The organism is Undibacterium sp. TC4M20W (genome assembly GCF_049340245.1).
Taxonomy (GTDB): domain Bacteria; phylum Pseudomonadota; class Gammaproteobacteria; order Burkholderiales; family Burkholderiaceae_D; genus Undibacterium.
On record NZ_JBMPPI010000008.1, the window covers coordinates 1 to 57,671 of the forward strand.

Below are 57,671 nucleotides of genomic sequence, written 5' to 3' on the forward strand. Positions count from 1 at the left end.
CAGGGGCGACGGCAACGGCGGCTGTCAAGGCCAGGAGTGTTGCAGCCAGGAATGCGGAGAAACGGGTTTTCATTGAGGTGCTTCCTTTTAACAAAATAAGGTTGGTATTGCTTACTGCTGTTTTTATGTATTACTTGGTTTGTTTGTTGCCTGGTACTTATCTTTTACGAATCGATCTGAACCATCTCTTGCTTCATTTTCTTGGGTAGAGCAGTCTGGTAGATCAACTGCTCTTGCCTGGGATTCCTGATTACTCGAGCTTCCATACATACTGAACCTTGGCCCAGGTCTGTTGTGGTTTGCCATCGACGGTACCTGGTTTGTTTTTGCAGGAACCTGACATCAACTGGGATTTCACCGCATTGTCGAGACCGCGGAATCCACTGGATTTGTCGATCTTGACGTCGGCCACTGTACCATCTGCACCAATCAATACGGACAACAGGACGGTTCCGGTTTCTTCATTGCGCAGGGAGGCGCGTGGATATTCCGGTTTGCATCCACCGACGTTGAAGTCGATGACGCCTGGTATGGTGACCGGGCCTGTGGCCTTGGCTTCTGTCGGTGCCGCTACCACTGGCGGGGCCTTGTTCAAGGTCGGGTTATCTGGCTTGACATTGGAGACCGCAGTAATCGCTGGCGTTTGTTGTGGCTGTGGCTGTACCTGTACTTCCGGTGGCGGAATGAACGGTGGCGGCGGGGCCAACAATTTCGGTGGCGGTGGTGGCGGTGTGTCTGGTGGCGGTGGCGGTGGTTTCACTTCTTCTACCAGCTTGACTTCTGCTGGTTTGATCACCACTTCCATCGCTTTGCGCGCCAATCCAGATACCAGGGCATATACCACCAGTACGTGAAATGCGATAACCAGCCCCAAGCCTATAAACTTCTTCCCCGGCTCTTGCTGGCGATTTGAAAAATCCATTACTGCTCCTCCACTACCACAAGGTCAACTGTCTGACGCAAGTCAAAACATCTCAAACAAAAAAGTGATTATAAATGCTGTGTATCAATAAAAAGCCATACCGATACAAAACCACTTATAAATTCATAAGCTGCGGGCTCGTCAAAATATAAATCGAGGTTTTTGATAAAACTGACTTATTTAATTCTGCCTGCAACCAAAGCACCAGCTTCTACTGACGCCATTTATACCTGACCAAGTAATAAAAAATATTAATCATATTTCCGCCACCAGATTCTCCGTGCCATAAGTGGCTAAACCAGCGATGCAAAGCAGAAAATTTTTTATTACCTGCAGCAAAGTCAAACGCTACAGTCATTTCATCTTTATCAGAACAACTATTTACGTTCCCATGTAAAAAAGCACGAACTTACCGCATGGAAAATGTAAATTTAGTCGTCAGAAATTTTTCCGAAGGCGCATAAAACCACTTATGCCCAGAAACTGTCAAGTGCTTTACTTTAAGCCCTGCCAAAAAACAACATGGCGCATTTTGCCAAAAAAACACCCGCAAAGGAAACCTAATTTCTTGTGCTATGCAGCATAAATTATTTCAATGCAGCTTTTTTTACACTTCATTACATTGAGAAATTCGCCCAGACCCTCACTCACCAGAATTTAATTTTTTTTGAGCCTTTTTTCGGGCACCAAACTATCTAAAGTTGCGTGCAAATGTCGCACCACAATGGTGCGCGGCACCATCATAATCCCCCTAACAATGCGCACCCATTGCCAAAATGCACTCAAAAACCCAAAATTGAAAAGAATTGTCACACCATGTAATTCGACAATGAAATAAAAATTTCTTTCCTTCTCCCATCGATAAGACTCTTGCGTTATGGTTACGGCTTTTTAAAACTGAAGCGGAAAAAGCTGCCAGGCAAATCGTGAGGAAAATTAATTTGCACCTGCAATATGTAAATTAATCTATACGGTTTATGTTCCGTCCTGGATTTAACGTGCAAAACTGCGTTTTGCTCACCGGGCCTGATCCATGCTTATACAGGTCACACTCGCCAGACGAATTTGTTTTACCAAACAATGAGGTTAAAGAATGTTCATGCGTCACCAGACAGTTGCTTGCATTTTCACTATGCTGCTATCGACATTTCCCTTGCAGATTGCTCAGGCAGCCAATCCTGCAGACCTCAATAAAGTAGTCAGGCAAGCCTTTGAAGCCGCAGATGATGGTTTTGATATGGCCAAAACCCAGAATTTCTATTCTGGCTGGGTCAGCGAGGCCATCTTCGAACCCTTGCTAAGTTATGACTACCTCTCACGCCCCGCCCGCCTCCTGCCACTATCAGCAGAAAGCATGCCAGAAGTGACCGAACAGGGAAAAGTATTTACCTTCAAGATCAAGCCCGGCATTTACTTTGCTCCGGACCCTGCATTCAAGGATAAAAAACATGAGCTGACAGCGCAAGACTATGTTTACACCTTCAAGCGCCTGCTCGACCCGGTTAACCGTTCGCCTAATGCCAGCTTCATCGAAGGCAAGATTGTCGGCCTGGATGACATCGCCACAAAAGCAAAGAAAACAGGCAAGTTTGACTATGATGCACCGGTTGCCGGCCTTAAAGCCGTTGATAAATACACATTAAGAATAGAATTAAAAGCGACCGATTACAATTTCCTGTATGTCGTCGCCTATGGTGGCTTTGGTGCGGTGGCGAGAGAAGTCATCGAAGCTTATGGTGACCAGACTGGGCTGCACCCAGTCGGTACCGGGCCTTATATGGTGGAGAAGTACCTGCCACGCAGCAAGATCGTGCTGACCGCCAACCCGGAATACCGTGGCTACACCTGGGATTTTAAATCGACAGGCAGCGCCCGCGATGAAGAAATCGTCAAACAAATGAAGGGCAAGAAAATGCCTCAGGTGGGCAAAGTCGATATCAGCATCATAGAAGAAGAGCAATCACGCTGGCTGGCATTTCAGGATTCGCAACTGGATATTGACAAGCTGCCGCAAAGCGCGGCAACGGCAGCACTGGATGGAATTGCTTTAAAACCTGAACTGGTAAATCAGGGCATCAAGATGGACAGGGTCACAGATGCTGGCATTGTCTTCACAATTTTCAATATGCGTGACCCCGTTGTTGGCGGCTACAGCAAGGAAAAAATCGCCCTGCGTCGCGCCATAGGCATGGCTTACAGCTATGAGGATGAAATCGCCCAGATGCGCCTGGGACAGGCCATACGCTCGGAAATGATTATTCCTAAAGATGTGGTTGGCTATGACCCTGCCTATCGCAGCAGCCTGGCTTACGACATCAAGCTGGCCAATAAACTACTCGACCATTTTGGCTATAAACGTGGAGCAGATGGATACAGAAATAATCCTGACGGCAGCCCGCTCACCCTCAAAAAAACCGTGGAACCCGCAGCCATCTATAAAGTTCAGTCTGAAATTTATAAACGTGGCCTGGATAAAATCGGCTTGCGCATAGAATTCCCGGTCAGTAATTTCGCTGACAATCTGAAAGCGGCTTCCGCCTGCAAGTTGAATATGTGGGGCGGTGCCTGGAATGCTGACTTTCCTGATGGTGAGAACTTCCTGCAATTGCTCTACGGTCCCAAAGCCGGTGCCGGCAACCATGCCTGCTATGAGTCGCCTGCTTATGATGCATTGTTCCGCAAGGCAGTATCGCTGCCGCTGGGTGAGGAGCGTAATAAAGTATATGCACAAATGAACCGTCAGGTTGAAGCTGATACACCATGGATTGTGCACACTTCCCGCATCCGTAGCTGGTTATACCGCCCCTGGATCACAGGATATAAAAAACACCCCATCTTGCATTCTGACTGGGCCTTCATTGATGTAGAAAAACATTAAGCCCGGCTCAGCGCTTTAGTTTGATTCAATATTCACTTTTACCATCGTACAAAATAGCAGGAGAACTCGTTAATGAAGTCCACTTATCCGTTTCAGCACAAGCTGACCAGAACAGGTATGGCTATCTGCCTGGCACTAGCCGGTCTGATGTCATCTACCCTGCCCCTGCAGGCGCAGGCCGCCAAACCTGAATTTGCTGATCCGGAAAAAGTGTTACGCACCATTTTCCCTGTTGCCGAGACTGGCTTTGATCCTGCTGCAACACGTGACCTGTACTCCAACGCGATTAATGAAGCGATCTTTGAACGCCTGTTCACTTACGACTACCTGGCCAGCCCGGCAAAAATCATTCCTGAAACCGCCGATGGCATGCCAGAGATTTCTGCAGATGGCAAAACCTATACCATCAAGCTGAAGAAAGGTATCTACTTCACCCCTGATGCGGCCTTCAATGGCAAAAAACGTGAACTGACGGTGGATGATTATGTGTATTCATTTAAACGCATCATGGACCCGAAAATCGCCTCTACCCATGTCTGGCTGTTAGAGGACAAGATCGCGGGCCTGGATCAACTGGCAGCACAGGCAAAGAAATTCGGCAAATTTGATTATTCTGCCAAAGTACCCGGCCTGGAAGTCATCGACAAATATACCCTGCGCATACACCTGACGCGCCCTGACTTTAACTTGCCCATGATATTGGCTTACACCGCCATGTCTGCCGTTGCCCGCGAAGTCATAGAAAAATATCAGGATGTACAGGGTGCTGCCATGGCAAACCCGGTAGGCACCGGCCCTTTCAAACTGACTGAATGGGTACGCGGCTCGAAAATGATATTGGATGCGAACCCTGATTTCCATACAACGATATGGGACTTCCAGGCCAGCTCTGACCCCAATGACCAGAAAATCATCGCCGCGATGAAAGGCAAACGCATGCCGCAAATCGGTCGCGTTGTCGTCAATGTGATTTTGGAAGATCAGTCACGCCTGCTGGCATTCCAGAAAGATGAAATTGATCTGTTCCAGTTATATGGCGGCCTGGCACCTCAGGTATTGAATGGTCCTGACCTGAAACCTGAATTTGTCAAACGCGGCATACAGATGTCACGCATTGTCGACCCCGAGCTGACTATCTATTACTGGAATATGCAAGACCCGGTATTTGGTGGCCTGAGCAAAGAGAAAGTCGCCTTGCGCAGGGCGATGGCCATGGCACACAATGTCGAAGAAGAAATTCGCATCGTCGATAATGGTCATGCTATTCCCCTGCAATATCCTATCCCCCCTGGCGTAGTGGGTCATGACCCCAACTACAAAAGCAGCATCCAATATAATCCCGCCGCTGCCAATGCACTACTCGACAAGTTCGGCTACAAAAAAGGCAAGGATGGTTATCGCACCATGCCAGACGGTAGCCCGCTGGAAATTGTGCATACTGCCCAGACCGAATCACGCGGCCATTTACAGGCTGAAGTCTGGAAAAAATCCTATGACGGCATAGGCATCAGGATGCGTGCCGAATTCCGGCCCTTTGCTGAAATCCTCAAAGCAGAAAAGCAGTGCCAGTTGATGCAGCGCATTTCACCATGGATAGCGGACTATCCGGATGGCGATAATTTCATGCAACTGTTTTACGGTAAAAACATTCACATGAATAATAATGGCTGCGTCACTATTCCTGAATATGACAAGCTGTATGAACAATCACAAAAACTGGCTCCGGGGCCAGAGCGCGACCTGTTGTATCACAAGATGACACGCATCATGGAATTGTACGGCGCTCAACGTTTGGGTTATGCGCGCCACCGCATGATGCTGTCACAGCCACGCGTAATCGGCCATAAGAAACACCCCATCATGCATATAGAATGGATGCAGATAGACATCGACAAGAACAAATAGACAAAAAAATGAGCAGCAGACTAACTGAAATTTGAAAACCGAGAGACAAACATGACCGCTTATATACTGCGCCGCTTATGGCAGATGGCACCCACGATGCTGGGTGTCATCCTGCTAGTGTTTTTTCTGTTTAACTGGGTGGGTGGCGACCCGGCCTATATCCTGGCAGGCAAAATGTCGAATGCCGAACAGATTGCCAATATCCGCACCCAGTTGGGCATAGACCAGCCTTACTATGTACAGTTGTGGATCTTCGTCAAGCAGATCGCCACCTTCAACTTTGGTAATAGCTGGAGTACCGGTGAAGCCGTTTCCTCCATCATAGGCACACGCCTTGGCCCTTCACTGACAGTGCTGATACCGCTGACGATTATCGAAACCATCATCGCGATTGCGCTGGCGCTGGCCATTGCCTTCAAACGCGGCTCGCTGACAGACCGTGGCGTGATGATCGCCTGTACCGTCGGTATGTCAGTCAGTATCTTGGTGTATATCATCGTCGGTCAGTATTTCTTTGCCTATAAACTGGGACTGTTCCCGGTACAGGGCTGGGGTAATCATTTTGCCGAGAACCTGTTCAAGTACTCTGCCCTGCCTATCCTGATTGCCCTGGCAGTGGGCGTAGCACCTAACCTGCGCCTGTTCCGCACCTTTGTGCTGGATGAAGTGAACCAGGATTATGTACGTACCGCCCGCGCCAAAGGCGTTAGCGAAAGCCGCGTGAAATGGGTGCACGTCTTGCGTAATGCATCGATACCTATCATCACCCACGTCATGTCCAACCTGCCAGCCTTGCTGATTGGCGCCTTCCTGATTGAGCGATTCTTTTCCATACCCGGTATAGGTCGTGAAGTGATATTGGCAGTGGAACGCAGTGACTTCCCCGTGATCAAAGCGATCACCGTGTATGTCGCAGCAGCCACCATGTTTTTTAATTTGTTGACCGATCTGCTGTACCAGGCGGTTGATCCACGCGTACAGTTGAAATAAGGATCATTCATGAGCACGACTATCACAAATCCAACTGTACACGCAGTTTCACCCGGACTATGGGCACTGGCATGGCGACGTTTGCGCGCTGACAAGGTCGCCATGATTGCCTTGGCAATCGTAGCTGCGTTCTTATTGACGCTGATACTGTCTGCGACTGGCATCATCGCCTCTGACTGGGAACAGGAAAGCGGCGTCAGTTATGCGCCACCCAGCTTTGTTGGTGCAGATACTGGCACGGTCGCCAAGGCAGAGGTAGAAGCGCCGCCTCCAGAGAATCCACTCGATCCTTTGGCCGACATTATCCGTGAATTGCGCAAGCAACCAGATGCGGATCAGGCCGTCATCGTGAATGACTACGGCATCCCTGATCCGCTGGCAAAGGAAATGGCAGAAATCCGTGCTGAGCTGGCCAAGTCTGGCAAGGCCGTAGTTGGTGAACGCCTGACCACCCTGCCCTTTGGTGCTGACAAATGGGGACACGACATCATCAAGAAAACCATCAAGGGCGCGGAGACTTCCATCGTCGTTGGCCTGGTCGCCGCCTTCCTGGCGACCCTGCTGGGTACCATGTTTGGTGCGCTGGCTGGTTATTTTGGCGGGAAAGTTGATGACTTCTTTAACTGGTTTTACAGCATCTTCACTTCCATCCCTTACCTGTTATTGATACTTTCAGTCGCAGCTGTATTGCAGCAAAAAGGCGTGACCACTATCATCCTGATCCTGGCTTTTACTGGCTGGACCGGGCCTTTCCGCCTGATCCGCGCTGAATACATGAAGCACAAGGCACGTGAATATGTATGGGCGGCAGACGCCATTGGCGCGTCACACTGGCGCAAGATGTTCGTACACATATTCCCGAATGTCAGCCATGTGGCACTGGTACAGGTATCCATCCTTGTTGTTGGCTTTATCAAGTCTGAAGTTATCCTGAGTTTCCTGGGCTTTGGTGTGCCGGTTGGTGTGGTCTCCTGGGGCAGTATGCTGAACGAAGCGCAGAATGAATTGATTTTGGGTAAATGGTGGCAACTGGTTGCCGCAACCGCAGCAATGGCCGTGCTGGTAACAGCCTTCTCATTGTTCACCGACGCCTTGCGCGATGCGCTTGACCCAAAATTGAAATAAGGACAGATCATGATTCAAGACAACACAAATCAAGCTTTGCTGAAAGTAGAAAACCTGCGCGTGTCTTTCCGCGTCAATAAAAAAGACAGCGTGGAAACCGTCAAGGGTATCTCCTTTGAAATACCACGCAACTCCACCGTTGCCCTGGTCGGTGAATCAGGCAGTGGCAAGTCAGTCAGCTCACTTGCAGTCATGGGCTTGCTGCCGCCAGATACCTCCAGTATCGCAGCTGACAGCAAGATCATTTTTGAAGGCCGCAGCCTGCTGGAACTCAGCATCGCTGAAAGACGCGACCTGTGCGGCAAGGAAATCTCCATGATTTTCCAGGAGCCGATGACATCGCTGAACCCGGTGTTTACCGTTGGTTTCCAGATTGCAGAAGTCTTGCGCCTGCACATGGGCATGGATGCAAAACAAGCCAGAAAACGAGCGATCGAATTGCTGGAAGAGGTTGGCATTCCCGATCCAAAGAACAAGATTGATGCCTATCCCAGCCAGATGTCTGGCGGGCAACAGCAAAGGGTGATGATTGCGATGGCGATTGCCTGCGAACCCAAATTGCTGATTGCCGATGAACCAACCACGGCTCTCGACGTTACTATACAAAAACAGATCATCGACCTGATTGATGCCTTGCGTATCAAACACAAGATGTCAGTGCTGTTCATCACTCATGACCTGGCACTGGTTGGTGAAATTGCTGACCATGTCATTGTCATGCGCAATGGTGAAATTCGCGAAGCGGGTACGGTAGAACAAATCTTTGAAAGCCCGAAAGATACCTATACCCAGGCGCTGTTGCACTGCCGCCCTACCCTGGACACCCGCCCATGGCGCTTGCCGGTCATTGCTGATTTCATGAATAACAACGGCGCGCTGGTTGATCAAAAACAGCGCCCGCGTGGTCTCAAGGGTGATGAAGAAATCGTGCTCGAAGTCAAAGACCTGGGCAAGAGTTTCTACTCCCGCGAAGGCTTCTTTGGCAAAAAAGAATTCAAGGCCGTCGAAGGCGTGTCTTTCAAACTCGCGCGTGGCAAGACCCTGGGTGTAGTGGGAGAATCAGGTTCAGGCAAAACCACGGTGGGCCTGACACTGATGCGCCTGCACCAGGCCACCTCTGGCCAGGCCTTGTTTGAAGGTAAGGATATCCTGTCCATGTCAAACAAGGAATTCCATCACTACAAGCGCCGCATACAAATCATTTTCCAGAACCCGTATGCCTCGCTGAACCCACGCTTCACGGTGGGCCAGATTTTGATGGAACCCATGCACATCCATAATATCGGTGCCAACGACAGTGAACGCTCTGCCATGGCTTATCAGTTGCTCGAAAAAGTCGGTCTGCCTGCTGCTGCTTTTCACCGCTACCCGCATGAATTCTCGGGCGGCCAACGTCAGCGTATCGCGATTGCCCGCTGCCTGACAATGAAACCAGAAGTGCTGGTTTGTGATGAGTCAGTATCCGCACTGGACGTATCTGTGCAGGCTCAGGTGTTGAACCTGCTGCAGGATTTGCAGGAAGAATTTGGCCTGTCCTACATCTTCATCTCGCATGATCTGGCGGTGGTCAAATACATTGCCGACCAGGTCATGGTGATGAACAAGGGTAAGGTTGTCGAGCTGGCCAATTCTGATGATCTGTATCTGAACCCGACTCAGGCATATACCAGGACTTTGCTGAACGCGATACCAAAAGGCTTGCAACACTAAGTTGTAACCGCGAACCGGCTGACTGCCGGTTCGCATTCTCCCTGCTTGAAAAATCCCCTTACACTTATATTTTTGACCAATCCTGCAAACACTGGCAAGATGGCATTCGCCTGCGACATAACGAAACCGTGACGAAACCATGACGAAACAGGCACAACCTCCCGCATATCCCGTATGCCGCATATTCACTGGAGTCAGGATTGGAAGCGTTAAGAAGTTTATTCCGGGAATTAATGCCCGCTGTTGATTTTTGCTCCATGCGCGTAGTGGATGAGCGCAGTGAAGAGTTATTGGTCAGACAAAATGTATTGCAACCGCTGCGCAATGCCCGCAGCCATGGTGCCATGCTGACCATTATTCATAATGGTGGCTACGGCTATGCCGCAACCAGCGACTTATCCCGCAATGGATTGAATACTGCAATGCAGCATGCCTTGCATTGGGCCAGGCTCAGTGCGGGTAAAACGGTTACGAACTTCAGCCAAATCCCGCAGGCCGCTGTGCTTGGTCAATATCAAGGTCCAGCCGCATCCATCTGGACCAGGAAAGATTTGATTGCCTTGCTGATGCAGGAATCCGCCACATCGCATCTCAGTGACAAGATTGTAGATTGGAGTGCATCCATAGGCGTGACACAAACTGAGCAGCTATTTATCAGTAGCGCAGGTGCTGACATCCATCAGCAATTCAATTACCTGATCCCCAATCTCAGCGTCACCGCCAATGAAGGATCAGAAACCCAGACGCGCAGTCTGGGAGGGCAATACAATGGTTTCTGCCGCCAGGGTGGCATGGAAGTTCTGCAGCAGTCTGGCTTTTATGGCGCAGGCAAACGCATTGCAGAAGAAGCACTGGCGCTACTGCATGCAGCGAACTGCCCGAGTGGCCGCATGGATTTGCTGCTGATGCCTGAGCAGATGATGCTGCAAATTCATGAATCCATAGGCCACCCGCTGGAACTGGACCGTATATTGGGTGATGAGCGCAATTTCGCTGGCACCAGCTTTGTCACGCCCGACATGTTTGGTCATTTTCAGTATGGTTCTGAATTGCTGAACGTTACCTATGACCCCAGCCGTGCCGAACAATTTGCCAGCTTTGGCTGGGATGATGATGGCAGTACTGCAGAAAAAACCTGGATCATCAAAAACGGCATACTGGAAAAACCATTGGGCAGCGCCCTTTCCCAGGAACGTGCTGGCATGGCAGGCGTCGCCAATTCACGCGCCTGTGACTGGAACCGCCCAACTATAGACCGCATGGCCAACCTGAATATAGAAGCAGGCAGCAGCAGCCTCGATGAAATGATAGCCAGTGTTGACTACGGCGTATTGATGAATACCAATGTGTCCTGGTCTATTGATGATTCCCGCAATAAATTCCAGTTCGGTTGTGAATACGGGCAAGTGATACGCAATGGCAAATTGCAGGAACTGGTCAAGAACCCGAATTATCGCGGCATCTCAGAAAGCTTTTGGCGTTCGCTAAAGATGGTCGGTGATGCCTCTACGCTGGCAGTCATGGGCACGCCCTTCTGTGGCAAAGGTGAGCCATCCCAAGTCATACGCGTAGGCCACGCTTCGCCGGCCTGCCTGTTTGATCAGGTAGAAGTATTTGGAGGTGAAGCCTGATGCAAAGTTATTTCCTGTCCCTGGCCACACATATAGAAACGCAACTCGCGGCGAATGAAGTCAGTACCACCTGGCTGGCCGCAGAGTCCAGTGATTTTGTGCGTTTCAACCGCAGCGCCATACGCCAGCCTGGCCACGTTTTCCAACTGATACTGAACCTGCAATTGATACAGGGGAAAACCCATGCTGCGATGAGCTTCAATCTCAGTGGCGAAATAGACGCAGATTTACCTACCATCAATACCGCGATCCAGGATTTGCGCGCGCAATTACCAGACTTGCCAGCTGACCCGCACCTGATGATAGCCACTGAAATCAGTGACAGCACACAGGTTCTGCCATCATCCCTGCCACCAGTAGCCAGCATGCTGGAACAGATACTGGCCGCCGCAAAAGATGTAGACATGGTGGGCTTGCTGACTACAGGTACACAATATCGCGGCTTTGCCAATTCCCATGGTCAGCGCAACTGGTATGAAACCAGCAATGTCAATTTTGACTGGAGTCTGTTTTATGCGACTGACAAGGCCGTCAAATCCAACTATGCCGGGTTCACCTGGAATGAGTCAGCATTTCTCAGTAAATTCGCCGCCGCCCGCAAAGAGCTGGCCCTGCTGGCACGCCCCCCCATCACAGTAGCTGCTGGCAATTACCGCGCTTACCTCAGTCCGGCTGCATTGAATGAATTGATCATGATGCTGAACTGGGGTGGTCTGTCCGAAAAGTCTTTGCGCACCCGCCATAGCTGCCTGCGCCGCTTGCAATCGGGCGAAGCCAGCATGCATGCCATGGTGGATATCTGTGAAGACAGTCGTGCAGGTCTGGAACCAGGCTTTCAGGCGCAAGGCTTTATCAAGCCCGAAGTAATTCCCCTGATACAGACGGGCAAACTGGTTGGCAGCATGATTTCTCCGCGTAGCGCAAAGGAATATTCCTTGCAAACAAACGGGGCGCCAGAAGATGAATCAGCAAAATCGCTGGTCATGCAGGCAGGCATGTTAGAAAATGCAGACATACTCAAAGAGCTGGGTACGGGTATCTATATCGCCAATCTCTGGTACCTGAATTTTTCTGACCGTGCCACTTGCCGCATCACCGGCATGACACGCTTTGCCACCTTTTGGGTAGAAAACGGTGAAATCATCGCGCCATTAAATGTCATGCGCTTTGATGATTCTCTGTTCAAGATGCTGGGAGAAAACCTGCTGGCGCTAAGCCAGGAAACCGAAGTCATCATGGATGACCGTTCTTACGGGCAACGACATACGGGTGGCGCAATCCTGCCCGGGGCACTGCTAAAGGAGATGCGCTTTGTGCTATAGCAAGACAAGAAACCGTATTTTGTGAACACGAAAGGCGATCTTGTGGCAATTTCAAGCAAAAATACCGCATTTTTCAAATGAGCGCCTATGCTGATCAAAGGTACTTTGTATCGATGCAGATAAGCACAGGCAAACTTAGCATTTGCCCCTTTCGGTGAGAGCAACTACAATTCCGACCTGTTGCGGAAAAGGCGGCAATGTAAGCGTTACGCATCAAGGCAAAAACCTGATGCAGAAACAACAAGTAATAAAACCCACAGCGCAATAGAATAAGGCTTTCAATCTTGCTGCCCCGAGAGCCTTAAGCATATTGCGGTCATATCTGGAGTCAACATGGCATTTCTGCAAGGCAAAAAAATTCTGATCACCGGTTTGCTGTCCAACCGTTCTATCGCTTACGGCATCGCCCAGGCATGCAAACGCGAAGGCGCTGAACTGGCATTTACCTACGTAGGCGAACGTTTCAAAGACAGGATTACTGATTTTGCGGCTGAATTTGATAGCAAACTAATCTTTGATTGTGACGTTGCCAGCGACGAACAAATTGAAGCAGTGTTTGCTGACCTGGGCAAATCCTGGGACAAACTTGATGGCCTGGTACATGCTATCGGCTTTGCACCACGTGAAGCAATTGCCGGTGAATTCCTTGACGGCTTCTCCCGCGAAGCTTTCCGCATTGCGCATGATATTTCTGCTTACAGCTTCCCAGCAATGGCAAAAGCTGCGCTGCCACTGCTGCGTGAAGACTCTGCCCTGCTGACCCTGTCTTACCTGGGTGCTATCCGTGCCATCCCGCATTACAACACCATGGGTATGGCAAAAGCTTCTCTGGAAGCATCGGTACGCTACCTGGCAGAACATCTGGGCAAAAAAGGCATACGCGTCAATGGTATTTCTGCCGGCCCTATCAAGACCCTGGCTGCCAGCGGTATCAAGGACTTTGGCAAATTGCTGGGCTTTGTTGCCGAACACGCACCGCTGCGCCGTAATGTGACGATCGAAGACGTGGGCAATACTGCGGCCTTCCTGCTGTCACCTCTGGCGAATGGCATTACTGGTGAAATCACTTATGTCGATGGCGGCTTCTCGCACGTCATGGGCCTGAACGCAGACTCTTACGACAAGTAAGCAGTCCTGCATTTAAAAGACGGTACGGGATGCTTGCACATGTATCCCGTACTAGCCTTATACTATTGGCATGAATGAAGCAATCCCCACCATGTCCAATATCCCAAACACTGTCTTTTCTATTGCACGCAGTTTATTACTGCTGTTCTTCAGTGTGTTCCTTGCGACTTCCAACAACACTTTCGCAGCATCCTGCAATGACCCGTGGCCAGCCTGGGAACAATTCAGGAAGACTTTCGTTGCTGATGATGGCCGCGTGATCGACCATAGCGGTGCGCGCAAACCAACAACGTCTGAAGGCCAGGCTTATGCCCTGTTCTTTGCCCTGAGTGCCAACGACAAGGCCACATTTCAACGCATCCTGACCTGGACAGAGAACAACCTTGCAGCAGGTGACCTGACTGCCCGCCTGCCCGCCTGGCAATGGGGTCAGCGTGAAGACAATAGCTGGGGCATCATCGATAAAAATCCCGCCTCCGATGCCGACTTGTGGATAGCTTATAGCCTCGGCGTTGCCGGAGAAGTCTGGAAAGAAAAACGCTATGCCGCCCTGTCCAGCCTGCTGGCACAAAGAATATTGAATGAAGAAACAGCAGAACTGCCCGGACTGGGATTGAGCCTGTTGCCGGCACCAAGCGGCTTTAACTTGCCAAACAATCAATGGAAGCTCAACGCCAGCTACCTGCCCCTGCCTTTGCTGCGCTGGTTTGAGCAAAAAGAAAGCGATGAACGCTGGAAGCGCATGGTCGCCCCGGCAGTACGCCTGATTGCTGGCAGTGCCCCCAAAGGCTACGCCGCCGACTGGATTATCTATGATGCGCAAAAAGGCTTCCTGCCAGATACCCAGGGTGTAGAAAAAGGCCAGGGTGCTTACAATGCCATCCGTATTTATCTGTGGACTGGGATGATGGCAAGCCAGGATGCAGAACGCGCAAATTTGCTGAAGTTGCTGCGCCCCATGGCGCAGATCGTGGATAGCAAAGCCTATCCGCCAGAATATATCGACATCCTGACTGGCGACATCAATGGCCCCGGCTCCAGCGGTTTTAGTGCTGCACTGTTGCCCTTCCTGCAAGCGCAAGGCGTACAAAAGACCATCGTGCAGCAGCAATTACGCCTGCAGGCCCAGCCGATCAAGACTGATGCCTACTACGATCAGGTGTTATCCCTGTTTGCCCTGGGTTGGCAAGAAAAGCGCTTCCGTTTTGATGTTCGAGGGGAAGCTGATTTTTACTGGCAGCACTTTTGTTGGCGTTTATTTTGAGGTCAGTGCAAGATATTCTTTGAAACTGGCTGCTTTTTCCTGAAAAATCCTGTATAGTTTCGTTTTTTGCGCTGCAATATAAATTTCAGCGTAGAACCAAGTAGCATCGCAAGCCTGTGCACATCCTCAGGATGGTGCATGTAAAAGCCCTCCCGCCTCGCATGTCTGGTAGTAATCCATAGACATCATCCCGGCGCAAAGCTTTTGTGCCGAAATTTCATTGTCGTCCCTTGTTGGATTTTCTGTGTTCATTTCGTTTGGTTGGCGCTGCATTGTTGCGCGCGTTCGTTAGCAACGCGCTAATTTATACTGGGACAGAAGCAATCGTTCCGGCAAAACATGCTGCAAACCGGCCTTATCACCGGTGAGCTTGGCATTGCTGCCGCATTTTGCAAACGTCCCAATCACGAAAGAAATTCATGAGTTTTGAAGCACTAGGTCTCCACGTCAATATCATCCGCGCTCTGACTGACTCTGGCTATACCAAGCCAACTTCGGTACAAGAACAGGCAATCCCTGCCGCGATTGAAGGTCGTGACCTGATGGTCTCATCCCAGACCGGCTCCGGCAAAACTGCCGCTTTCATGCTGCCTGCTTTGCATAAACTGGTTACTGCTGAAGTTGTCAGCTACGACGCTGCCAGCAGCAAAACCCCTAATCAAGAACGTCAGGCTGCCCGTTCACGTGGCGACAAACCACGTTTTGTTGCTGCAAAACCAAAAATGCTGGTGTTGACACCAACCCGCGAACTGGCTTTGCAAGTCACCACAGCAACTGACAAATACAGCGCTTATTCACGCCGTATCAAGGCTGTGTCCATTCTGGGTGGCATGCCTTATCCTAAACAGATGCAATTGTTGTCCCGCAATCCAGAAATTCTGGTGGCAACACCTGGCCGTCTGATCGACCATATGGAATCTGGCAAGATCGATTTCTCTGAACTGCAAATGCTGGTTCTGGACGAAGCTGACCGCATGCTGGACATGGGCTTCATCGACGATATCGAAAAAATCGTTGCTGCCACACCTCCTACACGTCAAACCATGTTGTTCTCTGCAACACTGGATGGCGTAGTCGGTAACATGGCAAAACGCATCACGACTGAGCCTTTGGTCATCCAGATCGCCGGCTCTGCCAGCAAGCATGAAAACATCCAGCAACGCGTTCACTTTGTGGACGACCTATCCCACAAAAACCGCATGCTGGATCACCTGCTGCGCGACACTACTGTCGATCAGGCTGTTGTATTTACAGCCACCAAACGTGATGCAGACACCATCGCTGACCGCCTGAACATCGCTGGTTTCGCTGCAGCTGCCCTGCATGGCGACATGCACCAGGGTGCACGTAACCGCACACTGGACGCATTGCGCCGTGGCCAGGTACGTGTACTGGTCGCAACTGACGTTGCTGCCCGCGGTATTGACGTTCCTGCCATTACGCACGTATTCAACTACGATCTGCCTAAATTCCCTGAAGATTATGTCCACCGCATTGGCCGTACTGGCCGCGCTGGTCGTAAAGGTCTGGCGATTTCCCTGGTGAACCATGCTGAAGGCATGCACGTCAAACGTATCGAGCGTTTCACCAAGCAACTGATACCTGTCGATGTCATCGAAGGTTTTGAACCTAAGAAATCTGCTGCACCAGCACGCTCTGCAGCCCGCAAGCCTAACGGCTGGAAACCAGGCGATGCTCGTAAAACAGGTGCTGGCGCAGGTGGTGGCGGTGGTTATGGCAACAACAAGCCAGGTCAACGCAGCTTCAGCAAACCAGCTGGTGCATCGACTGGTACCAGCGCTGGCCCACGTAAAGAAGGCGGCGGCTACAAAGGCAATCGCTCTAACGATAGCGGTGCACGTCGTACGTTTGGCGACTATTAATTTGCCAATAGCTTTACCTGGTAAAGCGAACAACATAGACATTGCTGCATAAGCAATATCATGAAAAAGCGATCACTTTGGTGGTCGCTTTTTTTATACTAGTGGACTGTAACAGTGAAATCGAGAGCGAAGGACATGTGCCCGGCGCATCAGGGCAAGACGCAAAGCACAGCGATAGTGGGGCTATCGCGAGCATTTGCAACGCAGCCATGATCGTCGCGCACATGGCAAGCGCTCCGATTTTCATTGTTACAGTCCACTAACTGGCTCGGCGTATAATCAGCAAATCTGACCCATATAAAAAGTAAAAATGTCTCATGAGTAAAGACACTGACGCCCCCGTCCGACTAACCTCTTTCTCGCATGGCGGCGGCTGCGGCTGCAAGATTGCGCCCGGCGTACTTGCTGAAATACTAAAAAAATCCTCAGGCTTTCCGGTACCGCCTGCCCTTATGGTGGGGATAGAAACTGCAGACGATGCCGCCGTCTATAAACTCAATGATGAGCAGGCACTGATCGCGACCACCGATTTTTTCATGCCCATCGTCGATGACCCTTTTGATTTTGGCCGCATCGCTGCTACCAATGCCATTTCGGATATCTATGCCATGGGCGGCACCCCCATCATGGCGCTGGCACTGGTCGGCATGCCCATCAATCAGCTACCACTGGACGTCATAAGCAAGATTATCCAGGGCGGTGAAACCATCTGCGCCGAGGCTGGCATACCTATTGCCGGTGGTCACACCATCGATTCTGTAGAGCCCATCTATGGGCTGGTCGTCATGGGTCTAATTCACCCGTCCAGGGTTAAACGCAATGCCGATGCCAGGGCAGGCGACAAACTCATACTCAGCAAGCCGCTGGGTGTAGGTATATTGTCTGCCGCACTGAAAAAGCAGGCACTGGACGAGGCGGGTTATGCCACCATGATCGCCAATACAACCAAACTGAACAAACCCGGTCAGGCCCTGTCTGCGCTTGACAGCGTGCATGCCATGACCGATGTCACCGGCTTTGGCCTGCTTGGCCATTTGCTGGAAGTCTGCCGTGGATCGAAACTGGCAGCCCGGCTGGATATGTCAGCAATACCTTTGCTGGCGAATGTGGAAGAACTGGCCACAAATGGCTATATCACCGGTGCCTCTGCCCGTAACTGGGCAGCCTACGGCTCATCTGTGCAGTTCGACGCACAGATCAGTCCCGCCCGGCAAGCCTTGCTGACTGATCCGCAAACATCGGGAGGATTACTGGTTGCCTGCGATCCGGCAGTTGTTGAAGATGTTTTAAGAATTTTCCGTCAGGGCGGCTTCTTGGAAGCTGCTGTGATTGGTGATATTGTTGCAGGTGAGCCCTCAATAGCGGTACTGCCCTGATTTTTTTGATTTTGCCCCTACTTTTGCAAATACCATGAACCAATTAGAACAACTCAAGCAATACACCACCGTAGTCGCTGACACTGGCGATTTCCAGGCTATCCAGGCTTATGCACCGCGCGACGCGACGACTAATCCATCCCTGATCCTGAAAGCCGTGCAAAAACCGGAATACCTGCCTTTGCTGGAAAAAGCCGTAAAGGACACAGCAGGCAAGTCCATCGATGAAACCATCGATCACTTGCTGATCGCTTTTGGCCTGGAAATTTTAAAAGTCATCCCGGGCCGCGTGTCTACTGAAACCGACGCCCGCCTGTCTTTTGACACGGCTGGCACCATTGCCAAAGGCCGCCAACTGATCGCCATGTATGAAACCGCAGGCATACCGCGTGACCGCATCCTGATCAAAATTGCCTCTACCTGGGAAGGCATACGCGCTGCCGAAGTATTGGAAAAAGAAGGCATACGCTGCAATATGACCCTGCTATTCTGCCTGGCACAAGCGATTGCCTGTGCTGAAGCAGGCGCGCAATTGATCTCGCCTTTCGTAGGCCGCATCTATGACTGGTATAAAAACAAGACAGGTCAGGAAATTTTTGGTGCAGATGATCCAGGTGTCTTGTCCGTCAAAAAAATCTATACCTACTATCGCAAATTTGGCTACAACACAGAAGTCATGGGTGCCAGCTTCCGCAATACTTCACAAATCCTGGAGCTGGCAGGTTGCGACCTGCTGACCATCAGCCCTGATCTTTTGCAAAAACTCAGCGACAGCACTAGCAATGTCACGCAAAAACTGAGCAAGGAGCTGGCAGCTTCGTCTGATCTGGAAAAAGTCAGCATGAATGAAAAGACTTTCCGTCTTGATCTCAATGAAGATGCGATGGCGACAGAAAAACTGTCAGAAGGCATACGTGCTTTCTGTGCCGACACCGTCAAGCTCGAAAAGATGATTGCCGCAATGCGTTGAATCAACACCATCTGACAGGTTATGATGAGAGGGCAGAATTTTCTGCCCCTTTTTTATTTTGAATGACCTGGATATGAAAAAGCAGTTAGACATAGCAAACTGGAACCGACGCGAACATTACGCCTTCTTTTCCCAAATGGATGAACCCTTCCATGGCCTGAACCTGAATGTGGATTGCACCTGGGCTTACCAGTATTGCAAGGAAGAACAAAAATCCTTCTTCCTGTTTTATCTGCATCAGATATTAAGTGCCATGATGCGCACCGATGCCATGCGCTACCGCATAGAAGACGGCAAAGTGTTCGATTACGAGGTGATACACGCAAATGCGACCGTGCAACGTTCCGACCATACTTTCGGCTTTTGCCCCATTTATTATGAAAAGGATTTTGCCGCTTTCGCTGCCGGTGCAAACATCGCCATGGATAAAATCAAGAACAGTAGCGGCCTTTGCTTCAACGATGAGTGCGCACGTGAAGATGTGATCCACTTCTCTGCCATACCCTGGATCAGCTTCACTGGCCTGACACATGCACGGCAATATGACCGCAAGGACAGCGTGCCCAAGATATCCGTTGGCAAATTTTTCAAGCAACATCAACGCCTGATGTTGCCGATCGCAATTTTTGTGCATCATGGATTGGTCGATGCTTATCATGTGCATCAGTTTGTTGAAGCACTGGAGGCTGGCTTGTCTGGAAAGAAATAAGTTCTTTCATTGTGCAAGAGCTGTCAGAGACTGCTGGATGCAAATCCAGCATTTGCTTGCTAAAATGAAGGTGCTAATACTGCAGCTAACCACCTGCCCTCCATCAAGGACGCATCATGCGCAAATTTAATCCCGTCATCTTTATATTGGCCTGCATGCTGGCAACTGGCAATGCACGGGCTGATGATTTCACGGATGGCGTCAGCTATTACGAACAAGGCGACTTTGCTTCTGCACTTGACTCATTCAAGGCTGCCGCAGCAAAGGGTAATGCAGATGCGCAATTCAACCTCGGGCTGATGTTCTTGAATGGCGAAGGCGTAGATCAAGACTATAAACAGGCACTCAACTGGTTCGAGCAATCGGCCAGCAAGGGCAATGTCAGGGCACAAGTGAATATAGGCAGGATGTACGCCAAAGGCAAAGGCATGCTGTCGAATCACGGTGTTGCTGCATCATGGTTCAGAAAAGCTGCTGACCAAGGTTATGCAGATGCCCAATATAGTCTGGGCATATTGTATGTGACAGGTACAGGTGTGGCACGCGACTATGCTAAAGCCAAAGAATTATTCCGCTTGGCAGCCAATCAAAACAATGCCAGCGCAAAGTATCAGCTAGGTTTGATTTACCTGAAAGGCCGCGGCACAGAAGTTAATCTGGTTGAAGCCTACAAGTGGTTGATCCTGGCAGGCGACTATGATGACAGCGAAGTTTTCAGGAAATTTGTAGCCGCAAAAATGAGCAAGGAGGAAGTCGCTGAAGCGCAAACCTTGGCCAAAGACTGGAAGCCAGAAAAAGCGGCGGAATAAGTTTTATCCCATTAAAAATAATCCTGAAGTGGAAGCTGAAGCCAAGGCTTTTTAAATCAAACTCATCTTTCAAGTTTCAAGGGATGCAGCAAATTCAAGTTTAATTTGCCTTGGAAAAATACTCGACATGCACCTCACCCGCATGACCAAAATAGCTGACATGTCTCCCCGCCATCCAGACTATGTAGCCTACGCAACCTGCCACCATTGATAGTCGTATAAATTCTGGATACCGCACTTCATCACGTTGTGCGCCACGGATAGCCTCAACCAGGACTCGCGCATCAAATGCCATGGGAATAGTGTGATCTTTCTTGCCCAGGGCCACCACGTGCACGCTGCCATCTGCCATGTAGTAGCTGGTATTGCCAGTGCGGTAATCTGCAAAATATGACTCTACTCCCACCGCCATCAAGCTGCCAACTACATGCCCAAAAGTCAGCTTGCCTGCATAAGAGTCATGGGCAACTGCTTCTATCGTTTGCAATACTGAATTTTCCATTTTGTATTCCTTGGTTTTACATTCATGGTTTTCACTTATTCAACCGTTTATTTGACAGGTACCACTTTCAACTCATGTATATCGACGATCTGTTTCATCAGAGCGATCAATTCCGAACGCTGAGTACCAGACAAATGCCCAAAGAACAGTGCGTCGTTTTCATCTGCCAAGGCTGCGAGCTTTGGCACCAAAATTTTCCCCGCTACCGTCAATAGAATTTGCGTCGCCCTTTTGTCAGTAGCAGATATTTGACGGGACAGCAGCCCTCGTTGCTCCAGGCGGGTAATGATCTTGGATACAGCGCCTTTGGTCATTCCCAATTCCCGCATCAATGCAGCGGGGTCAGATGCCCCGGTATCAAACAAGCTGCGCAATGCAACCCATTCAGAAAGAGACACCCCTTCCGCCGCCACACTTGCCTCGAATCTGGCCGATACATGGTTGGAGACAAAACGCAGCCAAAAACCGGCATGTGAATCCAGCGAACTGACCGCATCCTTAATGGATGAATCGTGTGACGCGTTGATCTTTTTTTTGCTCATCGCCAAATCCTGAATATGCTCAATGTTGATATTTTAGTTTCCAAGGAAACTAAAATAAAGGATTTTTGTTATTTTATTGACCTACATCAAACTTCATCAATTGCAAATAAAAGCTTGACCATGGAGTAAACACCAGGGTTCAACATCGCTTATCTTAATTTTGGAGAAACTATATGCACTTGAAAACCTATTTGCGCATCGTGCGCGCCAGTGCCTGGTATGACTTGATCGTCACCATAGGCTTTGCTACGCCGTGGAGTTTTGCTCTGGTTCACCAGAGCCTGTCACAACTCAATAGCGGCCTGGGTATTGCAGGAGAATTCCCCGCTTTTGCTGCAGCCCATGTATTGATGGCGAACTTGCTGGGGTCTATCGTCACCATCTGGGCCATTTTGCGCCTGCGTGACACGCGCATGGAATATGGCCGCTATGATGCTGCCGGACGCGTCCTGTTCAGCATGTGGCAGTTATATGCGGTTGCTCATGGAGCGAGCCAGATCATACTGGCCTTTACCGTGTTTGAAATCGCTTTTGGGATTTTGCAACTATTGCCTATTTCGCATAAAGATAATAAAAGATAGTGTTAGGGCGCTTAGCTTAATGAAAAAATAAGGAGCCGTATTTCATTATGGTTCCCATTTTTTCATCAACTCAGACAATTTCTTTTCGTCGTTACATTTTTTTTCCGCCATATACAGATTCATCCCAAATTTTCCGGCCCAATCATCAATCAAATCTGCCTCTTTGAGTCCGGCGCTAGTCTTTAAAAAATGGTTAATTTTTTCTCTTTCTTCTTGACTCAAAAATTTGACTAATTCGGCGTAAACTTTCGGTAAAAAAGACAAATTGAACGCCATTTCTTGTGCGAATCTTTCTGAATCAACTGTTATGCGTAAGGCTTTATACACCGCCACCAAAAATTGTATTTCTTCAGATTTAGATTTTACGCTTACTTGGGAATCGAAATATCCAGGAAATTCGAGATCCCTCTTTTGCCTGGCAACGTCAGCATCCATATAAACTCTTTTTGCAAAAGAAATATATGCAAGGTATTTTTTTCCAACTGGAGATTTATAAAATGCTTTCAGTTCTTCAAACTCTTCTTCAGTAAGATTTTTGGGCATAGCGTATTTATAAGCATTCGCCAGTGATTCACCTGAATTTGAATTTTCAACAAGCACTGGCAAAGTGCAACGATTCCAGTTATCTCGTAATATTTCAGCAACATCTTTCGTTGCCTGCTTATACGAGTCTTTAAATTTGGGGTTTTCCCATTTCCAATTTTTCCCGCCGAGACGAAATTGTTTCAGCGCTGTCACTTGAATTGAAACCAAGGACTCTTTGACGGCCATATCAAAGTTCATGGGAACTGAATATGAGACGTTCCTTTTCACTACAAAACTTTGAGTTTCTTCGAGGCTGATTGCATTGGCTGTTGAGCAAGCGGCGAGTATACAAATGATCTGTAATTTTGACGTAGATTTCATATTAATTTTCCAAAAGCATTCTCAATCTAAAAGCTGCAATTTTTCCAATAAAGGTTGGCACACATCTGCCACCCTATTGAGGCTGTGCTCGCGCAAGACCGCCAGATCGACTGTGTGCTCGCTTTCCAGTCCCGCCCAGGCCAGCAAGGCAGCACAAGCTTCTGGGTGGTCGAACAGGCCGTGCAGGTAGGTGCCGAGTATCAGGTCGTCTGGTGAGCGCGCGCCTTCGTCTTCGCCATTGATGGTAAAAACAGGCTGCGTGTCATTGCTGGCATAGGTGATGCCCATATGAATTTCGTAGCCGCTGACTTGTGCAGTGCTGGTGTTGAATGCGCAAACTCCTGTCACTTGTTGCAGACGTTTTTCCTGCGTCAGTTCGGTGGTGATGTCCAGCAGGCCCAGTCCATCAGAATCACCGGCCTGCCCTTCGACACCATGTGGGTCGCTGATAATTTGACCCAACATTTGATAACCACCGCATATGCCTATGACTTTACCGCCATAGCGCAAATGCTTTTCCAGCACAGTCTGCCAGCCCTGTGCCTGCAAGAAAGCGAGGTCAGCGCGGGTGTTTTTACTACCCGGCAGGATGATCAGGTCGGCAGGTGGTATCGCCCTGTCCGGACCTATGAATTGCAGGTCAACATCGGGATGAGCACGCAGTGCATCAAAATCTGTATGATTGGATATGCGCGGTATGGCGGGGACTATGATGCGGAACTTGCCCGCATTGCCCTGGCTGGACTGTATCGCATCTTCAGCATCCAGCTGCAAGCCATGCAGGTAAGGCAGGACAGCCAGTACAGGTTTGCCGGTCTTTTTTTCCAGCCATTCAAGACCAGGTTCCAGCAGACGGATATCACCGCGAAAACGGTTGATGACAAAGCCGATGATGCGCTTTTGCTCTGACTCAGACAGGCAATCCAGAGTGCCGACAAAATGGGCAAACACGCCGCCACGGTCTATATCTGCCACCAGGATGACAGGGCAATCTACGGCCTCGGCAAAACCCATGTTCGCAATATCGCGGTCACGCAGATTCACTTCTGCCGGGCTACCTGCACCTTCAACAATAATAGCCTCATATTGCTGTTGCAGGCGTTCATAGGATTCCAGCACCGCGCCCATGGCAATGGTTTTGTATTGATGATAATCACGCGCATCCATGTCTGCCCGCACCTTGCCGTGGATGATGACTTGCGCGCCGATATCCGAAGACGGCTTCAGCAAGACCGGGTTCATGTCGGTATGCGCAGGCAAACCCGCAGCCAGCGCCTGCAAGGCCTGGGCGCGGCCTATCTCACCACCGTCAATGGTAACGGCGCTGTTGAGCGCCATGTTTTGTGGCTTCATGGGAACGACACGCACGCCCTGGCGATGCAACAAACGGCACAGGGCCGCAACCACCGTGCTTTTGCCAGCGTCAGAAGTCGTGCCTTGCACCATCAGCGTGGATATTTTCATGGAATACAATTCTTGTTCAAGAGTTTTGTGCGGACTGCCATTCAGCAATCAATATATGCAATTGCAGCAGCCCGTGCTGTATCGCAGATGGGCCGGGTGAAAGTATATCTGCCGATTTTATCTCCAGCACCCTGCCATTTCTTACTGCAGGAATGTGATCCCAGCCGTCGCGACCAATCACGCTGTCAGGCCGGAACTTCTTGCCACACCAGGAGCCGATGATGATATCTGGCGCACGTCGTATGATTTCTGCAGGGTCGGCAATAATGCGCTCGCGGGCACTATGATGCTGAGCCAGGTCAGCAAAAGCATCTTCACCACCAGCGATATGAATCAGTTCTGACACCCAGCCTATGCACGACATCAGTGGGTCATTCCATTCTTCAAAATAGATTTTTGGCCTGCGAGTCCAACCTGCGCTTTGCTGTTTGACAGTGTCTATCTGTGACTGCAATTCTGCAATCAATGTTGCGCCCTGCTCCTGCTTGCCGACCAAGTTTGCCAACACCATGATCATATGCAAAATACCGGCAACATCGCGCTGATTGAACGCATGTACTTCTATGCCTGCACTGATGAGTTCACGTGAAATCTCGGACTGCATATTTGAATAGGCAACAACCAGATCAGGCTTGACTGCCAGGATACGGTCTATCTGTGCCGAAGAAAAACCACTGACCTTGGGTTTCTCATCACGGGCGCGAGCTGGTCTGGTGGTGTAGCCAGAGATGCCAACCACATAGTCTTCTGCCCCCAGGGCATACAAGACTTCTACCGCTTCGGTAGAAAGGCAGGCAATGCGTTGATACATGCTGACTGAATTCATTTCTTCCCTTGTGGCTGTGCCACGGTTTTATCGCGTTTCTGTCTGGCTTGCTCCAGTGCCTTGCAAATCAGCTTGGCACCTTCAATAATGCGCGGACCAGAACGGTTGACAAGGTCTCCTTCTATGGAGATCAGATTATTGTTTTTTGTCGCCAGCAAGATAGGGAAAGTTTTCCATTGCTCGACACCACTCACTGCCTGGGTTTTGCTGTCACCAGTGATGATGACTTCAGGATTTTCCTGCAAGACTGCTTCTGTGCCGACCACGGGTGCAGTGGTGGCTAATTTGCCAAAGATATTTTCACCGCCGCAGGTACGAATGGCATCACTGACGATGTGGCTGTCATTCAGTGTATAGAGTGGCTTGCCCCAGACCTGATAGAAAACCTTGACCTTGCTTTTATTCTGGTACTGACTGTTTAGCTGTTGCACCTGCTGCCTGAACTCTGCCGCAGCGACCTGCGCCTGCTTTTCTGTACCAAACAGACTGCCAAATTTGAGCAAAGTTTCTGCCACATTATCAAGCTTGTGCGGCTCACTGAAAAAGTACGGAATGCCGGAATTGTGCAACATCTCCAGCTGGCGCTCGTATGCCCCATGCATCCAGACAATGAGCAAATCTGGCTTCATTGCCAGTATGCGCTCAATATCCAGTTGGCGATTGTCCCCAACCCGGGGAATATTTTTTGCCGCAGCCGGGTAATCACTGTACTTGACCGTACCAATAATCCTGTCCCCAGCACCTGCGACATAAATCATTTCCGTCACATGCGGCGACAAACTGATAATGCGCTGTGCAGGCTTCGCCAGCGTGACCTGATTGCCCAAGTCATCCGTCACTGTAATAGCTGCCTGCGCATGTGCAGTCAATGCAGCAAATCCAACGACCATCGCAGAACTTAAAAACTTGGACATAAATTTCTCGCATTGATAATTAAAAAAAATACATCTCTGCACTCTCTCTGTGCAAACTCTGTGTCTCTGTGTCTCTGTGTCTCTGTGTCTCTGTGTTTCTGTGTCTCTGTGTTGAGTGGTTTTAAGCCTTTAAGCATTCATCCAGACCAAACTCCAGCCTCAGCCACCCCGCCTCACTGCCCGGCAAGCCAAAACGCAAACCATGCGGTCTGTGTGGCCCATGCGCAAACCAGCGCAGCCAGATGCCGCGTTCTGCCATGAACTGCCACAACTGCTCTGATTTATTGTTCAGGTCTTGATGACTGCACCACTGGAACAAATCAGTACCTGATGAACGTATATCATGCGCTTTCAAAAGCTGACGCAGTCGCTCACCTTCTTGCTGCAAGCGTTGCGCTGTCTGTATTTGCCATTGCCGGTCATTCAAAGCAGCGATGGCGATTTGCTGTGCTGGCCCGCTGACACTCCAGGGTCCAAGATAATTTGCCAATTGCAGTAATAGAATTTTTTCAGCTGCTACAAAACCCAGGCGTATACCTGCCAGGCCAAAGAACTTGCCTACCGAGCGCAAAACGATGATGCCAGGCTGGTTTGCATGGGCCGCTACGCTGATGTCGGGCACGGTATCAGCAAAAGCTTCATCAACCACCAGCCAGCCACCACGCTCCGCCAGTTGTGCAGCCCAGCGCAAAAGCTGAGCTGCCGGGATAAATTCACCGGTAGGATTATTGGGATTGCACAGCACCACGACATCCGCCTGTTCGACGGCTGCATCCAGTTCTGCATATACACATTCTGTCACCACATGTCCTGCTTGTCGCCATTGGTAAGCATGTTCAGCATAGCTGGGGGCAGACACGACGGCCCGCGCCGCCGGACGCAAGCGTGGCAGCGCCTGTATCACCGCCTGTGATCCCGCCACGGCGAGCATCTGTGGCGCGCGGTAATAAGCCTGTGCCGCTTGCACCAGTGCATCAGAATACTCAGGCAAACGATGCCAGGCATTTGTTTCCAGTTGTGGTGCCGGATAGAAATGAGGATTAATGCCTGTCGATAAGTCCAGCCAGTCTTCCAGCGAACGGCCAAAATGGCGCACAGCATCGCGCAGGTTGCCACCATGTTCAAGCATGGATGACTCCACTCAAAAATAGGACTGCCAGCAAGGCTATGCCACACCACAAGGCTGCACCAGTTTCTACCAGACGCAGGGCACGCAGAATATCTACCGCCTTTGCTGTCTCGCCTTCACCCAGCGGTGGGCGCACTTCAGCCACGCCATCGTAGCTAGCCGCGCCACCCAGCGCCAAACCAAGCGCGCCAGCACCAGCGGCCATTACCGGCCCTGCATTAGGGCTAGGCCAGCCAGGTGCCTGACGCTGCCAGCATTGCCAGGCCAGACTGGTTTTGCCCAATGTGGCATAGGTGCATGCAGTCAGGCGCGCGGGTATCCAGTTCATGACATCGTCAATACGTGCCGCTACACAGCCAAAGCGCAAAAAGCGCGTGGAGCGATAACCCCACATGGCATCTAGAGTATTTACGAGGCGGTACAAGACAGCACCGGGGCCACCCAACAAGATGAACCAGAACAAGGTGGCAAACACAGCATCGCAGCCATTTTCGAGTACGGATTCGACACTGGCCTTGGCCAGGTAAGCTTCATCTGCATCCTCTGTATCGCGGCTGACGATATACGAAGTGCGTTTTCTCGCTTCTGGCAAATCACCTGCCTGCAAGGCCATGGCGATGACGGCATTATGTTCATGCAGGCTGCGCAAACCCAGGCAAAAATACAGCAATACCATATGCAATATGGCGGCGAGCCAGAGGCTGAAATATTGGGCCAACACAAGTGCCAGCACACTTAATGCAACCAGCGGCAAAACCGCCAGGCACCAGGCCAAGGCACCGGTCCAGCGGCTGGCAGCTGGCTTGTTCAAAAGTAGCTCTATGGCATTTGCCAGATTACCAAAACCCACCAGAGGATGAAATTTGCGCACTTCGCCCAGCGCCAGGTCCAGCAAGATACCCAGCAGCAGGCATAACACCATGACCACGCCATCCAGCATCAGCATGGCTGGCCTTTCAAATACAGTGGCAAACCGGCAGCGACCCAGACCACATTGTTTGCGACGGCAGCTACTGCCTGGTTCAAGCGCCCAGCCTCATCGACAAACCAGCGCGACACTGCGCCCATGGGAACGATGCCCATGCCGACTTCATTCGATACCAGAATAATCTGCCCCGGTGCCTGCACCAATGCATCCAGCAAAGCCTGACGTTGCACGGCAAACTGTGGTGGTGGCGTGACGTGACCTATCTCGGGAAAATCTGTTGATTCTGAAAACAGCAGATTCGACAGCCAGACTGTCAGGCAATCGACGAGGATGATGTTGTCTGCCCGGCTGTGCACTATGATGGTCGCACCCAGCTCCAGGCTTTGTTCCAGTGTGACCCATTCTGCAGGGCGGCGTGCACGATGGTGGGCAATGCGCTCCTGCATTTCAGCATCACCTGCCCTGGCAGTTGCAAGGTAAAGTACTTGTTGTTTACTGTCACTGAGTTTGCTTGCCAATTGCTCGGCAAAGGCACTCTTGCCCGAACGCGCACCGCCAAAAATCAGGCTGGTACTGTGTACGGATTTCATATGACTTCTCTTAGGAACAATGCTGCCGTTGCCGCTGGATTGGAAGCAAAGTAGGCATGAAAATAAGAAGCCCGAACATTGCCAGCGCGGTAAATAGCTTCGCCCTGCTGCTGTGTGGAATGCTTGATGGTATGACTGCTGGCAGTCAATGTGGTTTCAAAGCGCGAGTAATGAAAGGTATGGCCACGCAATTCACCCTGCAGTGTTGCCAGGGCTTGCGCACCCAGTGCTGCCAGTCGTTTTTGCATGATGACTTTGCCCGGCAATATGCCCGCCATGGACCAGCTTTGCTCCTGTTGATCCACCAGACCCTCGGTAATAGCCATCATGCCGCCACACTCTGCCAATATAGGCATGCCCTTCGCATGAGCAGCACGCAGCGAAGCCAGCCAGTTGCTGACCTGCGTCAGTGTTTTTGCATGCAGTTCGGGATAGCCGCCAGGTAAATACAGAGCATCCGCTTGAGCAGGTATCGCTTCATCTGCCAAAGGTGAAAAGAAAACCAGTTCTGCCCCAAGTCCGATCAAGCATTCAATATTGGCTGGATAGATAAAAGCAAATGCGGCATCACGTGCGATGGCGATGGTCTTGCCTGCCAGGCTGGCGGCTGATTCAGACACATGCTGAGAGATATGCAATGATCGGTGGTCCTGCAATTCAAAGCTGGTATCCGGCAAGGCATCCCAGGCTTGCATATCCAGTTCCAGGCTGTCAGCCATGGCATCAAGTATGGCTTCAATGCTATCCACCTCCTGTGGCAGGACCAAACCCAGATGGCGTTCTGGCAAGGCTTCATCCTGCCTGCGCAGACTGCCGAGCAAGGGTATATCGCGCATGGCAGCCGCCACCATTTTGGCATGACCTTCAGAGGCGATGCGGTTGGCGATGACGCCCACTAGGTGCACAGGACCAAAATCACGCAAACCCATGGCCAGTGCGCCAACAGTCTGCGCCATGGCAGACGCATCCAGCACTGCCACGACAGGCACGCCAAAGGCACGCGCCAGATCAGCCGACGAGGGGTTGCCGTCATACAGGCCCATGACGCCTTCGATGAGGATGACGTCGGTATCCAATGCCGCACGTGCCAGCATGCCTTCAGAATTAGCCTGCCCTACCATCCACAAATCCAGTGAATGTACGGCTGAACCGCAAGCGCGTTCCAGCATCATGGGGTCGATAAAATCTGGCCCGGTTTTAAATACACGCACTTTCTTGCCCAGCTTCACCAGCTTGCGTGCCAGTGCTGCGGTAGTAGTGGTCTTGCCCTGGCCAGATGCGATAGCCGAGATCAATACAACCTTGGCGCTGGGCATTACCATTCCACGCCCGCCTGTGCCACGATGCCTTCTTTGAAAGCGTGCTTGATGACATTCATTTCTGTGACTGTATCAGCAATCTCGATAATCTCTGGCAAGGCACCGCGACCGGTGACGGCGACGTGCTGCATTTCTGGCCTGCCATCGAGATCATCGATGACCATCTGCAAATCCAGGTAATGGTATTTGAGGGCGATATTGAGTTCATCCAGCACCACCAGGCCTATCGTCGGGTCAGCCAAAAAGCGCTTTGCCTGCTCCCATGCTGCAGCGGCTTTTTCCATATCGCGTTCACGGTTTTGGGTGACCCAGGTATAGCCTTCGCCCATGGCATGGAATTCGACTTCATCTGGAAAGCGGCGCAAGAAAATTTCTTCCCCAGTTGACATCGCACCCTTGATGAACTGCACCACGCCTACCTTCATGCCGTGCCCCATGGCACGCATGACCATGCCAAAGGCGCTGGAACTTTTACCCTTGCCATTGCCGGTATGTACCAGCAAGACACCGGTCTTGCGCTGGGCCTTTTCTATCTTTTCATCCATCATCGCCTTCTTGCGCTGCATGCGACGTTCATGACGGGTGTTGATGTTATCGGTCTCGGTATCTGGCTTGGGAGGCAATGCACTTGTCATGGTGTGGTTTCGCGTTATTTTTAGTTTTGCGGCAGGAATATGGTTTGCCCGCCATGGGTGAAGCGCTCTATTGGGTGCCCCAGACAGATACTGAGCTGGGAGGCACTGAATATGTCATCTGCTGGCCCGGCTTGCCAGCTACCATCACCCATCAGCAACAGCGCATGAGTGGCAATGCGATAGGCCATATTGAGATCATGACTGACCATGACGACAGCCTTGTTTTGCAGCGCATCTGCTTTGCTGCACAAGCTGGCAAACAGTTGCATGACGCTGACCTGGTGCCCGAGATCAAGTGCATTGGCTGGCTCATCCAGCAACATCCACTTCGCATCCTGGGCCAGCAAGGCGGCAATCGCTACGCGCTGTCTTTCGCCGCCAGACAGGCTGCGCACGTCGCGCTCTGCCATGTCAGCGACATCCATTTCACGCAGGGAAGCCATAGCAAGATCCATGTCGTCATTATTTTCCCAGTAATGCGAATTCTGGTAAGGATGACGGGCACTGAGTACTGTATCCAGCGCAGAATAGCCGAAGGCATCTACCCTGCCCTGCGGTAAAAATGAACGCTCACGGGCCAGCGCCGTCAATGCCCAGTCTTGCAGAGGTTTATCACGCAAATAGACCTGGCCACTTTCTATGGGACGCAAGCCAGCCAAAGTGCGCAGCAAGGTGCTTTTGCCGGCACCATTGCGACCTATGATGCACCAGCACTCACCTGGCTGTATTTGCCAGTTGAGTTCACGTACCAGCACGCGCTTGCCTACCGATAAATTCAGGTTGCGGATATCCATCAACGCCTCCGCAACTGATGCAATTGCAGCAGGAACATCGGCACACCTACCAGGGCAGTAATGACGCCTACTGGCAACTGCTGTGGCGCGACCACGGTACGGGCCACTGTATCTGCCAACACCAGGAAACAGCCGCCAGCCAGCGTCGCAGCGGGTATCAGCAAACGATGATCAGGGCCCCAGGCGAAGCGGCAGATATGCGGCATGATGAGGCCAACAAAACCTATGCTGCCTGCATTGCTGACTGCACTCGCGGTCAACAAGGCGGAACTTAAAAACAGCAGTTGCCGCAAACGACCAATATTGACACCCAAGGTGCTGGCATTGTCGGCATACATGGCTGCGACATTAATCGAACGCGCATTGCGCATGACAAACATTAATATGGCACCAAGTATCAACCAGGGCAGATAACGTGACTGGGTATTCGACAGATCACCTATCATCCAGAACACCATGCCGCGCAAGCGGCTGTCTGGCGCGATCGACAGCATGAGAGTGATGATGGCACCACAACCAGTGGCGACGATGACACCAGTCAGCAACAGGATAGGTGCGCTGCCATCGGTACTACCCGCACCGCGCAAGTCGCGGTAAGCCAGGCCAAACAGCAACAGCGCAACGGTAATCGCACCGGCAAAGGCAGCCACATCCACGAGCCAGAATGCACCGAAAAACAAGATAGTCGCCAGCGCACCAACAGATGCGCCACCGGATATGCCGAGGACATACGGGTCAGCCAGCGGATTGCGCAATAGCGCCTGCATCATGACGCCAGCCAGTGCCAGCGTGGCACCGGTCACAAAACCGGTCAGCGCACGGCCCAGGCGTAAATCCAGCAGACTGCCGGGCAAAGTCGTTGGCGGGCCGCGCAGCAATTCCAGCAAGGCTTGCCATAACTCAGCAAAACTCAGGGATACCGAACCGCAGACGCAGGCAATCAATATGCTGCCTACAGCGGCAGTGAATAAAATAGGGAGAACCAGACCAGCACGTTGAGCGACCGCCATCCTGGAGGATTGCTTGCGCTGTCGTGCAGAAAAAAAAGACGCCATCATTGGTCTGGTCCAAAGGTAAAACAAGTTTTGATGTGCAGCGTCTTTAAAAAAACAGACCTGCACATCAGCTTATCAGCTTGCTGATGTGATGGGCGATGCAGCCATATCCGCCACACCGCATCACATCGCATCACATCAATGCCAGACTTATTTAAAGCCGTAGTTCACGCCAACAAATACATTGGAACCGGCTGTTGCATAATTTCTTGCCAGTTCATAGTCCTTGTTCAGGGCATTATTCCAGCGTGCCAGTACAGTCGTATTTTTTGCGACTTCATAGGTTGCGTACAGGTTCAGCAGGTTATAAGAGCCCAGCACTTTAGTATTAGCTGCATCGTCATAACGATCACCAGAGTAAATGGTTTCCACACCAACTTTTGCGTTTGCAAAAGAATATTCAGCTGCCAAGGTACCGTGCTGTTTGGCACGACGTGCCAGGCGTTTGTTTGCCGTGTCGTCTTTCGGGTCCTGGATGTCGATAGAAGCGCGCAGTGTCAGGTCAGCAAAACGGGTCGTGCCGCCGATTGTCAAGCCAGACAAAGTTGCTTTATTAACATTTCTTGCGCAGCCATAAGCATATTCAGGCCCACTTGGGCAATACGGTTTATTTTGAGCATCGTTACCACCAACATACACCAGCAGGTCTGTAGCCTTGTTTTGATAATAGACAGCGCTAAACTGTGTACTACCTTGTTCAAAATACACGCCAATTTCTGCATTCTTTGCTTTTTCTGGCTTGTTAGTGGCTACGCCATAACCCTTGTAATACAACTCATTGTAAGTTGGTGCGCGGAAGCTTGTACCGTAACTGGCATTGACACGCAAGGCATCGCTTAAGCGATAGCCATACGCTACGCTACCTGTAGTATTGGAACCGTATTGTGAGCTACGGTCATTGCGTATGCTGGCACTGGCAAGGTGTGCATCTTGTTTGAACACATAAGAGGCAGCAAAAGAATTCGTTGTACGTTTCGTGCCATTGATGCCTGCCACGGGAATGCCTCCAGAAACAGAATCAACATTTTCTTCACGTGTTTCAGCGATCAGTTGCAATACATCTTTACCAATGCGGATGTCATTCTGGAAGCTCAGGCTATCCTGACGTGTATCGATCTGGCTCTTGCCGTAAGACGCGTCGGTATATCCCTTATCGGCAGATTTGGCATATTGCAGGGATGCAGACCAGTAATCGGTAAACTTACCACGGCCAAAGACAGCAATTGTTTCAAGCGTGGAGATACTGCGATCATCATAGCCAATGCCAGCGTCAAACTGCGCGTTACTACGGCTGTGCAAAACACTCGCGCCTAATTCATAACCCTTGCTGATTTCCCATACCAGACGGCCATTGAAGCTGTCCATCTTGTAACCGTCTTTATCAGGATTATAGGTAAATGTACCTGCGCCCGGTTTGCTGGCAGAAAAACCATCACTCTCTTCATGCGCAGCATTCAGGCTGAGGCTAAGGTTACTGGCAACAGAACCAGTAATGCCAGCCTGCAATTTACGCGTGCCGTAGCTACCCAAGCCAGCCGATACGGTAGGACTGATAACACCAGTACCCTTTTTAGTGAATATCTGAATAACACCACCCATGGCATCAGCACCATACAGGCTCGACAACGGGCCATAGACAATTTCAATACGGTCGATCTGTGACAATGGGATGGAAGACCAGGTAGCGCCACCAGTAGTGGAAGAACCGATGCGCACGCCATCAATCAACACCACGTTTTGCGCATTGTTACCACCACGCATGAAGACGGAAGCTGTCGTGCCAGGGCCACCGTTGCGGGCGATTTCTATGCCGCGCTGTTGCTGCAGCAGATCAACAACAGAAGCAGCGCCGGATTTGGCGATGTCTTCTGCCGTGATGACGACGTTATCAGCCAGCACGTCCTTGGCGGCTTGTGTCTGACGACCAGCGGTAATCACCACGCTGGAAGCCGTGCCTACAGCAGCGGTTTGCGCAAAAGCGATAGTGGATGGGAATGCAGCGGCAATAGCCAGGCTGAGGGCGAGCGGTTTGAATGCAGATGTCATGATATTTCAGAAAAAAAATGGAGCAAGTGGCCGACGTCCCCGCAGGCTACTTTGAACAAAGCAATAAGGACATTGACGTCAGCAACAGGGCCACGCAGGCAGCCTGCACTGTCAGGATTTCACCATGCCTCGACAAGGCAATTGATGCGTTTTCTGTTTAACGAAAGTTCCCCGTCCGTATTGCTTCACTTATTCTGGCCGGTATCCGGGCTGACAAGTATCACCATCTGACCTTCCCATGCACATAGCACAGTGGTATTGGAAAATGGCTGGCTGCGTGTGAACGACATAAGTCTTCTGAATTCGCAGCAACTTGTACACCGTTGCGGGGGCAGCACACTTTTGCAAGAGCTTAGTGTTTCCCGTTTAACCGCAGACATGAATATATCCGCGAGCACCAAAACCCCGCCATTCTATAGACAGATGGGGGTAGCCGCAAGTTTGGAAGGTTAAAAACTGACGCAGCTCAGTTTATTAACTTATTGAAAACAAAGCAGATTTACTCCAAGCCGGGCCAAAATTCAACTCAAATGGGCGGTCTTGGATATCCACGCGGTCACCAGTTCAGTATGCAATTCAGACATTTCTGAGAGTTGTATGCCTACGTGATAGACCTCGCCACTGAGGATGGCATGCCTGATTGTGCCTTTGCAACTGACCTTGTAAATCTGGGATTCCTGAAAAATGCCGGGGATTTCTATCAACATGGGGTAACTGCGTTGCGGCATCAGGTTTTCGGTCGTATGCAGAAGCACACCCTCGGCCGATATATTGACCAGCTTGGCGAGAACCAGTTTGCCGTCAGGCAATTTAATACCTGCACGCCAGGTCACGGTAATGCGTGGGGATCTCCTGAGTTCTATCATGCGATGACCATGGGGAACATGGATACTTGTCAGTCTTGCGTAAATACTATCTGTATTAAGTATGAAATACCAGTATTTCCTGATATTCACCAAAGGCAAGACTGCGGTTTTGTGCACAGACCAGCTCTGCAAGTTCCTCGGCCCTCATACCTGCCCGCCAGGCCAGCAACATGCGTATAACACCGGCATGGGTAACAACGATGGCTTCCGGTATATTCAGTGCACGCATATCATTCAGCCAGTTTATTACGCGTTGCGCCAGGTCTATGGCGGATTCAACGCCGCCGGGCTTGTAGCTGGCCGGAGCTGCAGCCCAGGCATCTACGTCGGCTCTTGGAATCGCATCCCAGGCTTGCATTTCCCATGTACCGAAATTGAGTTCTTGCAAGCGTTCATCAAATACAGGTTCTGTGTGCAACAAGCCGGCGAGCCTGGCACAACGTTGCAAAGGGCTGGAAAATACAGGTAAGCCTGCTTGCAACTGACTTGCCAATTTCTGCGCCAGTGAAACACAGTCGGCATCAAAGACATCGACATCCGTTTGTCCATAGCACAGACCTTCTGCTATTCGCGGTTTCGTGTGCCGGAGTATATGCAGGCGCATATCAGGCCACCTGAAAAGCCAGCAAACCCAGGTAGATAGCCACTTCTGCTACTTGCTGAGTAGCCCCCAGACAATCACCGGTAAAGCCGCCTATCCTGCGCTGGAACATGCGCGCCATGCGCCATGTCAGCAATAACAGCAGGCAAAGGGCCAACAGCAGCGAATACAATGAGAAGGGAAAGAAGTGCAGCAGCGCTGCGCCCGGCAAAAGCACAGTCAGGCAGGCGACGAAAAATTCGCCATTACTCATCTCCTGTGCCAGCGGCTTGGCCTTGCCTTCATGCCGCGCATATTGCATGAGCCAGATCAGGCTGCATGAAGCCAGCCGCGACAAGGGGTGGGCGAGCAGCAAGGCAGGCACCACTATCGAGGCAGGCAAACTGATGAGCAAAGTCAGCTTCAGGGCCAGCATCAGTAAAATACCTATGACACCATAGGCACCAACGCGTGAATCCTTCATGATTTCCAGCACGCGCTCCGGCGTCATGCCACCGCCAAAGCCATCGCAAACATCAGCAAAACCGTCTTCATGAAAAGCGCCAGTCAGCAAGATGCCTGCAATAGTAGATAGCACGACCGCCACCACATGCGGCCACAATTGCGCAGCAGCCGCATAGACACTTGCACACACTGCCCCCACGACCCAGCCTGTTGCGGGGAAATAGCGTGAAGACTGGCGCAACCAGTCGGGCTCAAACCCTACCCATGCAGGAATGGGTATACGGGTAAAAAACTGCAGGGCAATGAAGAATAGGCGTAGTTGATGCAAACCAGCTCCTGCTATGAGAAAAATTATTTCAATCGCTGCTTTTTTCACTCACCTGCGCAGACGCAAAAGTCGCCATCTGGTTCAGAAAATTGACCGCGGCCTGCAGCATAGGATAAACCAGCGCTGCCCCGGTGCCTTCCCCCAGGCGCAGGTCGAGTTGCAGCACAGGTTTGACCTGCAAGGCCTGCAACATGCGGGCATGGCCACTTTCGTCAGATTGATGTGAAAACACACAGTAATCAAGTATTGCTGGCTGCATCCTGGCTGCCACCAGCAAGGCGCTGGTCACGATGAAGCCATCTATCAGCAAGACCATGCGACGCTCTGCCGCTGCCAGCATAGCACCGACCATGGTCGCAATTTCAAAACCACCAAAGGTAGCCAGCACATCTGCAGGTTCTTCTACATTTGCATGCAAGGCCACAGCTGCCTCAATGACAGCCTGCTTATGGCGTATGCCTTCTGCAGACAAGCCTGTGCCAGCACCTACACAATCCGCGACAGGAACACCCGCCAGCTTGTGCATGAGTGCAGCCGCAGCCGTGGTGTTGCCTATACCCATCTCGCCAAATCCCAGTACATTGCCGGACAAGCTAGCGACTAGTTCAGCACCATTTTGCATGGCGGCCTGGCATTGAGCAGCGGTCATTGCTGGTTCTTTGGCAAAATTGCGCGTGCCATTGGCGACTTTCATGCTCAGCAGTTTTTCACGCGGGCCAAATTCATGATTGACCCCGGCATCCACCACATGCAGAGCGATGCCATTCTGCCTTGCAAAGACATTGATCGCCGCACCATTGGCCAGAAAATTCTCTACCATCTGCCAAGTCACGTCCTGAGGAAAAGCAGAAATACCCTCAGCCACAACGCCATGGTCACCAGCAAACACGATGATGGCAGGCTCACGCAATTCCGGCTGTGTGCTTTGCTGTATCAAACCTATTTGCGCCGCCAGATGCTCAAGACGGCCAAGACTGCCCAAAGGCTTGGTCTTGTTGTTGATGGCAGCGGCGAGCTGTGCTTCCAGTATGGGATTAGCGGTGCTGGCAATATGGAGATTAAGCATTTCTCGCAGTCAGTAGTAAAAGCAATCAATAGTAAAAACGGTCAAGCAAAATGACTACCCAGGTTGCCAGTGCAATCAGCACTGTCAGCAAGACAGCTGCACTGCCAAAGTCCTTGGCATTTTTGGACAAGGTATGGCGTTCCAGCGAGACGCGATCTACCACGGCTTCAATCGCTGAATTGATGAGCTCGACCACCAGTATCAACACCAGCACGGCTATCATCATCAGTTTTTCAAAAGCTGACACTGGCAAAAACAGGGCGATGACAGCGCCGCTAACGACCATCACCAGTTCCTGACGGAAGGCATGTTCGTTTTTCCAGGCAGAGCGCAAGCCATCGATGGAGTACAGGATGGCCGAAAATATACGGCGCAGGCCACTTTTGCTTTTGAATTCACTGACAGCTTGTTCTTTTTCAGACATTTTTATTCCTTAAACCCACACTTGAATGGTATTGCAGATGAAGACCAGGCAGCTAGCCTCCACTCAGGTGGCGAATTTTACAGGACTCTAAGTCTGTAACAAGCAGATTTACTTATTGCAAATCAATTTTTTGTCTACCCGAAGCGTGCCTTACACACCATCTTGCTGCATATTTTGTATTTTGACGACGAAGCCGTGACGTGCATTTCACATTGTGGTATAACTTATATATTGCAGCGCACCAACCATAATATGAAAAACGACACGCCCGCCTCTGATAAAACGTCCATACAGGTCATAGAACGCATGGTGTCCTTGCTGGACGCCCTGTCGCGTTACCAGGACCCGGTCAGCCTCAAGGAACTGGCTATCGTCACAGGCTTGCACCCATCCACTGCCCACCGCATTCTCAATGATATGGTGCTTACCCGTTTTGTAGACAGAGCGGATACTGGTTCTTATCGCCTGGGGATGCGCCTGCTGGAATTGGGCAATATCGTCAAGAGCCGTCTGAATGTACGTGAGGCTGCACTGGAATTCATGCGTGCCCTGCACCGCCAGACCAACCAGACCATCAACCTGTCTGTGCGCCAGGGTGATGAAATTGTCTATATAGACCGGGCTTTCTCCGAGCGCTCAGGCATGCAGGTGGTGCGGGCTATCGGTGGCCGTGCCCCGCTGCATCTGACTTCAACAGGCAAACTCTTCCTGTCCCTGGATGAACCGAAGGCCATACGTGCTTATGCGACCCGCACCGGCCTCGCTGGTCATAATAAAAATTCGATTACTGATCTGGCCAAACTGGAAAAAGAATTGTCGGCTGTGCGTGAAAACGGCTATGCCAGGGACAATGAAGAACTGGAACTCGGCGTGCGCTGCATGGCGGCAGGCATCCATGACGACAGCGGCAAAATGATTGCTGGGCTGTCTATCTCTGCACCTGCAGACCGCCTGCAGGAAGAGTGGCTAAGCAATCTTACCGAAACAGCGAGACAGATTTCACTGACACTGGGCTATGTAGCAGGCAGGTGAGCCAGCCTGGCATATCAAGTCTATACAGCCAGCTGGCTCTGCATGCGTTTTGCCTTAGCCAAGATATTCGATATAGTCGATCCCATTCTGAATGACGCCGATGACCTTGACCTTGTTTTCCTGCCCTTCGGTAAAGCTGGCCAGGGTCCCGGCAAAACTGATCTTATTGGTCGTTAATTCATTTTTCCAATAGTCATAGCCAGCCTGATCAGGGATGCGCCCTAAAATATTCTTGTACAAGGTCGTCAGGAAAGTATCAACCGAAGGATTGGCACCGTACAGGGTCTGGAATTCTTTTGACTGCATGAATCCTGCTGCCACCGTTGTCAGGCTGGAGCCCTTGTCCATATCCTTGATCCAGTAACCAAGGCCCGCCAGATCAGGTGTGCGGCCAAATGCGGCCTGGTAGATGCGGTATGCCTGTCCCGCGATGCCGTCGATGTCCAGCGAGACAGACAGGTCTGCAAATTTGAGTCGCTCCACATTGCTGAGTGTGTCCATGCCCTGTGAATTGGGCTTGGCTACACTGAAACCGCTACCGCTACCCGTGACTGTAAAAGCCGACCTCAGGCCTGAATATTGAGCAGTGTCCATACCCGCGCCGCCATCAATCACGTCATCACCGCCACCACCCCGGAACAGATTACTTGCAGCATTGCCTGTCAGCTTGTCATTAAAGGCTGTGCCTATGATGTTTTCTATCGTTGCATCAAAGGCGATGGACAAATTATTGATGGCTGCGTCGCCATTGGCAATGCGGCCTACAGAATTCAAAGAACCCGGCGTCAGGTTGATAGTGACACCAGCGCTGACCTTGGATACGTCTATGGTATCAACACCGCCGGTATCGTTGATGATTTTGAGTGTACGGCCATCGACATCGCTATAGGCATAGATGTCGTCACCCGTGTGATAGGCCTTGCTGCCATACAAATACTTCAAAGCCAGCATGTCGTAAGTGGCAAAAAATTCGCCCTGCTGGTTTTGCGCAATGGCGTTATAAGACATGACAGAAATCCAGCTGCTGTCCTCTGAAGTCGCCAGATAATTGCCTGCCTCTGCACTTGGGGGTTCGCCTGCATTGTAGTTGCCGGGATGATTAAGCCCCAGCGCGTGTCCTATCTCATGTATCAGTATCTTGTAGGCCTCGCTCCCCTTTTCATAGCTCACATTCATATACGTGGTTGCCATGAACAAATCGCCACTACCCGCAGAAAATGCAGTACCGTCTGCCGTTGGTACAGGTAGTTTGGCGTAACCTGCGCTTTTTTCCTGGATATTGTTTGCCAACCGGATGCCGGACTGAATATCAGTGTCAGCCACTTCCTTGAATGTCACATTCAATACCTGGGAAATTTCTGCAAAGATCGCCCTGGCTGCTGCCATCTGCTCTGAGGTAAACGCTTTGAACCCGTTTTTATCTGAGTCGGAAGCATAAGAAGCTGGTGCTTTAATGAAGCTGAAGCTTATTTCTACCGGCATACCCAAAGCCTTGCCCGCGTTCCAGCGATAATTGATATCATCAATCAGTACATCTATCCTGTAGTCGCCCGAAAACGGCTTGGCAATAACGGTCTTGTCTGGCATGACTTCACCTCTTCAATAAGTAAGATTTCAAGTGAAATATCAGGAAAATTGACGTGACACAACAGCACAAACAGCGAAGCGGATACCAAGGGGATAAATTATTCTACGCCACAAAATAAGCACATTTGTCGTGAATCCGATACAAACCCAGTGTCAATAGTTAAAGTGTGTTACGGGATTTGTACTGCCCTGGCACGCTCTTGATAGATAGGTTCGAGATCGGTGCGAGATGGGTGTGAGATCGATACAAGAATGATTTCGGCCAAGCAGATTCGGAATATAAAAACTTGAACATGCGCAATGCCTGCGCTTGCCGCAAAAAAAAATGCCCTTGAAACAAGGGCATTTCTTCTTGGGTACTAATGTTGGCAAGGCTTATTTATAAGCACCTGCACCAACAAAGTAGTCATCAATTTTTTCAAAATAACTGGATTTGGTTTCCAAAGCCTTGGTCACAGGGTTTGGCCATTGATAATCTATCCAGCCATCGTTCTTGGTTTTAAGCACGGTGATCATGTCCTTGATGATGGGCTTGCCTTCGACTTTCAAGTCGATCAAATTCTTGCCTATCATTTTTGGATTTGCGCCATGCGACAAACTCATGCCATTCATGTCATACACAAACAAGTACAGATCACGGTCATGAAAATCCTTGTTGGATGCATCATTAAAATCGGCAAAGGCTTTTTCCTTGCCATTTTTCTTGATGTGGGCGATCCCTTTTTTAACCATGGCTTGCGCTTGGGCAGTCGTGCCGCGCTCTTCCCTTGCCATCGCTGACGATGACATAAAGAAACCCATTACTGCCAACAAAAATAGTTTGCTCATTAATTTCATGACTTCCTCCTTGGTTTGGTCGGCCATTTAGCCGGGGCCTGGTGATTATTGCTTTGCAGAACCAATCATTCATGACTTGCGCTTTGCAGTCCAGCATTAGTCACTGTGCAGTGCAATAAATTTGCCTTTCTTTGCAATTAGTTCATCTACAGCATAGTGCTTTAACTTATTTGTAGTTGAGCAAATTAACAACACCCTCTACATCATCCAGTCGCCGCACCAATTTCTCCAACTCTTTTGCCTGACCAGATGTTTGCACGCAGCCCTTCAAAGTGACAAAACGCCGCTGCCCTTCTATCCAGATACTGGTTTCGGCAAAACGCCCATCTGTTTCTATGGCACGTTTTACCCGGGGAATGATTTCCTGGTCATACAGATAGGAATTTGGCAGGCGACACTGCCCTGAGTGATAACAACTGGTGCCACGCTCTATTCTGGAATGCGCCTCGGACCTGGCCTGTGCCGCAGTCAACAAAGGGCCTTCAGGCACTGCACAATCGCTGATGGCATGAGTCACTTTGAGGAAGGGGTCGTTGAAGTAATTGCTGCGCGGCTCTTGTGCATTTGCGGTGCCAGCACCTGCAACAAGTGCTGACGCAAAAAACAGATGGCAGGTAAATTCTTTTGGCGACATGCAAATCCCTATCAGCGGAATGCGCTGCAGACTTGCGCAAACAAGAATTTACATATTAACCATATTTCAATCATCATGCTTGACTCATAAAAAAGCCAGCACCTGCTGGCACTGGCTTTCTCGCTTTCTCGCTTTCTGACTCAAACAATGCTTTACTAGATTTTTGCCCCAAAGCGATCAAAACGTGGCGAATAATACTGATCTCCATTCAGTGAGTACATCAGGCGTTTTACCTGCCCGGTAATCAGCTCACGCTTGACCAGGCCTATGTAGCGGGAATCCTGGCTATTGTCACGGTTGTCGCCCAGCATCATGTACTCGCCTTCCGGCACTTTGACTGGACCAAAAGAACGTAGGGCTTCGCGTTCTGGCATGACGATCATGTCATGTTGCAGGCTGCCCAAGCGCTCTTTGTAAACCAGTTGCTGACCTTTGTATTCACGCTTTGGTGTCAGATGGTCGTCACTGCGTGGCTCCAAAGCTTCATAGCTGGCAGCAACACCATTAATGAACAGCTTTTCTTCGCGCATTTCTACTACATCGCCTGGCACGGCAACCAGGCGCTTGATCAGGCGCACACCATCTGCTGGCGAGGTAAAGGTCACCACGTCACCACGCTGTGGATCAGATACATGCTTCAGAACGACATCGGTGAACGGCAATTTGACGTCGTATGCCAGACGGTCACAGATGACGCGATCGCCTTCCAGCAGCGTCGGATACATGGAACTGGTCGGCACGAGATAGTAATCTGCCAGTGCACTGCGCACAAAAACCATGCCCAGCATGAGTACGATGAAACCTTTATTGTCAGCTAACAGTTTCTTGAGCTTCACAGCAATCTCCCAAAACAAAAATATCTTTCAATGAACCAAGCTTACCCTCAATAGACAAAAAAATACCCCGAAAGTTCGGGGTATTTTTCAAGCATGGTGCAAAAACTATCTGAACAACAGATTTAGCAGATTATTTTGCGTGCATCAGTGCAACAGTGGTGTCCAGCATACGGTTGGAGAAACCCCATTCGTTGTCATACCAGCTCGATACTTTAACCAGACGGCCAGAAACTTTTGTCAGTGTTTCATCATAAGTACTGGAAGCTGGATTGTGGTTGAAATCCACAGAAACCAGAGGTGCCGTGTTGTAATCCAGGATACCTTTCAGGGCACCTTCGGATGCGTCTTTCAATACCTGGTTGATTTCTGCGACTGTTGTATCACGGGCTGCAACGAAAGTCAGATCGACCACGGATACATTGATGGTTGGTACGCGCATGGCGTAGCCGTCCAGCTTACCATTCAGTTCTGGCAAGACCAGGCCAACGGCAGCAGCTGCGCCAGTTTTGGTCGGGATCATGCTCATGGTAGCTGAACGGGCGCGACGCAAGTCTTCATGCATGACGTCGGTCAATACCTGGTCATTGGTGTAGGCATGGATAGTCGTCATCAAACCATTGACGATACCGATAGCATCATTCAAAGGTTTAGCCAGAGGTGCCAGGCAGTTGGTCGTGCAGGATGCATTGGAAATCACTGTGTCAGTGGCTTTCAATACATTGTGATTAACGCCATAGACGATGGTTGCATCGACATCTTTGCCACCAGGTGCAGAGATGATGACTTTTTTCGCGCCGCCAGCCAGATGGGCAGACGCTTTTTCTTTTGTCGTGAAGAAGCCTGTGCATTCCAGCACGACATCGACATTCAACTCACCCCAAGGGATATTGGCTGGATTGCGTTCTGCAAATACCTTGATCTTGTCACCATTGACGATCATGGTGTCGCCTTCAACCGTGACTGTGCCTGGGAACTTGCCGTGGGCTGTGTCATAACGGGTCAGGTGGGCATTGGATTCTGCATTGCCGAGGTCATTGATCGCAACGATCTGGATCTCGTTCTTGAACTTGCCACCTTCGTAATGAGCGCGAAGGATGTTGCGGCCGATACGGCCATAGCCGTTGATTGCGACGCGAATCGTCATGGTTTTATCTCCAAGGGACTAAAAATACAAATTAAAAAACCTAAGACCTCTCAACACAGAGGCACAGAGACACAGAGAAAAACATGAGAAAAGCAAATGGAAATCCAAGCCCTCGACCATTAATATCTTGCTCTCTCCTGCCCTTCTCTGTGTCTCAGTGTCTCTGTGGTGAGTTTTTTGGTCTTTAAAAATACGTCTAATGCAAGGACGAAGGAGTACGCATGGCATTCACCAATGCCATCAGCACCGACAAATCGCGCCAGCCGTAACCCACTTCCATCAAATCCATGCCATCCCAGCTAAATGCCTTTTCTATCAACAGCGCACCACCCAGCTCTTCATAAAAATTGCGGGCAATATCATTGCCGGAGATGACCCATACCAGCAAACTCTCTGCACCTTGCGCCTGCAAGGTACGAGCTACTTTGTGCAGCATGCGGCGACCTATGCCAGAACGCTGCCAGGCTGGTCGCAGATATACAGCGGTCAGCTCGGCCTGCATGCCCAACTTGGGTTCAGGCAGCATCATACCGGATGCGAAGCCGATAATATGACCTTCACTCTCAGCCACATACACGCAAATGCGGTCTTCTGCCTGCGACATGGCTTGCAGGATTTGGCGCCATTGCAGCATGCTATCTTCTACGCGCATTTCATCCAGATAATTATCCGGGATCATGCCACGGTAAGTAGCTTGCCAGCTTTCCACACGCACAGCAGCAATCGCCTCTGCGTCGTCTACAGTAGCACGACGCAAGCTGACCTCTTTGATGCTGCTCACAGTAATGTCTGTCAATTCCGTCTTCCTGCTTATTTACGCCAGTGTCGCTTTTACTTTGGCAACGACATTGTCAACAGTGAAGCCAAAGTATTTGAACAGGACGCCAGCCGGTGCTGATTCACCAAACGTATCGATACCAACCACTGCACCTTCCAAACCTACGTACTTATACCAGAAGTCGGTAACACCGGCTTCGATGGCAATACGTGGCAAGCCCTTGCCCAATACTGCTGCTTTATAGGCTGCATCCTGACGATCAAATACGTCAGTACAAGGCATGGATACTACGCGCACGGCAATACCTTGCTGTGCCAGTTCTGCAGCAGATTTGACAGCCAGTTCAATTTCAGAACCAGTAGCGATCAATACCGCCTTGGCATCAGCCACGTCTTGCAAGACATAGCCACCGCGCTGGATATCAGCGATTTGCTGAGAAGTGCGCTCTTGATACGGCAGGTTCTGGCGCGAGAAAATCAGGGTCGATGGACCATCATTGCGTTTGACAGCATGCGCCCAGGCAGCAGCAGATTCCACCGTGTCGCATGGACGCCAGTTATCCAGGTTAGGAATCAGGCGCATGCTCGATACGTGTTCTACTGATTGATGGGTAGGACCATCTTCACCCAGGCCGATAGAGTCATGGGTGAATACAAACAGAGTACGGATTTTCATCAGCGCAGCCATGCGTATGGCATTGCGGCTGTAATCAGAGAAAGTCAGGAAGGTTGCGCCAAACGGGATATAACCGCCATGCAGGGCGATACCATTCATCATCGCGCTCATACCAAATTCACGCACGCCATAATTGATATGGTTACCAGCCTGGTTGCCACGTACCGCGATGCTTTCTTTCCAGTTGGTCAGGTTGGAACCTGTCAAATCGGCAGAACCGCCGAGGAACTCTGGCAGCGATGGGGCAAATGCCTGGATCGCATTCTGGCTGGCCTTGCGGGTAGCGATGTTTTCTTTTTTCTCTACGCAGGATGCAATCGCATTCGCCACCACCTCATCGAAGTTGGCTGGCAAGTCGCCATTCATGCGGCGTGTCAGTTCAGCCGCTTTTTGCGGGAACTGGGCTGTGTAGGCTGCAAATTGTGCATTCCATTCGGCTTCGGCTTTGGCACCACCTGCTTTGGCATCCCAGGCTTCATAGACATCAGCCGGTACTTCAAATGGTGGATATTCCCAGCCTATGTGCGCACGTACTGCTGCAATTTCCTTGTCACCCAAAGCGGCACCGTGCACATTGTGTGTGCCTTCCATATTCGGTGAACCTTTGCCGATGACGGTTTTGCAGCAGATCAGGGTAGGCTTATCAGATGTTTTGGCAGCAGCAATAGCATTGGCCACGGCTTCAGCATTGTGGCCATCAATTGCCGGGATCACATTCCAGCCATAGGCTTCAAAGCGTTTTGGCGTGTTGTCAGTGAACCAGCCTTCGACATGACCGTCAATGGAGATGCCATTGTCATCCCAGAAAGCGATCAATTTATTCAGTTGCAGCGTACCCGCCAGTGAACAGGCTTCATGCGAAATGCCTTCCATCAGGCAGCCATCGCCCATGAAAGCATAGGTGTAATGATCAACGACTTTCAAGTCGCCCTGATTGAATTCGGCTGCCAGCAGCTTTTCAGCAAGTGCCATACCAACGGCATTGGTAATACCCTGACCGAGTGGGCCAGTGGTGGTTTCCACACCTGGTGTCACGTGCACTTCAGGGTGACCGGCAGTTTTGGAATGCAGTTGACGGAAATTCTTGATCTCTTCGATAGGCAGGTCATAGCCTGTCAGGTGCAACAGCGAATAATGCAACATTGAGCCGTGGCCATTTGACAACACAAAGCGGTCGCGGTTGATCCATTTAGGATTGGCAGGATTGTGACGATAAAAGCCTTTCCACAAAGCAACAGCGATATCTGCCATGCCCATAGGCGCGCCTGGGTGGCCAGAATTGGCTTTTTGTACGGCATCCATGGACAAGGCACGAATTGCATTGGCCATCTTGGTAAGTGTTGCTGGCTGAAGAGATGAAATCATGGTGTCAGAAAGTAGTCTTGAGAAAACTGGTCAGTGTTGCGAGCTGGGAACATGAAACTATCCCCGCGAAAACCCGATATTTTACCAGAGCATGGGGTCCATACTACAATTGCGACGCTTCAGAAGCGCAATCAGGCGCTTTTAAACTGTAAAATCACTGGGTTTACATATAAAGCTTACGCATGTCATCAAAAAAACGTCACTTCTCCCTCGACGATCTTGCCCGGCAATTTCCTCATGAGGTGTTCATACGCGGTATCAACTATGCAACAGAAAACAAGGTCAGGGGTTGGAGTTTCGACAATGACTTTGTCGAGAGTGAAGTCCAGGGCAGTGGCCGCAATATTTATGCTCAAGAGATAGAGCTGGTATTTGAAAACGGCAAACTGGAAGCAGTGAATGGTTCTTGCAGTTGCCCGGTTGAATACAATTGCAAACATGTGGCGGCAGTTTTGCTGAATATCCTCGACCATCACAACAAAGCCCATGCCCTGCCCGGCCATGCCGACGGCAATGATGCTGCGCTGGGTTTCAATGAACAGAAATGGCTGCGTGAGCTGGAATTTGCCACGCATGAATCCCCAACTCCAGCGACCGACACAGAATTTGCCAAAGACGAGCTGGAAGATGGCATGCTGATTTTTAGCCTGTCCACCGTATCTGGCAGCAAAGAAGTGCGCCTGATACCGGGCAAGGCCAAGCAAAATGCCAAAGGCGACTTGAAATATACCAAGCTGTCGTTGGCGGTGCGCGACATGATGAAGTCAGCCAACTTCTTGCAGGAAACAGATTACGAATTGCTGGCGCTCTTCAATATGTGCACCATGAATTCGTTTTATTACTCGCATTACTCTCCGAAAGGCAGGATGGGTGCAGTCTTGCTGGAACGTGTCGCCAAGGCTGGCAAACTGTACTGGCTCAATACCGAGAATAAGCAAAACCATCTATCCAGGCTGGCATACCACCCGTTGCAACAGGCACACCTGGCCTGGCAAGAAGAAAATGACTACCTGCGCCTGCGCTGGCAACTCGATAGTAGTGATGCAGAGATACCTGCCCCACCCTATATCCTGCCCACTGAACCACCCTGGCTGATAGGGCAGGATAGTTGTGGCGAACTGCATGTAGCAGCGACCAGCAAGTTCCCTCTGCCTGCCCTGATCAACCTGGTGCAGGAAGCGCCGCTGCTGGCAGTGGGCCGGACAGAAACCCGGCAGGCAATGGCCAACCGTCTGCTGGACATGGGCTTGCAAAACCTGATTCCCCTGCCGGCAGAACTGGAAACACAACTGCGTGCAGATATACGTATGCGCCCGGTGCTGGAACTGAATAGTTTGACGACATCCAGCGCATGCACTGATTACGCCATCCTCAGGTTCGCCTATGAAGACGCAGTAGCCGAGTCAGACCAGACCGGAGATCACTTGCTGCGCCGTGGCCAGCATGGCCTGGAAAAAATACTCAGGGATTTGCCTGCGGAACAGAGTGCCGGGCAAACCCTGCAGGATTTAGGCTTTCAAGCTCAGCCGGTAGCAGGTCATGAAAAAGAGCTGTTGCTCTGCCTGCCAGACCAGAATGCCTGGCTCAATTTTGCAACAAAAGACTTGCCTGAGCTGATCAGCCAGGGCTGGGATATACGTCAGCAAAATGATTACCGCTACAACCTGCAGGAAGTGGAAGACTGGTATGCCGAGGTTGATGAAGATAACCAGCAATCCGTCTGGTTTGAGCTGGAACTGGGCATCGTCGTCAACCAGGCAAAGATTTCGTTGTTGCCATTGCTGGTCAGCCTGATACGCCAGGCGCCGCAAGACTTTAGCCTGCAACAAGTGAACCAGCGCGCAGATGATGAACAAGTCTTGCTGGCCCTGCCTGACAATACTCGCGTCGCCCTGCCCTATGCACGTATCAAGCCTATCCTGCTTATCCTGGGTGAGTTGTATTTCAATGAACAGCAAGGCGACAAACTGCGCCTGCCCATGCTGGATGCGGCACGCCTGGCAGAATTGTCTGCCAATACTCATTTGCGCTGGATAGGTGGCGAACGCCAGCAAAGCTTTGGCAAGCGCCTGGCAGAATTTGGTGGTATCAACAGCATTACGCCGCCCGCAGGCTTGCAGGCCAGCCTGCGCGATTACCAAAAAGAAGGCGTCGCATGGATGCAGTTTTTGCGCGAATACCAGCTTGCCGGCATACTCGCTGATGACATGGGCCTGGGCAAAACCATACAAACCCTGACCCATATCCTGATGGAGAAAGAAGCTGGCCGTTTAAGCCAGCCAGCGCTGGTGGTTGCCCCCACCAGCCTGATGGATAACTGGGCCAGCGAAGCACAGCGCTTCACGCCTGATCTGCGCGTGCTGGTCTTGCAAGGTAAAGACCGTAGTAAATTATTTGAACAAATCCCGCAGGTAGATCTGGTACTGACCACTTACGCACTGTTGCCACGCGATGAAGAAGCCCTGCGCCAGCATCGCTATCATTTGCTGATACTCGATGAAGCGCAATACATCAAGAATGCCCAGGCCAAGGCCAGCCAGACTGCCAGCCTGTTGCAGGCCAACCACCGCCTGTGCCTGACTGGTACGCCACTGCAAAATCATCTGGGTGAATTGTGGTCGCAATTTAACTTCCTCATGCCTGGCCTTTTAGGGGATATCAAGTCATTTACCAAGGACTTCCAGCACCCCATAGAAAAGCTCGGCGACAACCAGCGCCATGCCCTGCTGACGCGCCGCATCAAACCCTTCTTGTTGCGCCGTACCAAAGACAAGGTAGCGACAGAACTACCAGCCAAGACCGAAGTCTTGCGCCACATAGAACTCAGCGGTGCACAACGCGACCTGTATGAAACCGTGCGCTTGGCCATGGATGAAAAAGTCCGCGAAGAAATCGCCAAGAAAGGTGTGGCACGCAGCCAGATCGTCATCCTTGATGCGCTGTTGAAACTGCGCCAGGTATGCTGCGACCCTCGGCTGGTCAAGATTACCGGTGCCAAGGCCACCAGTGCTACAAAATCTACCAAAGGTAGCAAAGATAAGATGCCGCCGTCGGCCAAGCTGGAAGAATTACTGAGCATGATTGACGACTTGCTGGCCGAAGGCCGCAAGATCCTGGTGTTTTCCCAATTCACCAGCATGCTGGCCCTGATCGCCGAAGCCCTGACTGAAAAACAATTGCGCTTCGCCATGCTGACAGGCGACACCGAGCACCGTGGCGAAGTAGTACGCCGCTTCCAGGAAGGTGACATCCCGCTATTCCTCATTAGCCTGAAAGCGGGCGGCGTAGGCTTGAACCTGACTGCTGCCGACACCGTCATTCATTATGACCCGTGGTGGAACCCGGCAGCAGAAAACCAGGCCACTGACCGCGCCTGGCGTATAGGGCAGGACAAACCCGTATTTGTCTATCGCCTGATAGCCAAAGGTACACTGGAAGAAAAGATACAGGAAATGCAGGCTAAAAAATCTGACTTGGCCCGTGCCATACTCGACCAGGGTGAAATCGCCAGCGTGCAACTAACTGCAGAAGATTTGCAGGGCATTTTTGAACCATTGAATTAAAGAAAGACTTATGGAAGGCTTACACCTGACCGCCGACTGCTTTGACTGTGAAGCAGCGCCAGAATATTTCGTCAGTCCACAAAGCCTGCGTCTTTGCCTCAGCAACATCACCGTCGCTGCCGGCCTGACCATCGTCGGGGAAAAATTTCATCCCTTCACGCATGAAGATGGCAGCCCGGCTGGCGTCACCGGTGCCTTGTTGCTGGCAGAGTCGCATGTCGCCATCCACACATGGCCAGAACGCAATGCGGTCACGCTGGACGTCTATGTCTGCAACTTCAATCATGACAATGGCAGCAAGGCCAGGCAGATCGTTGATGCCCTGATTGCTGTTTTCCAGCCACGCACAGTCTCGCGCCAGGAATTGCAGCGCGGTGAATATGGTCCGGCCATGGCCTTTGAAGCCCTGACAGAAGATAGCTTTGCCGCCACCCGTATCAATCAGGTACTGGCACGCCAGCGCAGTACCATGCAGGATATCGAGATCGCCGATACCACAGATTTTGGCAAGGTCATGCGCATAGATGGTGCCATGATGACTTCAGAAAAAGATGAATTCTTTTATCATGAATGCCTGGTACACCCTGCGGCGATGACCCATCCAGAACCACGTACCGCCCTCATCATCGGTGGTGGCGATGGTGGTTCCTGCGAAGAATTACTCAAGCACCCCAGTATCAACAACATCACCCTCTGTGAAATTGACAAAGAAGTCGTCAAGATGGCACGTCAGCACCTGGCTAGTATTCATCGCGGCGCACTGGATGATCCAAAAATACAACACCGTTATGAAGATGGCTTTGCCTATGTCCACAACAGTACAGAACAATTTGACCTGATACTGCTGGACCTGACCGACCCAGTCAGTCCAACAGTATCGAATCGCAGCTCACTGGCAGCCACCTGCATGACAGAAGAATTTTTCCTGGCCTGTGCACAAAGGCTGACTGAACAAGGCATGCTGGTGTTGCATCTGGGCAGCCCCTACTATCACCCTCAACGCTTTGCGAGTACTTTGCAAAAACTCAGCAATATATTTCCACAACTGCATCCCTACACGGTATTCATCCCCTTGTACGGCGCATTATGGGGAATGGCTATTGCCAGCAAGCATGGCAACCCATTATCGCTAAGCCCGTCAACGGTAAATCTTCAGATTAAACACCGTGGTTTGCCATTGCTAAAGTATTACAATGGCGATGTGCATCAGGCATTATTTGCCTTACCCAATTATGTGAAAGATCTGATGCCCTAATTCCTAGACAGGAAAACAGGAGAAACCGTGAGTGCCGGAATAAGCAAACAACATGGCAAACGCAGAGTCAGCCGCACTCTGCCGCTAATGCTAGTGACCAGTGCTGCCCTGACTGCCTGCAGCGTCAGCAGCGATAGTGCCGACAATAATGGCAGTGGCGGCAGCCATGAACTGACATCCATACGCGATCAGTATAAAAACCTGGAAGACTGCCAGAAAGACTGGGGTACTGGCACGGCCTGCGAAACCGTCGCCTCCAGTACTGACCTCAATGCTGCCAGCATACCAGCCTCATCGACTGGCAGCAGCTACACCGGCACAAGTGGCAGCCACTACAGCGGTTACTCACACAGTTTTTTCGGGCCCTTTTACTCACCCGGTTATCGTGACACTGTGCAAAGAAATTTTGGTGTCAGCAACTCTGGCAGTGATCACGCCATCAGCCGCAGTGTATCCTCCAGTCGCAGCAGCGTTAGCCGCGGTGGTTTTGGCGGCACAGCACACGGCCACAGCGGGGGTGGTTAATGATACGGACTTCATTAACACCTCGCACAGGCTGGCAACAGCAATTTGAATCCCTGGGCTTTACTTACCACTCCATCGATGGCCTGTATTGGGATGAGCGCTATGCCTATCGCTTTACTGCCGATCAGGTAGATACACTGGAACAAGCCAGCCTGGACTTGCACCAGATGTCATTGCAAGCAGTTGATCATGTCGTCAAACACGGCATGCAAGAAAAATTTGCCATTCCCCAGGCATTCTGGTCACAGGTCGAAGACAGCTGGCGCGCAAAAGAATTTTCTTTGTATGGCCGCTTTGACCTGAGCTGGGATGGCACAGGCGCGCCCAAGATGCTGGAATACAATGCCGACACACCCACCGGTCTGGTTGAATCCAGTGTCGCTCAATGGTATTGGCTGCAGGATGTATTTCCTGATGCTGACCAGTTCAACTCTTTGCATGAAAAACTTATAGAACAGTGGAAGAAATTCCCTGGCAAAGGTCTGCTCCACTTTGCCTGCGCTGGTGGCAATGAAGAAGACGAAGGCAATCTCTCATACCTGCGCGACACAGCGATACAGGCGGGTTTTGCCACCAAGCAGTGCGCCATAGAAACCCTGGGCTGGGATGAAGACGAAGGCGTATTCGTCGATGATCTCGACATCCGTATCGACAACCTGTTCAAGCTCTACCCATGGGAATGGCTGTGCCGAGAAGATTTCTCCAATCACTTGCTGAAGCGGCCCATGCGCATCATAGAGCCAGCCTGGAAAATGATCTTGTCGAACAAGGCGATATTGCCGATATTGTGGGAGCTGTTTCCGAACCACCCAAATCTCTTGCCCGCCTACTTCGATGCATGGCGTATCAGCGGCAACCATGTGAAAAAACCTCTGTACTCACGAGAGGGAGAAAACATTTCCATCTATGCCAATGGCGAAGTCATGCATACTGGTGGTGATTATGGTGAAGAAGGCTATATCTACCAGGCTTATGCTCCACAACCCAAATTTGATGATGGCATCACACCGGCATACACGTCTATTGGTGCCTGGATAGTGGGTGATGAACCTGCTGGCATAGGCATACGCGAAGACGAAACACTGATCACCAAAAACACCAGCCGTTTCATTCCCCATTATTTTGTAGAATAGGATAACCCATGAGTGAACAATTACTGGCACACGGACTACTCGCCTTCTTCAGCCATATTGCTGCCGCTTTCGTCTTGCTGGCGATATTTGTCGTAGTGTATATACGCATCACGCCTTACCGTGAAATTGCCCTGATACGAGAAGGTAATATTGCTGCCGCAGCCAGCCTGTCTGGCGCAGTGCTCGGCTATTGCACTGCCCTGGCGTCAGCCATTGCCAATAGTGTCAGCCTGATCGATATGTGCTTCTGGGGTGTGATAGCGCTACTCATACAATTACTGGCCTTTGGTATTGCCCGCTTGTTGATACCCGGCATAGTCTCTGACATACCAGGTAATAAAATTGCCTCTGGCGTTTTTCTTGGTGCCCTGAGTCTGGGCCTGGGTATGCTGAATGCTGCCTGCATGACCTATTAAAAATTAATGATTTTGCTTTTGAATACAGAGAATTGAATGCCACGTTTTTACTGCCCTCTCCCTTTAAGCATAGGGATCACCATCGATCTTCCGGATGAAGTCGCGCACCATGTTTTTGTGTTGCGCCAGAATGCGGGCGATAACATTCATATTTTTAATGGCGAAGGTGGCAGCTATGTCGCCACCCTGACCCAGGTCGCCAAGAAAAACGTGACCGCAGAAGTCAAAGTATTTTTGCCAGAAGAATGTGAATTACCCTATTCGCTGAATCTGGTGCAGGCCCTGCCAGAAGCATCAAAGATGGACTGGATCATAGAAAAAGCCATGGAACTGGGCGTCAGTGCAATCCAGCCACTGGCGGCGCAACGCTGTGTCGTCAAACTGTCAGCAGAACGCGCCGAGAAAAAGCAGGCGCACTGGCAAGGCATCATCGTAGCCGCGGCTGAACAATGTGGCCGCAACCGCCTTGCTCACCTGGCACCATTGATGAATTTCAACCAGTGGCTGAGCCAGCAAGATATGCATCAGCGAATATTGCTGACGCCGCGCGCAGAACAATCATTGGCAGACTGGTCACGCCATCATCCTGCACAAGCTGTCAGCCTGATGGTTGGGCCTGAGGGCGGTTATTCCGATGAAGAAGAAAACCTCGCCATTAAACACGGCGTACTGGCACTGTCCATGGGGCCACGCATATTACGCACCGAGACTGCAGGGCTGGCAGCGATTGCGATATTAAATGCAGCATGGGGCGGAATGTAACTGCCCCAAGTCAACTAAAAGAGAAAATTTCCATCGCCGTAAAACATTGTCAAATTTCATACAGAGTTCACAATTCCCGTCGATACTCAGATTTACACTTGCTACACTTTACCAATTCAAAGAGGAACATCATGGGATTACTCGATAGCGCATTAGGCATGCTTGGCGGCATGAACCAGGACAATGATGGCAAGGCAGGCCTGATGCAGGCAGTGGTTGCCATGCTGGGTGACAAACAAGCTGGTGGCGTTGGTGGCTTACAAGGCTTGATCAGCGCGTTCCACCAGGCGGGCCTGGCTGACATCGTGCAATCATGGATAGGCACAGGACAAAACATGCCCATATCCGCTGCACAAATTCAGCAAGCCTTGAGCGGCGGGCAATTGCAGCAACTGGCTGATGCGGCGGGCATTTCACATGAAGGTGCAGCAAGCCACCTTGCTGAATTTTTGCCAGGCATTATCGATCACCTGACACCACACGGCCAGGTGCCGGAGGCTGGCAACATCGACCCGGCAGCTGTGCTGCAACAGTTTTCGTCCTTGTTTGGCAAGTAAGCCTCAGCTACTTATTTATAGTGTAAAGAAAACAGCGACAGATATTTCAGTCGCTGTTTTTATGGCAAAAGGTAAATCTCTACCCTCTCCTTACCTCGCCCGATATTGTTACGCTTCAATCTGATTTGCCCCAGTTCGCCAGTGCGTTTGACGTGAGTACCGCCGCAAGGTACTCGGGAAAATCCTGCAATTTCCCAATAGCGTCTTCCTGACGCTTCATCTTCAAAAGCACATGTAATGTTAAGATCAGCATCAATGATGGCTTGCGCTTCTTGCGTATAAGCAGGCAGCAAGGGTGCGATGCTTTCAGGCCAGATAAAATCTATGCGTGCCTTGTCTTGCGCAATATGGGCACCGACCTTGCCCACGCCAGGCAATGACTTGCAAAACAATTCCAGCACTAGTTCAGCTGCAAAATGCAGGCGCATGAGGCGATAACGCCTGACCCAATCAATACAAACTTCGACATCCTGCCCGGCCTGTAAACCGTGGCCTTCTGCCAGGGTATATACCAACTCCAGCCCTTCCTTGCGTGCCGCAACAACTGCGTGTCCGGCAATGCTGCCATGATCACTTTCTTGCCCACCAGAGAAGGCAAAGAAAATGGTCGATGCGAGGTAAATATCATTACCATCCACTTTGCTGACTTGCGTTTGCAAACTGGTTTGATACGGGTCATCCCAAAAGCTTTTCTTTGTCAATTTGCATCCCTGGATTCAAGATACCAGCCTGGCAGAGCTTCGCGTCTCGCTCTCCAGCTTTCAGGAATACCTTTGTCGCCAACGAAGGAGGCAACGACACCTCCTGCAATCGCACATAAAGTATCGCGATCCCCACCTGCACTGACAGTCAGCCACATGGCTTTTTCAAAATCTTCCATTGCCTGCCCGCAGCAGCAGGGAAAATAGGAATTTATGCATAATGTATCAGGAGTAAAGATGAAAACTATTCTTGGACAATGCTGCGAAGCAGGAAAAGTTGCGTGCTTGAGAGCAGAGTTGTTGCGATTAACAAGGCAATAGACACAGGCTGCATGAATGCTTCGCTACCCACAGCAAAGAATGCAGAGTGAATTGCTAATGTAAGAAAACCCAAAAAAGCCATCAATTTGTAATAGCAAAGTACGGTTTTATTATTCGCCATCACCTGCCCTTGCGCAAACAAAACAAGAGCGATAATCGGCAAGTTCAGTAACAGGTTAATCTGATTTCCTCCTGGAATATGGAAAAGGTCCCACTCATGCCAGAAAGCAGCATCAATTTGATGAGTTATCAATACTGTAGCATTGAGCAAAAAAATAGCCTGCAGCCGCGAATTCAGTCGCATCGTTGGTACTTTCCAAAATATTTTGCTACAAGAAGATTGTCATAAGCTTAGTCAGTATGACGAATTCACTGTCCATGGAAAACTATCGTCTTCAGGACGCGACCGGGCAGCTGCCGCGTATAGTTTCATCCGACATCAAAAATTTCCAGTATTCATCATATTCAGGAAAATCACTGCTTGTCACACCAAGATCCAGCGCTTTTCGATAAATGATACTGACAAAGATATCGGCCATGGTGAATTGTGTACCGACAGCAAACTGACTGCTGCGCCATAATCGCCCTTGCAATTTTTGTAGATTGAGATTCAGCCATTTAGCACGCACTGGCCGCATCTGCTCTCTGCTCCAGTCGGGATGAAAAAATCGCACTGTGCTACCGTTCTGCTGAGGATGTATTGATGAATTAACCGCTTCGCAAATCTCCCGCACCTGTGCGCGCGCGAAGGCCTCGGTATATTGCAGTGGTGGGTTGGGCGCAATCTCTTCAATGAATTCCGCCATGGCCATAGATTCACTGAGAGCAATGCCATCGACTTCCATCAGCGGTACGCGGGCAAAGGGGCTCAGCAATCTGACCTGTTCGCCAACATCACCCAAGCCTACATCAATGCGCTCGTATGTAACTTTTTTATAGTCAAGTATCCACAACAGGCGTTCGCAGCA

Annotated in this window: 56 protein-coding genes and 1 riboswitch (1 of these 57 running past the window's edge); of the genes, 25 read left to right on the forward strand and 31 right to left on the reverse strand. The window is 50.7% G+C overall.

Going from position 1 to position 57,671, the window contains the following annotated elements; translation table 11 throughout:
• Positions 1-209: hypothetical protein (locus tag ACO0LL_RS12045; protein ID WP_422951107.1), on the forward strand; the 209-nt coding region annotated here is incomplete at its 5' end.
• Positions 210-250: 41 nt separating this feature from the next.
• Here ACO0LL_RS12045 and ACO0LL_RS12050 read toward each other — a convergent pair.
• Complete coding sequence (locus tag ACO0LL_RS12050; protein WP_422951108.1) at positions 251-922, reverse strand: energy transducer TonB; 672 nt, start codon at positions 920-922, stop codon at positions 251-253.
• 1,099 nt (positions 923-2,021) lie between these two features.
• On the opposite strand from ACO0LL_RS12050, the gene ACO0LL_RS12055 reads away from it, so the two are divergent.
• From ACO0LL_RS12055 to ACO0LL_RS12120, 14 genes are all read left to right on the forward strand, one after another.
• Complete coding sequence (locus tag ACO0LL_RS12055; RefSeq protein ID WP_422951109.1) at positions 2,022-3,800, forward strand: ABC transporter substrate-binding protein; 1,779 nt, start codon at positions 2,022-2,024, stop codon at positions 3,798-3,800.
• 72 nt (positions 3,801-3,872) lie between these two features.
• On the forward strand, positions 3,873-5,705 hold the full coding sequence (locus ACO0LL_RS12060) for an ABC transporter substrate-binding protein (protein ID WP_422951110.1): 1,833 nt from the start codon (positions 3,873-3,875) through the stop codon (positions 5,703-5,705).
• Between the two features lie 51 nt (positions 5,706-5,756).
• Positions 5,757-6,695 (forward strand): ABC transporter permease, encoded by a 939-nt coding sequence (locus tag ACO0LL_RS12065; protein ID WP_422951111.1) that lies wholly within the window; start codon positions 5,757-5,759, stop codon positions 6,693-6,695.
• A gap of 9 nt (positions 6,696-6,704) precedes the next feature.
• Positions 6,705-7,820, forward strand: coding sequence for an ABC transporter permease (locus ACO0LL_RS12070; RefSeq protein ID WP_422951112.1), 1,116 nt, complete (start codon positions 6,705-6,707; stop codon positions 7,818-7,820).
• Between the two features lie 9 nt (positions 7,821-7,829).
• Positions 7,830-9,530, forward strand: coding sequence for an ABC transporter ATP-binding protein (locus tag ACO0LL_RS12075; RefSeq protein ID WP_422951113.1), 1,701 nt, complete (start codon positions 7,830-7,832; stop codon positions 9,528-9,530).
• A 233-nt stretch (positions 9,531-9,763) separates the two neighbouring features.
• On the forward strand, positions 9,764-11,161 hold the full coding sequence (locus tag ACO0LL_RS12080; protein WP_422951114.1) for a TldD/PmbA family protein: 1,398 nt from the start codon (positions 9,764-9,766) through the stop codon (positions 11,159-11,161).
• Entirely contained in the window at positions 11,161-12,483 is a 1,323-nt protein-coding gene (locus ACO0LL_RS12085) for a TldD/PmbA family protein (protein WP_422951115.1), read from the forward strand. The genes ACO0LL_RS12080 and ACO0LL_RS12085 overlap by 1 nt, the downstream gene beginning before the upstream one ends.
• Positions 12,484-12,816: 333 nt before the next feature.
• A complete protein-coding gene (gene fabI, locus ACO0LL_RS12090; protein WP_110257315.1) occupies positions 12,817-13,611 on the forward strand; it encodes an enoyl-ACP reductase FabI in 795 nt (264 codons plus the stop codon).
• 70 nt (positions 13,612-13,681) lie between these two features.
• Entirely contained in the window at positions 13,682-14,875 is a 1,194-nt protein-coding gene (bcsZ, locus tag ACO0LL_RS12095; RefSeq protein ID WP_422951116.1) for a cellulose synthase complex periplasmic endoglucanase BcsZ, read from the forward strand.
• A gap of 419 nt (positions 14,876-15,294) precedes the next feature.
• Positions 15,295-16,758 (forward strand): DEAD/DEAH box helicase, encoded by a 1,464-nt coding sequence (locus ACO0LL_RS12100; protein ID WP_422951117.1) that lies wholly within the window; start codon positions 15,295-15,297, stop codon positions 16,756-16,758.
• 317 nt (positions 16,759-17,075) lie between these two features.
• Complete coding sequence (gene selD / locus ACO0LL_RS12105) at positions 17,076-18,134, forward strand: selenide, water dikinase SelD (RefSeq protein ID WP_422951118.1); 1,059 nt, start codon at positions 17,076-17,078, stop codon at positions 18,132-18,134.
• Between the two features lie 34 nt (positions 18,135-18,168).
• Entirely contained in the window at positions 18,169-19,104 is a 936-nt protein-coding gene (gene tal / locus ACO0LL_RS12110) for a transaldolase (RefSeq protein ID WP_422951119.1), read from the forward strand.
• A gap of 73 nt (positions 19,105-19,177) precedes the next feature.
• Positions 19,178-19,813: a CatA-like O-acetyltransferase gene (locus tag ACO0LL_RS12115; protein ID WP_422951120.1), complete on the forward strand. Its 636-nt coding sequence runs from the start codon at positions 19,178-19,180 to the stop codon at positions 19,811-19,813.
• A gap of 116 nt (positions 19,814-19,929) precedes the next feature.
• A complete protein-coding gene (locus ACO0LL_RS12120) occupies positions 19,930-20,622 on the forward strand; it encodes a tetratricopeptide repeat protein (RefSeq protein ID WP_422951121.1) in 693 nt (230 codons plus the stop codon).
• A 100-nt stretch (positions 20,623-20,722) separates the two neighbouring features.
• Here ACO0LL_RS12120 and ACO0LL_RS12125 read toward each other — a convergent pair whose 3' ends face one another.
• Both ACO0LL_RS12125 and ACO0LL_RS12130 read right to left on the reverse strand, forming a co-directional pair.
• Positions 20,723-21,124: a DUF1398 family protein gene (locus ACO0LL_RS12125; RefSeq protein WP_422951122.1), complete on the reverse strand. Its 402-nt coding sequence runs from the start codon at positions 21,122-21,124 to the stop codon at positions 20,723-20,725.
• A gap of 47 nt (positions 21,125-21,171) precedes the next feature.
• Positions 21,172-21,666, reverse strand: a complete 495-nt coding sequence (locus ACO0LL_RS12130) for a MarR family winged helix-turn-helix transcriptional regulator (RefSeq protein ID WP_422951275.1) — start codon at positions 21,664-21,666, stop codon at positions 21,172-21,174.
• Between the two features lie 173 nt (positions 21,667-21,839).
• Between ACO0LL_RS12130 and ACO0LL_RS12135 the strand changes: the two genes are divergently transcribed.
• Complete coding sequence (locus tag ACO0LL_RS12135) at positions 21,840-22,247, forward strand: hypothetical protein (protein WP_422951123.1); 408 nt, start codon at positions 21,840-21,842, stop codon at positions 22,245-22,247.
• A 45-nt stretch (positions 22,248-22,292) separates the two neighbouring features.
• Here the strand turns inward: ACO0LL_RS12135 and ACO0LL_RS12140 are convergent, their stop codons facing one another.
• The 12 genes from ACO0LL_RS12140 to ACO0LL_RS12195 form a co-directional block, all read right to left on the reverse strand.
• Positions 22,293-23,153 carry a DUF2059 domain-containing protein gene (locus tag ACO0LL_RS12140; protein WP_422951124.1) on the reverse strand — a complete coding sequence of 287 codons (861 nt, stop codon included), beginning with the start codon at positions 23,151-23,153 and terminating at the stop codon, positions 22,293-22,295.
• Positions 23,154-23,174: 21 nt separating this feature from the next.
• Positions 23,175-24,617 carry a cobyric acid synthase gene (locus tag ACO0LL_RS12145; protein WP_422951125.1) on the reverse strand — a complete coding sequence of 481 codons (1,443 nt, stop codon included), beginning with the start codon at positions 24,615-24,617 and terminating at the stop codon, positions 23,175-23,177.
• Positions 24,618-24,633: 16 nt separating this feature from the next.
• On the reverse strand, positions 24,634-25,443 hold the full coding sequence (locus ACO0LL_RS12150) for a cobalamin-binding protein (RefSeq protein ID WP_422951126.1): 810 nt from the start codon (positions 25,441-25,443) through the stop codon (positions 24,634-24,636).
• On the reverse strand, positions 25,440-26,357 hold the full coding sequence (locus tag ACO0LL_RS12155; RefSeq protein ID WP_422951127.1) for a cobalamin-binding protein: 918 nt from the start codon (positions 26,355-26,357) through the stop codon (positions 25,440-25,442). The genes ACO0LL_RS12150 and ACO0LL_RS12155 overlap by 4 nt, the downstream gene beginning before the upstream one ends.
• 121 nt (positions 26,358-26,478) lie before the next feature.
• A complete protein-coding gene (gene cobD, locus ACO0LL_RS12160) occupies positions 26,479-27,486 on the reverse strand; it encodes a threonine-phosphate decarboxylase CobD (protein ID WP_422951128.1) in 1,008 nt (335 codons plus the stop codon).
• On the reverse strand, positions 27,479-28,426 hold the full coding sequence (gene cbiB, locus ACO0LL_RS12165) for an adenosylcobinamide-phosphate synthase CbiB (RefSeq protein ID WP_422951276.1): 948 nt from the start codon (positions 28,424-28,426) through the stop codon (positions 27,479-27,481). The genes cobD and cbiB overlap by 8 nt, the downstream gene beginning before the upstream one ends.
• Positions 28,426-29,004 (reverse strand): bifunctional adenosylcobinamide kinase/adenosylcobinamide-phosphate guanylyltransferase, encoded by a 579-nt coding sequence (gene cobU / locus ACO0LL_RS12170; protein WP_422951129.1) that lies wholly within the window; start codon positions 29,002-29,004, stop codon positions 28,426-28,428. The genes cbiB and cobU overlap by 1 nt, the downstream gene beginning before the upstream one ends.
• Positions 29,001-30,320 (reverse strand): cobyrinate a,c-diamide synthase, encoded by a 1,320-nt coding sequence (locus ACO0LL_RS12175; protein WP_422951130.1) that lies wholly within the window; start codon positions 30,318-30,320, stop codon positions 29,001-29,003. The genes cobU and ACO0LL_RS12175 overlap by 4 nt, the downstream gene beginning before the upstream one ends.
• Positions 30,320-30,958 carry a cob(I)yrinic acid a,c-diamide adenosyltransferase gene (gene cobO, locus ACO0LL_RS12180; RefSeq protein ID WP_422951131.1) on the reverse strand — a complete coding sequence of 213 codons (639 nt, stop codon included), beginning with the start codon at positions 30,956-30,958 and terminating at the stop codon, positions 30,320-30,322. Before cobO ends, ACO0LL_RS12175 begins: the two co-directional genes overlap by 1 nt.
• A gap of 20 nt (positions 30,959-30,978) precedes the next feature.
• Entirely contained in the window at positions 30,979-31,752 is a 774-nt protein-coding gene (locus ACO0LL_RS12185; RefSeq protein WP_422951132.1) for an ABC transporter ATP-binding protein, read from the reverse strand.
• Positions 31,752-32,807 carry a FecCD family ABC transporter permease gene (locus ACO0LL_RS12190; RefSeq protein ID WP_422951277.1) on the reverse strand — a complete coding sequence of 352 codons (1,056 nt, stop codon included), beginning with the start codon at positions 32,805-32,807 and terminating at the stop codon, positions 31,752-31,754. The genes ACO0LL_RS12185 and ACO0LL_RS12190 overlap by 1 nt, the downstream gene beginning before the upstream one ends.
• 150 nt (positions 32,808-32,957) lie before the next feature.
• Positions 32,958-34,853 carry a TonB-dependent receptor domain-containing protein gene (locus ACO0LL_RS12195; RefSeq protein WP_422951133.1) on the reverse strand — a complete coding sequence of 632 codons (1,896 nt, stop codon included), beginning with the start codon at positions 34,851-34,853 and terminating at the stop codon, positions 32,958-32,960.
• A 17-nt stretch (positions 34,854-34,870) separates the two neighbouring features.
• On the opposite strand from ACO0LL_RS12195, the gene ACO0LL_RS12200 reads away from it, so the two are divergent.
• On the forward strand, positions 34,871-35,014 hold the full coding sequence (locus tag ACO0LL_RS12200; protein WP_422951134.1) for a hypothetical protein: 144 nt from the start codon (positions 34,871-34,873) through the stop codon (positions 35,012-35,014).
• An 18-nt stretch (positions 35,015-35,032) separates the two neighbouring features.
• Positions 35,033-35,270, reverse strand: a riboswitch (cobalamin riboswitch).
• A 104-nt stretch (positions 35,271-35,374) separates the two neighbouring features.
• On the opposite strand, the gene ACO0LL_RS12205 is transcribed toward ACO0LL_RS12200, so the two are convergent.
• Genes ACO0LL_RS12205 through ACO0LL_RS12225 form a run of 5 tightly spaced genes read right to left on the reverse strand, consistent with a single transcriptional unit; the run spans position 35,375 to position 38,582 of the window.
• Positions 35,375-35,719 (reverse strand): PilZ domain-containing protein, encoded by a 345-nt coding sequence (locus ACO0LL_RS12205; protein WP_422951135.1) that lies wholly within the window; start codon positions 35,717-35,719, stop codon positions 35,375-35,377.
• A 55-nt stretch (positions 35,720-35,774) separates the two neighbouring features.
• Positions 35,775-36,323: a histidine phosphatase family protein gene (locus ACO0LL_RS12210; protein WP_422951136.1), complete on the reverse strand. Its 549-nt coding sequence runs from the start codon at positions 36,321-36,323 to the stop codon at positions 35,775-35,777.
• A 1-nt stretch (position 36,324) separates the two neighbouring features.
• A complete protein-coding gene (locus tag ACO0LL_RS12215) occupies positions 36,325-37,092 on the reverse strand; it encodes an adenosylcobinamide-GDP ribazoletransferase (protein ID WP_422951137.1) in 768 nt (255 codons plus the stop codon).
• 28 nt (positions 37,093-37,120) lie between these two features.
• Entirely contained in the window at positions 37,121-38,158 is a 1,038-nt protein-coding gene (cobT, locus tag ACO0LL_RS12220; protein WP_422951138.1) for a nicotinate-nucleotide--dimethylbenzimidazole phosphoribosyltransferase, read from the reverse strand.
• Between the two features lie 25 nt (positions 38,159-38,183).
• Positions 38,184-38,582 (reverse strand): diacylglycerol kinase, encoded by a 399-nt coding sequence (locus tag ACO0LL_RS12225; protein ID WP_422951139.1) that lies wholly within the window; start codon positions 38,580-38,582, stop codon positions 38,184-38,186.
• Positions 38,583-38,834: 252 nt separating this feature from the next.
• Here ACO0LL_RS12225 and ACO0LL_RS12230 point away from each other — a divergent pair, with 252 nt between their 5' ends.
• Entirely contained in the window at positions 38,835-39,614 is a 780-nt protein-coding gene (locus ACO0LL_RS12230) for an IclR family transcriptional regulator (protein WP_422951140.1), read from the forward strand.
• 54 nt (positions 39,615-39,668) lie between these two features.
• On the opposite strand, the gene ACO0LL_RS12235 is transcribed toward ACO0LL_RS12230, so the two are convergent.
• From ACO0LL_RS12235 to tkt, 7 genes are all read right to left on the reverse strand, one after another.
• A complete protein-coding gene (locus tag ACO0LL_RS12235; protein ID WP_422951141.1) occupies positions 39,669-41,201 on the reverse strand; it encodes a M57 family metalloprotease in 1,533 nt (510 codons plus the stop codon).
• A gap of 375 nt (positions 41,202-41,576) precedes the next feature.
• The gene (locus tag ACO0LL_RS12240) at positions 41,577-42,038 is read right to left on the reverse strand and encodes a cache domain-containing protein (RefSeq protein WP_422951142.1); all 462 of its coding nucleotides are present in this window, start codon (positions 42,036-42,038) and stop codon (positions 41,577-41,579) included.
• A 166-nt stretch (positions 42,039-42,204) separates the two neighbouring features.
• The gene (locus tag ACO0LL_RS12245; RefSeq protein WP_422951143.1) at positions 42,205-42,672 is read right to left on the reverse strand and encodes a BON domain-containing protein; all 468 of its coding nucleotides are present in this window, start codon (positions 42,670-42,672) and stop codon (positions 42,205-42,207) included.
• 155 nt (positions 42,673-42,827) lie between these two features.
• Positions 42,828-43,508 carry a signal peptidase I gene (lepB, locus tag ACO0LL_RS12250; protein ID WP_370529454.1) on the reverse strand — a complete coding sequence of 227 codons (681 nt, stop codon included), beginning with the start codon at positions 43,506-43,508 and terminating at the stop codon, positions 42,828-42,830.
• 130 nt (positions 43,509-43,638) lie between these two features.
• The gene (gap, locus tag ACO0LL_RS12255; RefSeq protein WP_422639180.1) at positions 43,639-44,652 is read right to left on the reverse strand and encodes a type I glyceraldehyde-3-phosphate dehydrogenase; all 1,014 of its coding nucleotides are present in this window, start codon (positions 44,650-44,652) and stop codon (positions 43,639-43,641) included.
• A 196-nt stretch (positions 44,653-44,848) separates the two neighbouring features.
• A complete protein-coding gene (locus tag ACO0LL_RS12260) occupies positions 44,849-45,448 on the reverse strand; it encodes a GNAT family N-acetyltransferase (RefSeq protein ID WP_422951144.1) in 600 nt (199 codons plus the stop codon).
• An 18-nt stretch (positions 45,449-45,466) separates the two neighbouring features.
• The gene (gene tkt / locus ACO0LL_RS12265; RefSeq protein ID WP_422951145.1) at positions 45,467-47,470 is read right to left on the reverse strand and encodes a transketolase; all 2,004 of its coding nucleotides are present in this window, start codon (positions 47,468-47,470) and stop codon (positions 45,467-45,469) included.
• 182 nt (positions 47,471-47,652) lie between these two features.
• Here tkt and ACO0LL_RS12270 point away from each other — a divergent pair, with 182 nt between their 5' ends.
• The 7 genes from ACO0LL_RS12270 to ACO0LL_RS12300 all read left to right on the forward strand — a co-directional run bounded on the left by ACO0LL_RS12270 (position 47,653) and on the right by ACO0LL_RS12300 (position 55,681).
• Entirely contained in the window at positions 47,653-51,033 is a 3,381-nt protein-coding gene (locus ACO0LL_RS12270) for an SNF2-related protein (protein ID WP_422951146.1), read from the forward strand.
• Between the two features lie 10 nt (positions 51,034-51,043).
• Positions 51,044-52,288 carry a polyamine aminopropyltransferase gene (gene speE, locus ACO0LL_RS12275; RefSeq protein ID WP_422951147.1) on the forward strand — a complete coding sequence of 415 codons (1,245 nt, stop codon included), beginning with the start codon at positions 51,044-51,046 and terminating at the stop codon, positions 52,286-52,288.
• Positions 52,289-52,315: 27 nt separating this feature from the next.
• Positions 52,316-52,813: a hypothetical protein gene (locus ACO0LL_RS12280; protein WP_422951148.1), complete on the forward strand. Its 498-nt coding sequence runs from the start codon at positions 52,316-52,318 to the stop codon at positions 52,811-52,813.
• Positions 52,813-53,946: a glutathionylspermidine synthase family protein gene (locus tag ACO0LL_RS12285; protein WP_422951149.1), complete on the forward strand. Its 1,134-nt coding sequence runs from the start codon at positions 52,813-52,815 to the stop codon at positions 53,944-53,946. The genes ACO0LL_RS12280 and ACO0LL_RS12285 overlap by 1 nt, the downstream gene beginning before the upstream one ends.
• Positions 53,947-53,954: 8 nt before the next feature.
• Positions 53,955-54,362: a DUF350 domain-containing protein gene (locus ACO0LL_RS12290; protein WP_162058418.1), complete on the forward strand. Its 408-nt coding sequence runs from the start codon at positions 53,955-53,957 to the stop codon at positions 54,360-54,362.
• 36 nt (positions 54,363-54,398) lie between these two features.
• On the forward strand, positions 54,399-55,124 hold the full coding sequence (locus ACO0LL_RS12295; RefSeq protein ID WP_422951150.1) for a 16S rRNA (uracil(1498)-N(3))-methyltransferase: 726 nt from the start codon (positions 54,399-54,401) through the stop codon (positions 55,122-55,124).
• Positions 55,125-55,255: 131 nt separating this feature from the next.
• Positions 55,256-55,681 carry a YidB family protein gene (locus ACO0LL_RS12300; protein WP_422951151.1) on the forward strand — a complete coding sequence of 142 codons (426 nt, stop codon included), beginning with the start codon at positions 55,256-55,258 and terminating at the stop codon, positions 55,679-55,681.
• A 59-nt stretch (positions 55,682-55,740) separates the two neighbouring features.
• On the opposite strand, the gene ACO0LL_RS12305 is transcribed toward ACO0LL_RS12300, so the two are convergent.
• The 4 genes from ACO0LL_RS12305 to ACO0LL_RS12320 form a co-directional block, all read right to left on the reverse strand.
• Positions 55,741-56,382, reverse strand: a complete 642-nt coding sequence (locus ACO0LL_RS12305; RefSeq protein WP_422951152.1) for an alanyl-tRNA editing protein — start codon at positions 56,380-56,382, stop codon at positions 55,741-55,743.
• Positions 56,379-56,561 carry an ADP-ribosylglycohydrolase family protein gene (locus tag ACO0LL_RS12310; protein ID WP_422951153.1) on the reverse strand — a complete coding sequence of 61 codons (183 nt, stop codon included), beginning with the start codon at positions 56,559-56,561 and terminating at the stop codon, positions 56,379-56,381. The genes ACO0LL_RS12305 and ACO0LL_RS12310 overlap by 4 nt, the downstream gene beginning before the upstream one ends.
• A 65-nt stretch (positions 56,562-56,626) precedes the next feature.
• A complete protein-coding gene (locus ACO0LL_RS12315; RefSeq protein ID WP_422951154.1) occupies positions 56,627-57,007 on the reverse strand; it encodes a DUF6713 family protein in 381 nt (126 codons plus the stop codon).
• Between the two features lie 91 nt (positions 57,008-57,098).
• Positions 57,099-57,671: the 3' portion of a glutathione S-transferase family protein gene (locus ACO0LL_RS12320; RefSeq protein ID WP_422951155.1), read on the reverse strand. It continues 36 nt past the right edge of the window; the window shows 573 of its 609 coding nt (coding positions 37-609); the start codon falls outside the window, past its right edge; it ends in the stop codon at positions 57,099-57,101.

Excerpts from the sequence above, each read along its gene's own strand:
- ACO0LL_RS12050 (WP_422951108.1), bottom strand. The coding sequence starts at position 922 with ATGGATTTTTCAAATCGCCAGCAAGAGCCGGGGAAGAAGTTTATAGGC.
- ACO0LL_RS12055 (WP_422951109.1), top strand. The coding sequence starts at position 2,022 with ATGCGTCACCAGACAGTTGCTTGCATTTTCACTATGCTGCTATCGACA.
- ACO0LL_RS12060 (WP_422951110.1), top strand. The coding sequence starts at position 3,873 with ATGAAGTCCACTTATCCGTTTCAGCACAAGCTGACCAGAACAGGTATG.
- ACO0LL_RS12065 (WP_422951111.1), top strand. The coding sequence starts at position 5,757 with ATGACCGCTTATATACTGCGCCGCTTATGGCAGATGGCACCCACGATG.
- ACO0LL_RS12070 (WP_422951112.1), top strand. The coding sequence starts at position 6,705 with ATGAGCACGACTATCACAAATCCAACTGTACACGCAGTTTCACCCGGA.
- ACO0LL_RS12075 (WP_422951113.1), top strand. The coding sequence starts at position 7,830 with ATGATTCAAGACAACACAAATCAAGCTTTGCTGAAAGTAGAAAACCTG.
- ACO0LL_RS12080 (WP_422951114.1), top strand. The coding sequence starts at position 9,764 with ATGCCCGCTGTTGATTTTTGCTCCATGCGCGTAGTGGATGAGCGCAGT.
- ACO0LL_RS12085 (WP_422951115.1), top strand. The coding sequence starts at position 11,161 with ATGCAAAGTTATTTCCTGTCCCTGGCCACACATATAGAAACGCAACTC.
- fabI (WP_110257315.1), top strand. The coding sequence starts at position 12,817 with ATGGCATTTCTGCAAGGCAAAAAAATTCTGATCACCGGTTTGCTGTCC.
- bcsZ (WP_422951116.1), top strand. The coding sequence starts at position 13,682 with ATGAATGAAGCAATCCCCACCATGTCCAATATCCCAAACACTGTCTTT.
- ACO0LL_RS12100 (WP_422951117.1), top strand. The coding sequence starts at position 15,295 with ATGAGTTTTGAAGCACTAGGTCTCCACGTCAATATCATCCGCGCTCTG.
- selD (WP_422951118.1), top strand. The coding sequence starts at position 17,076 with ATGAGTAAAGACACTGACGCCCCCGTCCGACTAACCTCTTTCTCGCAT.
- tal (WP_422951119.1), top strand. The coding sequence starts at position 18,169 with ATGAACCAATTAGAACAACTCAAGCAATACACCACCGTAGTCGCTGAC.
- ACO0LL_RS12115 (WP_422951120.1), top strand. The coding sequence starts at position 19,178 with ATGAAAAAGCAGTTAGACATAGCAAACTGGAACCGACGCGAACATTAC.
- ACO0LL_RS12120 (WP_422951121.1), top strand. The coding sequence starts at position 19,930 with ATGCGCAAATTTAATCCCGTCATCTTTATATTGGCCTGCATGCTGGCA.
- ACO0LL_RS12125 (WP_422951122.1), bottom strand. The coding sequence starts at position 21,124 with ATGGAAAATTCAGTATTGCAAACGATAGAAGCAGTTGCCCATGACTCT.
- ACO0LL_RS12130 (WP_422951275.1), bottom strand. The coding sequence starts at position 21,666 with ATGAGCAAAAAAAAGATCAACGCGTCACACGATTCATCCATTAAGGAT.
- ACO0LL_RS12135 (WP_422951123.1), top strand. The coding sequence starts at position 21,840 with ATGCACTTGAAAACCTATTTGCGCATCGTGCGCGCCAGTGCCTGGTAT.
- ACO0LL_RS12140 (WP_422951124.1), bottom strand. The coding sequence starts at position 23,153 with ATGAAATCTACGTCAAAATTACAGATCATTTGTATACTCGCCGCTTGC.
- ACO0LL_RS12145 (WP_422951125.1), bottom strand. The coding sequence starts at position 24,617 with ATGAAAATATCCACGCTGATGGTGCAAGGCACGACTTCTGACGCTGGC.
- ACO0LL_RS12150 (WP_422951126.1), bottom strand. The coding sequence starts at position 25,443 with ATGAATTCAGTCAGCATGTATCAACGCATTGCCTGCCTTTCTACCGAA.
- ACO0LL_RS12155 (WP_422951127.1), bottom strand. The coding sequence starts at position 26,357 with ATGTCCAAGTTTTTAAGTTCTGCGATGGTCGTTGGATTTGCTGCATTG.
- cobD (WP_422951128.1), bottom strand. The coding sequence starts at position 27,486 with ATGCTTGAACATGGTGGCAACCTGCGCGATGCTGTGCGCCATTTTGGC.
- cbiB (WP_422951276.1), bottom strand. The coding sequence starts at position 28,426 with ATGCTGGATGGCGTGGTCATGGTGTTATGCCTGCTGCTGGGTATCTTG.
- cobU (WP_422951129.1), bottom strand. The coding sequence starts at position 29,004 with ATGAAATCCGTACACAGTACCAGCCTGATTTTTGGCGGTGCGCGTTCG.
- ACO0LL_RS12175 (WP_422951130.1), bottom strand. The coding sequence starts at position 30,320 with ATGCCCAGCGCCAAGGTTGTATTGATCTCGGCTATCGCATCTGGCCAG.
- cobO (WP_422951131.1), bottom strand. The coding sequence starts at position 30,958 with ATGACAAGTGCATTGCCTCCCAAGCCAGATACCGAGACCGATAACATC.
- ACO0LL_RS12185 (WP_422951132.1), bottom strand. The coding sequence starts at position 31,752 with ATGGATATCCGCAACCTGAATTTATCGGTAGGCAAGCGCGTGCTGGTA.
- ACO0LL_RS12190 (WP_422951277.1), bottom strand. The coding sequence starts at position 32,807 with ATGGCGTCTTTTTTTTCTGCACGACAGCGCAAGCAATCCTCCAGGATG.
- ACO0LL_RS12195 (WP_422951133.1), bottom strand. The coding sequence starts at position 34,853 with ATGACATCTGCATTCAAACCGCTCGCCCTCAGCCTGGCTATTGCCGCT.
- ACO0LL_RS12200 (WP_422951134.1), top strand. The coding sequence starts at position 34,871 with ATGGAGCAAGTGGCCGACGTCCCCGCAGGCTACTTTGAACAAAGCAAT.
- ACO0LL_RS12205 (WP_422951135.1), bottom strand. The coding sequence starts at position 35,719 with ATGATAGAACTCAGGAGATCCCCACGCATTACCGTGACCTGGCGTGCA.
- ACO0LL_RS12210 (WP_422951136.1), bottom strand. The coding sequence starts at position 36,323 with ATGCGCCTGCATATACTCCGGCACACGAAACCGCGAATAGCAGAAGGT.
- cobT (WP_422951138.1), bottom strand. The coding sequence starts at position 38,158 with ATGCTTAATCTCCATATTGCCAGCACCGCTAATCCCATACTGGAAGCA.
- ACO0LL_RS12225 (WP_422951139.1), bottom strand. The coding sequence starts at position 38,582 with ATGTCTGAAAAAGAACAAGCTGTCAGTGAATTCAAAAGCAAAAGTGGC.
- ACO0LL_RS12230 (WP_422951140.1), top strand. The coding sequence starts at position 38,835 with ATGAAAAACGACACGCCCGCCTCTGATAAAACGTCCATACAGGTCATA.
- ACO0LL_RS12235 (WP_422951141.1), bottom strand. The coding sequence starts at position 41,201 with ATGCCAGACAAGACCGTTATTGCCAAGCCGTTTTCGGGCGACTACAGG.
- ACO0LL_RS12240 (WP_422951142.1), bottom strand. The coding sequence starts at position 42,038 with ATGAAATTAATGAGCAAACTATTTTTGTTGGCAGTAATGGGTTTCTTT.
- ACO0LL_RS12245 (WP_422951143.1), bottom strand. The coding sequence starts at position 42,672 with ATGTCGCCAAAAGAATTTACCTGCCATCTGTTTTTTGCGTCAGCACTT.
- gap (WP_422639180.1), bottom strand. The coding sequence starts at position 44,652 with ATGACGATTCGCGTCGCAATCAACGGCTATGGCCGTATCGGCCGCAAC.
- tkt (WP_422951145.1), bottom strand. The coding sequence starts at position 47,470 with ATGATTTCATCTCTTCAGCCAGCAACACTTACCAAGATGGCCAATGCA.
- ACO0LL_RS12270 (WP_422951146.1), top strand. The coding sequence starts at position 47,653 with ATGTCATCAAAAAAACGTCACTTCTCCCTCGACGATCTTGCCCGGCAA.
- speE (WP_422951147.1), top strand. The coding sequence starts at position 51,044 with ATGGAAGGCTTACACCTGACCGCCGACTGCTTTGACTGTGAAGCAGCG.
- ACO0LL_RS12285 (WP_422951149.1), top strand. The coding sequence starts at position 52,813 with ATGATACGGACTTCATTAACACCTCGCACAGGCTGGCAACAGCAATTT.
- ACO0LL_RS12290 (WP_162058418.1), top strand. The coding sequence starts at position 53,955 with ATGAGTGAACAATTACTGGCACACGGACTACTCGCCTTCTTCAGCCAT.
- ACO0LL_RS12295 (WP_422951150.1), top strand. The coding sequence starts at position 54,399 with ATGCCACGTTTTTACTGCCCTCTCCCTTTAAGCATAGGGATCACCATC.
- ACO0LL_RS12300 (WP_422951151.1), top strand. The coding sequence starts at position 55,256 with ATGGGATTACTCGATAGCGCATTAGGCATGCTTGGCGGCATGAACCAG.
- ACO0LL_RS12310 (WP_422951153.1), bottom strand. The coding sequence starts at position 56,561 with ATGGAAGATTTTGAAAAAGCCATGTGGCTGACTGTCAGTGCAGGTGGG.
- ACO0LL_RS12315 (WP_422951154.1), bottom strand. The coding sequence starts at position 57,007 with ATGCGACTGAATTCGCGGCTGCAGGCTATTTTTTTGCTCAATGCTACA.